Source organism: Photobacterium sp. 53610 (assembly GCF_036409375.1).
In the GTDB taxonomy this organism is placed as follows: domain Bacteria; phylum Pseudomonadota; class Gammaproteobacteria; order Enterobacterales; family Vibrionaceae; genus Photobacterium.
The window spans coordinates 1,321,923-1,379,593 of record NZ_JAXOFS010000001.1; the positions used below are offsets into that span (position 1 = coordinate 1,321,923).

Here is a 57,671-nt window from a genome sequence, read left to right on the forward strand (position 1 = left end):
ACGGATGGTTTTGTAATCGGAATAACCAATATAAACCAGTGTGGCAATCAGCAGCACAAACAAGGGAAGAACCAGATTAATCAGATATTTAGGTTTAAAATCCATTTAAAATATCTTTCGAAAAAAAGAGTAGTTGCCATATGAATCCGGTCGATTATATAGGAACCGGTAAGCCCGTGTCGCAAGCTATATCGCAGATATGACCGCTCCGTCGCTAATTACAACGAATTGATTGCAATGAACCCGTCACCGGAACGACACCGCTTCGTCACAGTAAAAAATTACGCTGAACCGGATTCTGATAAACAGGTCTGCCGACTATGGGAAAACACACCTATCGTACACTTTGGCTGTCAGACATTCATTTAGGAAACCGGGATTGTAAGGTCGACTATCTGCTGGACTTTCTGACACAACACCGGGCCGACACCTTGATTCTGGTTGGCGACATCGTAGACCTTTGGTCACTCAAATCCCGCTATCACTGGCCGGAAAGCCACACCCGGGTTGTCCGGCTGCTGCTGGAACAGGCTGAGCAGGGTTGCCGGATTATCTACATCCCCGGCAATCATGACGAAGCCATCCGGAAATTTATTCAATTTAATCTGGGAAACGTAGAGCTGGCCCACCGCTACCTGCACACCAGCGCCAACGGAAAACAGATTCTGGCCCTGCATGGCGATGAATTCGACAGCATGGTTTGCCACAACAAACTCACTTCATTACTGGGCGACGTCGGCTACGATCTGCTACTTTTCCTGAACCGCTGGATCAATGCCTACCGCCGGATCACCAAACAGCCTTACTGGTCACTGGCCAGCTACATCAAGGCCCGAGTCGAAAAAGCCAATATAGCAATTGCCCGTTTCCGGCATGCCGCGGTGACGATGGCCCGGCATAAAGGGGTCGATGCCATTGTCTGCGGTCATATCCATCATCCTGAAATGAAAGATGAAAATGACATCCTGTACCTCAACGACGGAGACTGGATTGAAAACTGTACCTTTCTGGCCGAGCACTATGATGGGGTCATCGAACTGATTCGCTGGACAGAGCATGCCGAACTGCTGGACAGTTCCGATAAATTCAGAGTCAGACGCAATAAACCGCTGATCATGATGGAAGAAAAACAGGAAGACAAAGTCGCTTAAAAGAAAACGGCGGAAGCCCAAGCTGTCCGCCGTCTGTTCACCGGTTTCACAATTGCTTAAGCTGCACTGACCAGCTTGAGCAGCACCTGAACCGGGTGCTTCATTTTAATCTGCTCAAATCGTTTGACCTGACTGCGGCACGAATAACCGGTCGCCATGCAGCGTTCACCGTCCAACTGAGCCAGATTCGGTTGCCAGCTCAACCCGAACACTCCTTTCGAAGTCTCCAGTTTGTCTTTCTCATGACCGAAGGTACCGGCCATGCCACAACAACCCACCGACACCGCATTCATCTGAGCCCCGAAGTGACGGAAGATTACCCCCCATTCTTTCTCGGCATTCGGCAGCTTGGTTTTCTCAGTACAGTGCGCAAAGAGATACCAAGGCTGATCGTCACGCGCTTCAAACGCCTCCAGCTCACTCAACAACGGCGTCAGCCATTCGTGAGCCGTCATCACTTTGAAATCACCGCGGTGATCGCCCAGCATTTCGTTGTACTCATCGCGGTAACAAAGCACCAGCGCCGGGTCGACCCCAACCATTGGCATCCCCAAGGCGTCCAGCTGATTCAGAAAATCTGCGGTATTCCGCGCTGTTTTCGCAAACTGACGCAGGAAGCCTTTCACATGCTGTGCCTTGCCGTTCGGCTTGAAAGGCACCAGCATCGGCTTTTTACCCAGCTTCTCAATCAGCAGGACAAAATCACGGACAACCTCGGCATCGTAATAACTGGTAAACGGATCCTGCACCACCAGCACATACTGCTGACGCTCTTCCGCCGACAGTGCCTGCAGCCACTGCAGATCAAACCGGGTGGCATGATGACCGGACAGCCCCTGCATCAGCGTCGGTACCGACAGCGCCGGCATATCCACGTAGCCCAGCACTTTTTCCGTCAGGGACTTCGACCAGCCCGGACGCATCACTGCATTCACCAGTGTCGGTGCTTTTGCCATCAGCGGCAGATAATTTTCTACATACGCCACCAGATAATCCTTGGCCGGACGCTGGTATCGGCTGTAGTAAATGTTGAGGAAACGGGAACGGAAGCTGGGAACATCCACCTTGATCGGGCACTGACTGGCGCAGGCTTTACAGGCCAGACAGCCATTCATGGCCTCCATCACCTCATGGGAATAATCATACTGGTGACGCTGACGGCCGAAAGTATTCCGGAACCGGTCGATGATTTGTTTCACCGTCGGTGATTTTTCCATCAGGTCCTGCTCAATCCGTACCGGATCCACTCCCTGCGCTGCCAGCAGCCGCAGCCACTCACGGACCAGTCCGGCGCGGCCTTTCGGAGAGTGGCGGCGATCGGCACTCACTTTCATCGACGGACACATCGGTGAGCTGGTGTCGTAGTTAAAACACAGACCGTTACCGTTACATTCCATCGCCAAATTGAAGCTGTCACGCACCTGAATCGGGATCTGACGGTCAAAATAGCCACGTTTCAGCCCATCAACTTTAACCAGCTCAGCATCACTTGCCAGCGGGGTACAGATTTTGCCCGGGTTCAATCGATTTTCCGGGTCAAAAGCCGCTTTAATCCGACGCAGTTCGGTAAAGAGCGCTTCGCCAAAAAACTCGGGGCCATATTCAGAGCGATAGCCTTTTCCGTGCTCGCCCCACATCAGGCCGCCATATTTTGCAACCAGCGCAACGACCTGATCGGAAATCTCTTTCATCAGTTTTTCTTGTTGCGGGTCGCACATATCCAGGGCCGGACGCACGTGTAACACCCCGGCATCCACATGACCGAACATCCCATAGTGCAATTGCTTTTCATCCAGCAACTGGCGGAACTCAACAATAAAATCAGCCAGATTTTCCGGCGGGACACAGGTATCTTCTGCAAACGGAATCGGTTTCTGCCAGCCTTTCGCAGCTCCCAGTAACCCCACCGCTTTTTTCCGCATGTTGTAAATCTTATTGATGCTGTCGAGATCGTCGCATACCTGATATCCGATAATCCCCTGCTGGCCAATCAGATTGTCCAGCCGCTCGCTCAACTGCTGAACCTGCTCTGCAATCAGTTCTGGCTCATTTCCGGCGAACTCAACAATATTGATGCCCTGCATGTCCTTGCCGGGCACATCCGTGATTAAATCACTGACGGTATGCCAGACGATATCCTGCCGGGCCAGATTCAGGACCTTCGAATCCACCGTTTCAACGGACAGGGCTTTTGCTTCAACCATGACAGGCGCATTGCGTAAGGCTGCATCAAAGCTGTCGTACTTGATGTTTACCAGCTTCCGGGCTTTCGGAATCGGGGTGATATTGAGTTTGGCTTCAGCAATAAAGGCGAGAGAACCTTCCGCACCGCAAAGCAGGCGGGCCGGGTCAAAACGGGTCAGTGCATCATCGTATACATGCTTCAGATCATATCCGGTCAGAAAACGGTTCAGAGGCGGGAATTTATCAAGAATTTCCTGCCGTTTTTCCCGACACACACGCGCGGCGACAGCAACGGCTTCCGCGACCTGATCTCCCCTTTCTGACAGCGCAGCAACGCCCTCTTCTGTCAGTGGTTCCGTATCCAGAACCGAACCATCCACCAGCACCGCTTTCAGTGCCAGCACATGGTCTGACGTTTTACCGTACTGGAGCGATCCCTGACCCGAAGCATCCGTATTCACCATGCCACCAATGGTCGCACGATTACTGGTCGACAAATCCGGCGAGAAGAAGAAACCATGCGGGCGAAGCGCATCATTGAGCTGATCTTTCACGACCCCGGTCTGTACTCGAACCCAGCCTTCTTCCGGATTAATCTCCAGAATCTGGTTCATATGCCGGGACAAATCAACCACAATCCCCGGGGTCAGAGACTGCCCGTTGGTTCCGGTACCGCCGCCGCGGGGAGAAAAGCTCACCTGCCGGAAATCTGTCCGCTGGCCAACCTGACCAACGAGGATCAGATCCTCAACGCTTTTCGGAAACACAACCGCCTGAGGCAGTTGCTGATAAATACTGTTATCGGTGGCCACCGCCAGGCGGCTGGCATAAGCGCGTTCAATATCGCCGGAAAAACCTGCGGTTTCCAGCGCATCAAGATATGACAGCACAACGGCGTTGATGCTGTTCTCGTACGTCAGTGCGGGTAACATTGCTCTCCTTGTCCAGTCTAGGGCTCGCCTAATTCCACTGGCTCCATAATCTGTTAGCCTGACAGGCCTTATTGATATAATCGTTTGCCTTCACTTTACCGCACTCAGGTCATGAAACAAAGCATTAGGACGGCGGACCTCTCAGCTCCAAGACCCACGACACGACGCCATTTACTGCTTCGGTTCAGGTTCTGCCAGCAATCTCAGCAGGACTGATGATCCGGCAACCAGCCAGAGCGCGAGCAGGAAAGCGCCCACAGCACGCAGGCTTAAAATAATCGGGCTCACCGAGCTGGCATTCGCCAGCTTCATTGAACCATAGGCAATCCCTCCGGCACCCAGCAACAGACAAGTAGCCACAAGGAAATGACGGGTAACCGAGAGATTCAGCGTCCGTTTCGGCAGCGCGTCGAGACTGAGAAAAACTCCAAGAGAAACGGCAAACAGATAGGTATGCTGCGGCAGTTGCGTCATGCCTGCGGCAATCCCGGTCAAGACCGTAATCCCCAGCCAGATGGACTTACCCCGAATCGTCTCCGGCGTGATCAGACGGGCACAGGCAACGAGCAGCAAAATGCCGATCAAAATGGCTGCCAGAGTATCACTGATAAAATGAACGCCATACCAGACCCGCGCCATCGCCTGTCCCAGCACCAGAACAACCAAAAAAAGCAGGCCGGCTTTAGCTCGATGCCAGGACCTGGTTGCACAAAACCTCAGCCAGAGCATTCCCCAAATGACAGTCGCCAGCAGGGTGTGACCACTCGGAAAGCCATAGCCATAAGCTTCTCCGTTTTGCAGATCCGGGATCAGGTAAAAAGGTCTCGGCGAATGCAATACATCTTTCAGCCAGGTCGAAAGCAGGATCGCCATCACCGCAGCCGCAACCAGCTGCAGCATGGCAACCGGCCCCTGAAGTGAAGCGACAGCCACAATCAGCAAGAAGACAAACCAATACTCTCCCGGCAGATTCATCAGCCACATCAGGCTTTCCAAGATAGTTCGGGCAGCCTCAGGTAACGCCTTTCCCCACGCCTGAAATGCCTGAATCACAGGCAGTTCGGCCTGATGTAACCGGTTCGCATGTGCGCTGAGGTCAGTGAAAAAAACGACGTCACTTTCCGGTGTTGCCTGCATCCACTGATAGAGATATTCCAGATCTCCGGAATAACGGTATTCCCCGTCCGCCAGCACCAGCGGCGACATCAGGTAAACTTTCTTGATTTCGGAGCCGAAGTGCTGTGCATGCCAGGATGCCACATCATGACGCTGAAAATTATCAGGCCGTTCAGCCACCAGGATCGGCTGTTTCGTGACACAGGCGAAAATCGCCGCTCTGTCGCGATACTGCAGCAATTGGACCACATCGACATCTAATCCGGTTTCTTCTTTGGCCTCCCGCTGGGCTGTCACGCTGGCAGGATCGCGGTTATCAATATAACCGCCGGGGATCGACAGTTTCTGCGAGATCACCTCAGAGACCATAATCATCTTTTTACCGTGCCGGATAACACAGGCGGCGCCAACCAGATCCGTCGGCTGTTCGGGCAGTGAGGACGGCTGAAGGCTGATATTCTCAGTTATTGCCTCTGCCTCTGTCGCACCCGCAACACGAGGCATCAGTAATCCTCCGAACACAAATAAAGTCAGCACAAAGAGGACAAGGACATACTGATAAGGATCACGCTGTCTGATCACAGGAAACCTTTGCTATATAACAATTACCGTAAAAGATTTTAACAATGTGTGATATTTGCCACCATGAAAAAAGCCTTAGTGTGTGAAGCTATGGTAATTTCATGTGAATGCATCCCGTACTGGCGTTTTACAACCGCGTATGAAATTTCGACAATACCCAGTCCCAGATGACCGGTGAAACCACAATGGCCCAAAGCTCCCCGACGGTTCTTGCAACCGACTATTACCGCGATAATTTTGAGATTCTCCTGAATACCGTGCACCGGCAATATCAGGACTTACTCAGCCAGTCGGAACGGAACTGGGTCAGTACTTACTTTGCTTTGCCCGTCAACGCGAAGCTGCTCTACATCCGGCTGTTGTCCCGGAAAGGTCTCTTCTTCCGTATCAGCAAACTCCGGTATCCGGAAATCAGCCCGATGCATCATGCTGTTGAGTCACTGGAAGCATGTGGTTTCATCACCGTAAACCGGTCTGACTGGCCAATGGCCGCATTACTGTCATTATTTACCAAACCCGAGCTGCTCAACCGCTTTCATGCCGCTACCTGCCATGAATTATGGGACAAAAATAAGACGCTGAAACAAACTCGTAAGCCCGAACTGATCGAAGCACTGCTTTCTGCCGATCTGACATTATCCGCTTTGCAGGAAACCATCGTTCATGTTGAACATCAGGCACACCTGACCACATTTCTGCTGCTGTTTTTCGGAAATCAGCATCAGGATATGAGCCAGTTTGTCCTGGCTGATCTGGGGCTGCACCAGTTTGAGCAATACAAAACAGACACAACGACCCGGCTGTTTCAGCAACGCCATCACATTCTGCAATGGCTGTCGCTGGAAACGATCGCCCGGCAGTATGACGAGATCTGCGACAGGAAAGAGAACAAAGACACTGACACACTGGTTCAATTGACCCGGAAACTGCCCGGCCCCCTGTACTGGCAGCCGCTGGAAAGGCGCCGGCAACGACTGCTCAACCGGATTGGCCGTGATCTGGAGCGTCAGGGCCGTGATGATCTGGCGTTGTACCTTTACCGGCAAAGCACTCTGCCGCCCAGCCGTGAACGACAGGTGCGCATTCTGGATAAACTGAATCGTCACCACACCGCTCTGGCTATCAGTGAAACCATGGAACGCTTGCCTCACAATGAAGAAGAGCTGGAAGTCGGACAACGACTGAGCATCAAACTGCGCCGGACATTGGCTCTGCCATACGAAAATATCAGCAAAGATAACTTCTCTCAGGAAACGCTGACCCTGCCCGCCACCAGCCAGCGCGTTGAACTGGCTGTTGCAGAGGATTACCGGCAACAGGGATGGCAAGTGTATTACACAGAGAATGCCCTGCTCTGCGGTCTGTTTGGCCTGGCTTTCTGGGATATTATCTTCGCGCCGGTACCGGGTGCTTTCCTGAATCCTTTTCAGCGCGCCCCCCGGGATATGTACCACAGTGAATTCAGTGAGCGCCGGCAGTCACAACTTGCAACCCGGCTGGAAGCTATCCGCTCAGACCGCTGGCACGACTGGCTGAACGTCTTTGAACAGAAAACCGGCATCAGTAATGACTGGGTTAACTGGTCGCTGCTGTCCCCGGACCTGATCACTCAGACGGTGGATTGTTTAAACGGAGCGCAGCTTCACGCAATTTTGTCCCGTCTGCTGTTCGACCCGCGGCACAATCGCAGTGGCCAGCCGGACCTCGTGATGTTCAAAAACGGGCACATCAAATGGGTGGAAGTGAAAGGTCCGGGAGACACACTCCAGCCAAATCAGAAACGCTGGTTGCGCCTTTTTCAGCAGCTGGATCTGGACGCCAGGATTAACCATGTTCTCTGGCAAATGTGAACTGACTCAAGGAAGGTAAAATTGCCGTCAATTTTAGAAAACAATGGTGTTCGAATAGTCGTTTAAAGCTTGTATGAACTAAGCTCTATTCACCAGCAGTACAGATTTCAGTGGTGCGATCATGAAAGCGACAAGAACGATCAATAAAATCCGCTACGGTCGGAAATCCGGCCCCATGACAGCCTACATTTATCACGATAATCTGACTGAACTGAATCCATTTGTCCTCTGGGATCATTTTGATGCCAACGGCATCAAAGAAGAAACCGGGCTCGATTTCCACGGGCATTCCGGTATAGAAGCCTTCAGTTACCCTGTCACTGGAACCCTACACCATACAGACTCCTGTGGATGCTCCGTAACCATGCGAACCGGTGATATCCAGGTGATGACCACTGGGCGGGGCGTGATCCACAAAGACACCATGCAGCCGCTGGGCGGACGTGCCGAATCCTTTGCGCTCTGGACAGCACTCCCGGCAGGGGATCAGGAAATGGCGGAAGCCGCCAGTCAGTACACCAGTACAGACAGTCTGCCGCAGGTTGAAGAGATGGACGCAACGACGAAAGTCTTAATCGGACAATATAAAGACGCCACCAGTCCGCTGACATCCAGCATTCCCGTCACCTACCTGGATATTATGATTGCCCCGTATGGCGGCTGGTACTGGGAACCCGATGAACAGCAGGTATCCGGATTTGTGTATCTGCGCTCAGGTTCTGTCTATATCGGTGCCAATCAGCTGTATCCGCAACAGATGGGTATCCTGAATCCTTCTGCCCTGCCCATCCACATCAAGACCAGCCGGAAAGGGGCGAGGCTGTTTCTGGTGCTGGGCCAGCCGCTCGATCAGCCGCTGCTTTGCTCCGGCGGTTCAGTCCATTCCAATGAAGAGAACCTGCACCAGGGAAATGACACCATCTGCGCATTGATGGAAAGTCAGGCCGTGCATCAGCCGACCTGACCCGGCGCTCTGATGATTTACTCGCGGTGGCCAAACCGGCAGGTTCCGTCGGACTGAAACCAGACGGCCTGTGTTTTCTTTTTGGCGATCAGCAACGGGCCATCATCAAAGAACAGAAAGTTCTTCCAGTGTCGCTGAAATACAGCCCAGGTCGTTTCAATCAGATTATATTTCTCATAACAGAAATATACAGGCGTATTGTCTTCCCAGTTCAGGAACTCGGCCAGCGCTTCCGGCAGGGCTGGATCATCGCCGTCCCATGCCGTTTGCCAGTCTGTCTTTTCAATCCAGTTTTTATCCTGATTTGGCCAGTCTCCGCTTCCGAAATGATCGGCATCCGGGCTTTGCGCACTGATATGCTCTCGCCACAACGTCGCTGAACGCGCCTGAGTCAACGGTTTGATTTGAGCCAGATCCTCAGCCGAGACAGGCATAGATGCGTGCGTAAAAATCCACTTGCGGGAATAAGCGTTGATATCGATATAGTGCATGATCAAATTCGGAAAACAATGAGACCGGGAAATGTACCGCAGATAACGATGTGTTACCAGAAAGGGGCGAATTTTGTCAGGGAAAATCCAATGAAAAAGGCTGCGTTTCACTGCACGACAAGGGGCAGCCCCGGCAGGACTGACCCCGACACGTCATTCTCACTTATTTGATGCGACCGACCGGATTCAGTCTGGGATCAGTGTATTCACATCACACCGTGGCGGCATAGGATTTAATTTTTCCTAGCACCATCACCGGATGCTTTGTAAAACTGATCTGCTTTGGAGTTTTGGTCTTACTTCGCATTCCAGAAATTGCTGACCCAGCCACCCGCCTGTTCATCAAAATGATTCCCACTGAATAAGTGGTTGTCACCATTGTCAGTCACATGTGCTCTGGATTCCAATAACTGATAAATATGATTTGCCATAGGATCATCGCTGCCTTCAAGCCGTTTTCTGGTCGCAACCTCCTTAATAATTTGCAGCCGATAGGCACCGTTTGCCTTCTTCATCCTGTCCTCCCACGCTCTTTTCGTTCACTTTGCTTCAGGTACATGCCGCAAGGGCTCATAAAACATAGGTTCGGACCTCAAAAGCGTCAAATTTTCGACATCTCATTGTCACATTGATTTGCTAAGGCCGAAAAACAGAACAAACCACTTTTCAGTCAATTAGCGTTTTCTGCTGCTCTGAAGGTGGCAGCCTATCGCGTGGGACTTCATTTAAGTGACTGAATTTCATGACCTCGTACTGACATAAAAACTTCATACAATGGATATGCTGTCGCCATGTATTGTCAGACAATAGAGAGCAGGTATCTGGGCTTTTTCCTGACTGACATTGTACTCAGCCGGAACTCAACCGGCGTGCAGATTGTCTCAGCAATGGATAACAACAATCGTTCGATCTGCTAAGTTAATTAGGTGACCTGTTGTATGGTTGCAACCAGACTCTGGGGAGGTTTTGTGAGTCGTTTGATTTTGTCTGCTTTCCTGACGTTCAGCATGGCGTCATCTGCTGCCATGGCATCTCCACCCGTGGAATGGCACCAGTGTGTCAAAACGCTCACCTACGATCTTTATTACGGCAGCCATAAAATCGGCTTTTTTGAGCGTAAGCTCAGCTGGGAAAACAATCAGCAGGTCGAAATCCGCTCCCGCAGTAAATTGTCGGCTTTGGTGATGAAAACAAATTTTGAACAGCAAACGCGATTAGTCTGGTCCGACTTAAAAAATTCCTTCATTACGCAGTCTTTCAATCGCACCATTACGGGTCTGCTGGATGGCACCACACGCGGTCAGTTTAATCAGGACGGGACTCGTTCAGACATCGTCAATGATGGTGAGAAAATGAGTTTCAACAGCAGTGATCTGCCGTTGCTGGATGTGGAAGCGGTTGCCAGCCAGATGCGGCTGAACCTGATTCAGGGAAAGAAAACCTTTGACTTCAAAATGCAGGAGTCGGACGACGTCAGCCATTACTACTTCCGAGTCGCCGGAGAGGAAACACTGAATACGAACTACGGTAAAGTGAAGGCGATTCGGGTCGAACAAATCAAAAAGCCCGACCGAGTCGTTAATCTCTGGTTCTCACCTGAACTGGATTACCAGCTGGTCCGGGGAACATATAAACGCAAAATCCTGGATCTGAAAGCCGTCCTGAGAAACAAGCGCGAGCACTGTCCTCAAACCTATTTCACCAGCAATCTCAGTGAGATGACTGCGCAATCAGGTGCCATGGAGCCCTGATGTTTATTTCTGAAACGCTTTTCCGCCAATGACTTTCAATGCCGGAGTCCCCCGAATCAGGGTGTCTCTGGCAAAAGGCTGCTCACAGCCCGGGCAATGACAAGGGACGCGCGTATAATCTTTGACGATGCGTTCCTTGAAACACTTAACCAGGGCCCCCTTTCCGCCTTTGCGGTACTTCAACAGTAAAGTCCTGCACTGGCTGCAAAAGATTTCGACTGTTTTCTCCGGCCCCTTTTTATTGGGTTTAGCCATGTGTCCGCACCGGGTGGATCAGACGGTCAATCACCGGAAGGTGCGCCGCTTCAACTCCGGCCAGATTGCCGTACTTCGGTGCTTTGCGATCGTTTTCCAACGGGTGATGCCAGCCGGAAGTAGTATCAATGAAGGTTCGGGCAAAAGCATCAGAAATAGACAAACACCCTGCCAGAACCGTATCGACATATGTTTGCATGATCGGGTTGAGCTGACACGGCGGAGCCGGGTTTGTTTTCACATAGACCCAGACCGGCGCATCAAATTTCAGAATCTCGTGCTGTGTGATATGGGCCGGATCAACCTCCATACGAGTGTATCCCCTTTCCCTGTGGTCAAAATGCATCAGAGCATCTTCTTCGACTTTCACCAGCACGCCGTTACAGCGTCCTTCCCCGGGCATCGCCACCAGCGGCGAAATGCTGTAGGTCCTGTCAACTTTGCCCCAATGGCGTTCTAAACCATCCACAACAGCGGGAACAGCCTGACCCGTCTGGCCAGTTCGCTGGCGGGATGCGCGATTAATTAAACTACCGTAGCCAAAGATGTACATCGAATCCTCCAGGAAAGGTACACAACCCCTAATATGGCAACCCGAAAAAATGTGAGAAACGTTGCCATGCTTTGCGCAATGATACCAAATCGCCGCGAATAAATCGGATGTCTTTTCCCGGCCGGGCCTGTGCCAGTCTGGGCAAATCAATACGGGCCACGCATCCCAGTTTGGGGTACCCGCCTAAAGTCTGCCGGTCATTCAGCAGAACAATCGGCTGCCCGTTCGGCGGAATCTGTACTGCGCCCAGTGCGATGCCTTCAGACACAATTCCCGCAGGCCCTCCCAGAATCGCGCTGCCTTCCAGCCGGCAGCCCATGCGATCACTTTCCGGCAGCACATGGTAGTGATTATCAAAGAATTGATTGCGGGCATCAGGCGGGAATAAATCCCACTGCGACGAAACCATTAAATGCAGTTCAGCCGGGCTGTCATAGTCAGGAATAAAACGGGGCGGCACATATCGGGGACGATGGCGAATCTGACTTGGACGAATAGGCAGGTGATCTCCCTGTCTCAACGCTCTGCCTTCAACACCCCCGATCTCATTGCGAACCACAGTGGCGCGGCTGCCGAGAACACGGGGAACATCAATGCCGCCCTGAATCGCCAGATAGGCACGCAAACCGCTACGGGCATAGCCCAGCTGGAGGGTTTGCCCCTTACGCATGACGAAAGTCGCCCAAGTGCCGACCGATTCACCATCCAGGCTGGCCTGCATTTCTGCACCGGTCAGGGCACATTCAATATCCGCATGCGCCTTGAAACTGGCCTGCCCTACCGTAATTTCCAGCTGAGCACAGTCCATCGGGTTCCCCAATAGATAATTGGCCCAGCAATAAGCATGCAGATCTGCTGCGCCGCCCTGGCTTAAGCCCTGCCGGGCAACACCCAGCCTGCCGGTATCCTGTACCAGAGTGTGTGCCCCGGGACGCATTACTTCCAGTGTGGCCATATTTCCCCTCCGAGAGACTGAAAAGCAGTTCGGTCAACGGGTTGAAAACGCACCTGATCCCCGACCTGAAATGGTGTCATTGGCTCCTGTTCCGGGTTAAACAGGGATTTCGGACAATTCCCGATAATTTGCCAGCCGCCGGGAGACTGCGACGGATACACGGCTGTTTGCTGATTCGCGATCCCGACACTGCCGGGCGCGACACTGAGCCGGGGCTCTGCGTGACGCGGCATCGCAATGGCTTCATCCACGCTGGCTAAAAATGCAAAACCCGGCGCAAAACCAATGGCACAGACGGTATAAATCTGCCCGCTGTGCAGCGCAATCACCTCGTCGATACTCAAGCCTTTGACCTCCGCCAGTGAAACCAGGTCCGGGCCGACTTCAGGATGATAATAAACGGGTAATTCGATGAGTTTGCCGCCCGTGTGCCGGGACTTCCCCTGCCAGCGCTCATAACACAGCTGAACCCGCTCTCTGAGCAGGCGCTCCGTGACTTTATCCGGATGAAAATGAATCAGAATGGAAGTATAAGCAGGCACGATGTCAATCAGCTGATTCGTAAAGTCAGCATCTATCTGACTGGCAAGCCGGGCGATTAAAGGTGTCAGGTCGAGATCAATCTCATCGGCCAGCATAACCATCAGGCAGGTTTCAGAAACAGAATCGAATCGAATCATACCGTCATCGCCTTTCTGATATCGGCGATCGTGGCAATCGATTCAGGATTGTCACCATGCACACATAAGGTATCCGCCCGTAATGATAATATCCGGCCATTCAGCGTTGTGACGTGTCCGGACGCCAGCTCCAGTGCCTGCTGCCTGATTCTGTTGTTATCATGATGTACCGCACCGGGCTGGCTTCTGGCGACCAGTTTCCCCTGTTCATCGTAGGCACGATCAGCAAAGGCTTCGAACAGCAAACTGACCTGATATTGCTGTGCGATCGCCTCAATCGCACGGTTATCACGCTGTGCCAGCACCATCAGGCTCAGGGGAGTTGCTCGCTGGCGGTTCATTGCAGCCGTGGCTGTCAGAATCGCTTCCAGCACTGCCGGATTCCCCATCATGTCATGGTAAAGCGCACCATGTGGCTTCACATAAGCCACATGTCCGCCGTGCAGCTGACAGATTGCCTCCAGCGCACCGGTCTGATACGCCACCAGATGGCGAATTTCGACAGGGCTGTGAGGAATGCTGCGCCGTCCAAAACCGGGTTTATCGTCATAACCCGGATGCGCACCGATCATCACCTGATGCGCGACGGCACAGGCGACCGTTTCCGACATAATGTCAGGGTCTGAGGCATGAAAGCCGCAGGCAATGTTGGCCATATCAATCCAGGGCATGACCGCTGCGTCATTCCCCATTTGCCAGCAACCGAAGCTTTCACCCATATCACAATTCAGTTTCATGCAAATCCTTAGCGCTCGCTGAAATCATCCTACCTGATTCAATTATAACGAGTTTGCCAAACATTCACCCGAAGTCACAAGCAATGCCGTTTCGCAATGACAATACCGTCAGCTTATCCGGATCTTCCTTGCCGCTGAAATGAGACTTTTGAATCTAATCATTGAGGTACGTCACGCAAAGCTGACCGGCGTCCACTGTGTCGGGGAGTTCCTGAAGGGTTTTGGCCACAGCTCTTTCCCGGATCCCTTCGATGACCCGTATACCGGCACCTTCATCAGCGCGAAGGGAATTGATACTTTCAGGCAGGAAGAGCATCCACAAAATGCCGTAGAATTTATGAATCCGGCTAGAATCTTCCCGGCTGTAGAGCGTTTTTCCCTGATGCTCGATCGTTACTTTGCTCTCGACATGAGAAAGCCAGTACGTCGGGAGTAAACCCAGGGTATACATAGAAATCGTCCCGGCAATATTATCATCGCCGTAATCATTACCGGCATCGGTAGATACTTTCATCTGGTAAACGGACGGTGTATCACCGCAGTAGTCCACATAGCGATCCACAACAACGTCTTCGAGATCACCTCCCACATATCCTGCACATCCCTGAAGCAAAAAGAGTGTGATCAGGCCTGGTAGCATCCTTTTCATGAGCCGACCTTACTGTTGAGCAGGTATTCACAGTGTAAGCAAAGTTAGGTCGCTTAACATTGCCTTCCTGATGAACCCCCGGATAAAAAAACGGCCGCTCAGTGAGCAGCCGTCGAATCAAACATGCAGAAAGCTGTTCATGCAAAAAACATTACTTCTCTACACGGTTCATGTATTTGTGTTCCAGTGTGTTCACACGGATACGATCGCCATTGGCAATGTACTCAGGCACCTGAACTGTCAGACCTGTGCTCAGCACGGCAGGCTTGGTACGCGCACTTGCAGAAGCACCTTTGATAGACGGATCAGTTTCCACGATATCCAGATCAACAGTAGAAGGCAGCTCCAGTGCAACAGGTGCACCATTCACAACCAGCACGTGCAGACCCTGAATATCTTCCGTGATAAACAGACATTCTTCTTCAATCATCTCTTTATTGAAGTGATACGGCGTGTAATCTTCATTGTCCATGAAGATGTACTCTTCGCCGTCAATGTAAGAGAAAGACGCCGGATGGCGGCTGAAATCTGCCAGCGTGATGATGTCATCGGCCTTGAAGCTCACATCCGCTTTCGCGTTCGTCGCAACATCATACATACGCATACGGTACAGGCTGCTTCCGGCGCGGCCGCTTGGGGTTAACTTGCTAATTTCCTTAACAAAGTACACCTTACCTTCGTGTTCAATGGCTGCAGACTTTTTAATCTCACTCGCCTTTGGCATTGTCATAACTCCAATTAGTCGTTGGTCGCGAGAAAATAGCACGAAACGGCATGAAGACAAGTAGGCAACTGGAAAAAAGTGACCTTTCCGGTCACTTCATGCGGTCTGATGCAAAACCATCACATTTCAGCTGGCTTCAGCAGGTGAAACCAGCTGAAAATAAGACAGTCAGGGTGTTGTTTTTATGTACTGATAAGCGATATAAATTTGAGCCCCGACTGGCGGAATCGCAGTCCCGGTAAACACAACCGATTCTGATAACGGATAATACTGCCAACCGTCAGATGTACTTCTCGGGACATCAACACCGTCTACTTTCACCGCCAGAGATGACGACAGAATCTGATGGGTCGCAGCCAGTGACAATTTGTAGCCCGCACTGGTTGCCCCGGCGTTGTTGGCGACTGTGCTCATAAAGCTGTCATATTCAGAGATCTGATCGATATTCAGCACTTTCCCCAAAGTGGAAACCGCTAAATCATCATACTGACTGAGACTTGCATCACCGGGTTTTACGATGGCATACACACGGTAGCCGTTATCCACAAACAGGTTCTGGCTGGGATCAAACGGTTGTGGTGAACTCCCGTAGTGACTGGGTTCATCACTGACAATAACCACCGACAACGACGCCCCGACGCGCGGATAACCCGCCAGCGTGACTGTCCCCTGAACTGGATCCAATGCCTTCTCAGAGAAGTAGATACCCCGCTCATTTCCGCTGCCATAAATACCCGGAATGAAATCCGTCTCAATCTGGTTCACATCGCTGGTAAATCCGGTTCCTCTGAGCACATCTGAGTCTGTAGTAATGGTACCCACTTTGAAATCAATCCCTGAAGCGCCAATCGTATTGATAAAACTCTGCGTCATGCTGCTCAGCTTATTCTGTTCATCCGACATACTGCCTGAGTTATCAATCACGAACAGAAAATCAGCTTTTGAGGTTGTCTGCTCCACAGCCCGGAACCAGTCCGCCTGTAACTCCAGCGTACTGCCCAGCGCGGCACTGATATTTTCGGAGGTCGTGGCACTGATGACATCGGCGTAACGGCCAGCATTATTTTTACCGACCAGTGTCGCCGTGATGATCAGACTGTCCGCAGCCTGCGAGTAACTCACGACAATATCAAACTGAAAATCGGTGGCAGCCACTTCGGTGGAAGCGGGAGTTAACGCGTCAGTCGAACCGCCAATCTGATTCACTGCCATTTGCTGAAGCATAATTTGCAGCAGGTTCGTGGGCAGCATACTGCTGGTCAGCGTGATGTTGTAGCTCGCCGAGACATCCCCGCCATCCAGAATGGTCTGAGAATACTGATCGATGTGATCCCCGGCTGACGGCAGATTATTACTGACCGCATTCACCATTGATTGCAGAATCTGCTCGGCCGTTGTTCCCTGATTCAGCGCGCCACGTTCAGCCACAAAGCCTACCAGCTCAGTATTCTCCGGCGTCGGAATTGCAGCCAGCCTCAGCAATGCATTCGCCGGGGCCGGTTGCGGATTGCCGTAAATCACAGTCCCCGTGATATCCCCGGTCACAGAAGACATCGTAAAGTCATCCGGCAGGAATACCTGACGGGTATCCAGTGACACCGTCTGTGTTGCGGAAGGTGCCTGACTGACCGTAATCGTCACCGATTTTGTCTGCAGCACCAGTTTGCCGGAAGTGTCCTTTTTCTCGATGGACACGCGATAGGTATATTGCCCCAGCTCACTCCCGGCCTGCAGGTCGAGAATATTCTGCTCGTTCTGGCTTCTTGGCTGCAATATTTTGCCCGCTTCATCTTTCCAGACAATCGCATCGATCTCTGACGGATTGGTGATCGTGGCTTCCAGGACTGAACTGCCGTTAGCCAGAATCGTCGAAGGGGAGGCTGTCAGAGCGTTGATGACAGATTCTGGTGCATTGAGCGAACCATCACTGCAGAGGATCTGGGTGTCAGTCACTTCATCGCTGTCCAGCACACTGTTGGCATTTGTGTCGACACCCATGAATATTTTCTGCCCGCCTGCCGGACAGTTCACATCGTCTTTGGCAATAAAGGCAACCCCCACCAGCGCCTGATCAAAAATAGCGCTGCCTTCACCATCCGAACGCTGCTGACCGTTATTGCAAATATATTTGGAAGACACATATTCTGCTTCATCCAGCTGAGCATTTTGATTGTCATCATACCCCGCGATAATACGTAATCCGCCTGATGCGCAATGTTCGTTATTCACAGCCAGCACCTCTGTTCGGAGCAGTGCTGTTTTGGCGGTGCCGGACGGATCATCGTTGTCATCATCCCAGCAGGCCGTTAACGTGCCAGCCATCACGGCCAGCATTGCGACTTGAATTTTCCTTTTCATTTCTTCACCTAACACTTTGACATTGAACGGTTATTTTTTCTGAACAAATCACCGTCTGCTCCTGATCATTCAGGAGCACGTCAGACGTACATCAATTCGGAATGAGTTATCAGCTGCACAAAGCTCATAAGTGCAACTATGCAACGGAGTGTGGTCAATCCATGTAAGAAATGGAACATATAACGGATTTTCAGACGGTGAAATTCATAATTTCACCAATTTAATTTGATGTAATCGGTATTATTGACACGATATTGGCAGGACATTTTTAGCTGCGGGCAAAAAAATCCCCCTCGGCTTTCACCTGAGGGGGATATACGCAATCAGAAACGACGGATTCAGGATTCCAGATTCATCACAATCCGGCCTGTGATTTCACCTTTCATCATGTCATCGAAAATATCGTTGATATCTTCCAGCGCTTTGACTTCGGTAATGGCTCTCACTTTGCCTTCAGCGGCAAATTGCAGGCATTCCTGCAAATCTTGCCGGGTACCGACAATCGAACCAATCACTTTAATGCCGTTCAGCACGGTATCAAAAATCGGAATCGGCATTTCATCCGGCGGCAAGCCAACCAGTACGCAGCTGCCGCCACGACGGACAGAACGGTACGCCTCTTCGAACGCAGGTTTGGAAACCGCGGTACAGACCACACCATGCACGCCGCCCACCAGACGATGAATCGCTTCCGATGGTTTTTCTTTCATGAAATCGATGCAATGCTCTGCACCCAGCTCTTTTGCCAGCGCCATTTTCTCCGCACCGGTATCTACTGCAATCACGTTCATTCCCATGGCTTTGGCATATTGCACGGCCAGATGCCCCAATCCGCCTACACCAATCACAGCCACCCACTGACCCGGTTTTACCTCGGCCACTTTCAGTGCTTTATAGGTAGTGACACCAGCGCAGAACAAGGGTGCCGCATCGACATAAGACAGACCTTCGGGGATCTTCACCACATACTCACCGTGCGCCAGACAGTATTCTGCGTAACCGCCATCCACGGAGTAACCGGCATTATGCTGATCCAGACACAGGGTTTCCCGTCCGGACAAACAGTATTCACAATGGCCGCAAGCCGAATACAACCAGGGCACACCGACACGATCGCCAATCTTGAGATGATGGATCTCACTGCCCACCTGAACAATTTCGCCCACCCCTTCATGTCCCGGAACCAGCGGCATTTTCGGTTTCACCGGCCAGTCACCGTGACAGGCATGCAGATCGGTATGGCACACACCACAAGCATGAATTTTCACCAGCACATCGCGGGGTTTCACAGCGGGGACAGGGATGTCCTTAATGACCAGTTTCCCTTTGTATTCATTCACAACAGCAGCTTTCATCTATCCGGCTCCTTATACGTTATTGAAAAGCCATTGTTGAGGAAAGACTTCGGGCGGGCCTAGATCTGGATCAATATTCACCAGATTGAGTATGATCGGTCGTCGTTTGAATTGAGGATTTGTGAACACTGGCACATGCACCAGCGTTCACCAGTATCAGTTTTGATGAGCCACGACCGTGATCATCGGAAGCTGAGGGTTAGTTCAGTGTGGTGACCGTATGGTTTTCGTTGTCGACTTGATTGCCATCCTTCCTTCACCCATCGGAATAAACATCTCCATCACCATCCGGGTATCCATTTTCGACATGTAATGTAATTTGGTGTGATAAATGATGGACCCATCGCCACCGCCACTCGCCGATAGTCCTTTGCCCTCATCGGTGCTGACCTCTATCTGGTAACGGACATCAAAAAAGGCCAGATCTTCTTCGATTCTGTTTAAAGTAAACAACGTTTTAGTATTCATGGTCGCATTGCGCCCCTGACCGAAGGGTAAAGCGGTGGGAACGTCCATTGAAACCGTATCACCCACTTTCATTTTCTTCCCGTTCAGTTCATTCAATGAACCGAGCTGAGAAAATACAGTTTTGATGATTTCCTTCTGCTCTGCACTGATTGGCTTCCCTCGTGTACCTTCATAGATGAAATTGCCATCTTTGGTCCGGCGACCAGAGAAGATCACGCCTTCCATGGAGTTTTCATTTTGCGGCACTTCCTTCATCTCAGCCTGATTCATCGAAACGAACTGCCGGTTTTTCAGGATCGCCATTTCCACCGGATATGAACCATCTTCGGCGACTTTTCCGGTCGTGAATTTCTGAAGCTTCTCCACTCTGCTATCCGCAATGCTCGGCATTTTTCCGACCAGCTGCGGCGGCATCTGCCCATTATTTCCCTGATAGTTCATATACATCTGTGATTTCAGTTCATCCTGTATCGTAAATACAGTGTTCTCCATGTAAGAAAACTCCAGGGTAATCTCTTGCTGCGCATTCGCAGGAAAAGCCATCCACCCCGTCATCAGCAAGAAACAGACTGCTCTGATATTCATTGTCACCACTCATTTATATATGAACAAAAATGCACAACCCGGGAGTATATCAGCAAGTGATGCACCAATACATTCTGATGCGTTCATCCGTTTGATTTATAAAAGTAAATACAGTCATTTCATTTGTCTTTACTGTGTTTCAGTTAAAAACGCCGAGACTGTATCCAGAAATAACGTCGCCGAAGGAGACGGACCGGCATCCGGCAACAGAGCACAAATATCTGCGGAAATGCTCTCTTTCAATGAGATAAAACAAACGTGCGGCCATGGATGATTGCGGTAACTGGCAGGGACGATCGAGATATACGGACTGGCTGAAACAATTGCCATCAGCGTATTCGGCTCCACCACCTGCTGATGAATTGACAGCGACACCCCCTGCGCGTTACATAAATCCATCATATATTGAGAAGAAGCCGAGTTTTCCTGATGAAGCAACACAAAGGCTTCCTCTGATAATTCGCGGACAGAGATCGCCTTTCGGGACTTGAGCGGGTGCTGATTCGAAACCACCACCAGCATCTCTTCCCGGAACACAGACTTCACACCCAGAGAGTCACAATGCAAAGTATCTGCGTAGCGAACCAGGCCAATATCAATACTGTGGTTAGCTAAAGCTTGCTTCTGTTTTTTCGGCGCCATTTCCAGCAACTGGATCCTGATTTCCGGATATTGTTGCTGAAACGCCCGGATGGCCTCACCAAATCCCGCCCAGAATACAGAACTCATCAAACCGATATTCAGCGTGGATGCCTGCGCTCTGCCAACCTGCTGTACCCGGTTCAGAGACACGTCGATTGTGTCAAAAATCCGCACACATTCCTGCCAGAGTTGTTTGCCTTCCGCCGTCAGCGTGACGTTACGGGTGTCCCGTTCAAACAACGCAACGCCCAGCAATGATTCCAGCGCCTTGATTTGAGCACTCAATGGTGACTTGGTGATATTGAGCCGTTCGGCTGCCTGAGTGAAATGCCCGCTCTGTGCTACTTCCCGGAAATAGCGAGCATTTTCAGTGTGACGTGCTGACTCCGTTTGATGCCTGTTTTCATGCTCAGTGCCCTGCTCTGGTTTCACCACCATTCTGTGCTGAATATCAGAACAATCAAACTATTTTTAGCGATTTTTACGGAACAAATATTCGGCTACAGTCATTCTGTCCCATCAAAAACCTTCAAGGAATCCTGATATGTCGATCGATCCGGTAAACCATGCATTAGAAACCATTTATGCCCGAAAACCCGGTTTTCAGCCCAAAGCTGCCTTTATTCTGGGTTCAGGTCTGGGCGTTCTTGCAGATGAACTGGAAGAGCGTGTCGTGATCCCCTATGAGTCTCTCGACGGATTTCCCGTCAGTACTGTGGAAGGCCACTCCGGCGAACTGGTGCTGGGGAAAATGTTCGGTACCGAGGTCGTCTGCATGAAAGGACGTGGCCACTATTACGAACATCAGTCGATGAAAGTCATGACCAACCCGGTTCGTACCTTTAAACGACTGGGCTGTGAATTCCTGTTAGTCACCAATGCGGCAGGTTCGCTCCGTCCGGAGCGCATTGATGTGGGCTCACTGGTCATTTTTAATGATCACATCAACACAATGCCGGAATCACCCATGACTGGCCCGAATGATGATCAGTACGGTCCGAGATTTTTCAGTCTCGCCAATGCGTACGATAAAAACTTGCGCGAAGAAGCCAAAGCCGTTGCCGTGAGTGAAGGCATCCCTGTCAATGAAGGCGTGTTTGTGTCCTATACCGGACCCAACTTTGAAACCGCGGCTGAAATCCGCATGATGCAAATCATCGGTGGTGATGTGGTGGGTATGTCTGTGGTGCCAGAAGTGATATCAGCCGCACACTGTGGCCTGCCGGTCCTCGCGGTTTGCGCCATTACCAATATGGCTGAGGGCCTGAGTGATGTTCAGCTTTCTCATGAGCAAACCCTGCGTTGTGCCAAACTGGCTGAAAAAGACTTTATCCACTTAATCAAAGCCTTCATCAGACAGCATTTCGGCAATGCCAGGGTCAATGCATAACTCATCGGTCCGATCTGAGTGCACAGGCGCAATCGCCTGTGCATCACTTGTGGTCCGCTTTTATTCAGCCGCGGGATCAGTTCAGTGTGACTTGGGTTGAGATTTCTGTCGACGCTTTCAAGACCAAACGTCCAATTTCAACACGGGTGGAAGTATTCAGAACATACCGCGTATTTTGTTCCGGAATATAGTGATGCTTGATGTCATAAATCATCATTCCGCCACCCGAAAGCTCAGCATTCGTCCCGCTGCGAAAATCCAGCGCTGTCTCCGGCTCTACCTTCAGATCGAAATAAGCTTTCTGATCCTCAACTTTCTTCAGTGTAAAAAGCACATTCACAGACTCACTGATTTGATGATCGGCCAGCTCATCAATTAGCATTTTGACAGGAAGTGTTTCACCAACTTCAAATGTCTTCTGATTCAGGTCGGCGTACATCATTGCCTGAGGCAGCAATTCAATCACGTCATCATCATCAAATTTCACGCTGGAATCACTCAGTGTTTTTTCATAATGAATCTCGCCATTTTCAGCATGCTTTGCTAATAAGCTGACTCCCTCGAATGGAGACGGCTGTTGATTCATCAGTGTCATGGCAGACCCATTTTCAGAAGAGAAATTGCGAAACTTCTGAATATTCATTTCAATTGGAACAGAGCCGTCTGCGGCAACATCTGCAGTAGAAAGTTTCACTACTTTTTCAGATCTCATTTTCAGATCATTGGGTATCGCACTGAGAAAAATCATCAATTCCGGTGTTTTCCGGCCCTGATAATCCATATCCATTTCTACATTGAGGTTTTCTTCTAAAGTGAATGTTTGATTGGGCAGAAAACTTAAATCAACCGTGACTGAATCTTGAGCAAAAGCAGGAAACGCCGCCAACTGGACACAAAACAGAAGTGCTGTTTTTTTATATTCATTGATTACAACTCATTGAAGAAAAATTTCATCAAGTATGCTTATACTTTGATATGCAATGAATTAATGCGGTCACTTTGTTATCCAGAATAAATGATATTCAACCAGTGGCGTTTATTCGTTATCTTTTGAGCCTGACTCAAAACTGGCAGCCCCTGCTGCCAGTTGTTCTGTTCATCCGCGGGAATATCCGAAGTCAGATTTATTGCGCGGTACTGAAATTTCCCAGTGAGAAAAACAGCGTTTCTCCTGAACTGTCATCTACCCCATCGTTGTCAGTGACCACAAATGCCTGTCCGGTAATGTCAAAAGTCAGGCCTTCAACTTTATCCACCACATACCCGCCGCTTGATTTCAGGTCAGGTAAAAGATCACGAACCACTTCTTTGCGAACCAGCGGTAATTCAGTACCGAGATCACCAGGATTGAGATCCTTCAGCCGAACTCGGGTGATCTGTTTAATCACCGCCTGTTCACCAATCTGGTTGTCCCGCTCGATCAAATACAGAGAATCACCATAAGCAGCAATTTCAGACAACCCGACCCAGCCGTTCTCCACGGCTTCCAGCGGATAACGGACGGCCTGCCAACGTTTCTCCTTCAAATGATACGCCAGCAGTTTGGTGGTATTTTTGGGATCATCTTTCCAGGGACGCTGTATCGCAACCCACAGCACATCACCAATTTTGGTCAGCCCCTCAGCACCGAACCGGGTTTCATTTTCCAGCAACCGGGCGGGGAAATCGACCTGCGCCAGAATTTCACCCTGAGCATTCACATGATACAAAGCATGTGGCACCGCTTTCTGACGGTTGCCTTCAGAGGCCAGCCAGAAACCGCCGTTTCCATCCGGTGTGATCCCTTCCAGATCAAGCCCCTTTGCAGTCTTCCCGTCACGGGTTACCGGAATCATCTCCTCAATCAGAGCCGGACGCCGGCGGGCATCAATCCGGAAAATTGCAGGCTGTTTTTTGTAGAAACTATCATTCACGGCATACAAACGTCCCGGATGCTGTTCATCGGCAGCCAACCCGGACAGAGCCCCCCAGCCAACTGGCTGACCACGGTGCATGACCGACTGAATCTGCGGATACGCCGCTACGCCCTGACGCCACTCGTACACCATGACATGGGCACGCGCTCCGCCTTCCTCACCCAAATCCGTTTCATTGGCCGTCACGAACAATCCCCGGCCAGCCAGTGCAACCGCTGACTCCGGTGATATCCCGGACGGCAGTAACTGAACAAACTCCGGTGCTGCACCGGTGTCCCGATATACCCCGACAACCGAACCACGTTCAGACAACACAAAGATATACTGCTGACCTCCGAAGGTGCCAACCGCCAGCCCTTCCGGCTCAATACCTTTATTTTCAGAACGTTTCTCCGGGTAATGCCCGGCCAGCGCGGCACGATGTTCTAAATCCATTCCCGATTCATAAAGCACTTTTCCGGTTGTATCGAAGATCGTAAACCCGCGGGAGCCGCCCTTGTAATCTCCTTCATTGGCGGTGACAAAGCGATGATCATCCAGCCATTTCACCGCATCCGGTTCCCGACGGACCTGATGCAGCGAACCATCAAAATGCAGGGCTTTTTCCTCTTTGATATCGACATGATCCAGATTCACTTCCCCCGCAGAGAAATGATTGACCACGTGACCGCTGCGGCCATCGACAATGACCAGATGATTATTTTCCTGCAATGTCACCACAATCTGATTCTGAGCATTAATGGCAACAAATTCCGGTTCTGGATCAGCGGGAGCAATTTTCGCCAGCCCGGTCAGGCTGACCCAACGCTTTTCATCGCACACAGGCACACCGGATTTGAGTGGCATCAACACCAGACCACCCGCTGGGAACTGCGGCAGTTTGCCGTCATTCAGATCTTCATCCCGCTCATTTTCAATCGCCACGGCCACAAACGACTTATCCGGCGAAATGGCGACCGAGTCCGGCTGCCCGCCCAAATCACAACGAGACACTTCCTGCTGTGATGAAATCCGCCAATGCGCGAGATAGCCGCCCGGTCGTGCGTAGCTCTCAGAGGTATTCACAGCAATCAATGCCGAATCCAGCGTTACATCCAGCGACGTCGGTTCGCCATCCAGTGCGAAGAAACCTGCTGGCTTTGGCTGACGCGGATCGCCCAGATCCACAATCCCGACACCTTCTGAAGGACTGTCGGTATACAACACAAATCGCAGGTCATCCGTGGCTGCAATAATTTCTGCCGATGTCTCATGCCGCCCGGACAGAGTCGCCGGAAGATTGAGATAAGTCGGGAACGCACTGATGCGCTGAAAACGCCAGGAGTTGTCCGCTTTTGCTGAAGCTGCGTCAGGCATCGCAGACATCAGTGCCAGACCAGCCGTCACAGCCAGTGCCAGCCAATTTATGTTACTTTTCATCGTCATTCCTTAACTGATTCAAAAGACAATAATTTTTCATCAGGCATATGACACTGGGGTGACGAATGCATGTCAGGGATAAGACACACAATGCACATTTTCGGCTTCCGGCCTGTGTATCCCTTGTTCAAAGAGATAAACCCGAAATTTTTGTAAATTTACTACAAGCACCCTTCCTGAGATCACAAAGTGGCAGCTTTTCTTGCCAGTTTTCACTTAACTTACGGGTCAAATTTTCTTGTCTTAAAGGTCAGCTTTTGGTTAAATACACTCCGTTTGGCATTATTCTTAGTCATAGAGAAACTGAATGTTGTCCCAAAACCAGATTTCACACCTGAAGTTATTTTTCTTCACTGTACTGATTAGCCTGTCTTTCCCGATCGGCAGCCACATTACAGCCACCATGGATCCGCTGATCGTCACCTGGGTGCGCTATCTGCTGGCCAGCTTACTGTTTGTCGGACTACTTGCTGTGAAGGGACAGTTCCGCATTCCTTCCGCGAAAGATTTGGGTCGTTATACGCTCATCAGCCTTCCGGCGCTGAGTTACTTCGTTGCCATGTTTATCGCCCTGCGCGACACCAGCCCGTTAGATGCAAGTGCGTTGTATACAACCGTCCCATTGATGAGTGCTGTACTGGCGGCCGTCATCTTTAAGCGCCGGACTTCACTGGCCGTGACACTTTCTCTACTGGGCGGGATGCTGGGCGCCGGTCTGATCATTTTCCGCGGCGACTTGTCGGCTGCCGGTTCTATTGCCATGACCACCTCCAACAAGATTTATCTGCTGGGCTGTCTGGGCATGGCGCTGAACCCCATCATTGTGAAGAAGTGCTACAAAGGTGAATCGTTTGTGCATCTGACCTGCTGGACCCTGATTTGCGCCACTGGTCTGCTGACGGTGGCAACTGCACCCCAGCTGATTCAGACCGAGTGGACGCAAATTCCGGGAGATGTCTGGCTGGGTATCGGCTATCTGGCCGTATTCGCCACCGCAATCAGCTTCTTCCTGTTCCAGCAGGGCAGCGTGGCACTGGCACCGGAGCAAGTGTCGGCCTACACCTACCTGATCCCGGTTCTGGTTCTGCTCGTGAACCGTTTTACCGGTCAGCTGGTACCCTGGGAAGAAATCAGCTACGGCGTCGTTACAGTGCTCCTGTCGATGACCGTGATGATCCGTCAGGGCTCAACAGCTAAACCAGCCGTTCTTGACCGGCAGGAACAGCAGGCGATTGCCGAATAATTCATATCTGGCCGGGGACTTCCCCGGCTTTTTTGTATCCCATCCTTGCTCCTGAGTCACTTTCCCGCCTCTGCTTCATCAATACTCTAACCACTGCGGCTACAGCAACAGGCGGTTCTCATGATATCCAGACAATCGATTCTGAGCACTCAACTGAGTCTGACAGACGGTGTCGCCCCATCTCCGGTCAAAACGCTCGACAAACACATCAAAATGACCCTGAACCCGTACCAGTTTTATAGAGGGTCGGCACAATTGTTCTATGCCGATCTGGCAACCGGCATCTTGACTTTACCCGACATGTTGCTCGCCAGCCCCGGCAAAACCATCATCATGGGCGACTGCCATCTGGCGAACTTTGGCTTTCTGACCGAAGAAGGGTCTCATGGAGATCAGGTGATCTTTTCCCCCAACGACTTTGACGATGCCTGCGTTGGCTATGGCATCTGGGACCTGGCTCGCTTCCTGATCAGCCTGTCACTCGCGGGGAATTTGGGCCGGGGGTTACTGACCGGCCAATACCTGACCGATGAAATTGAAATCACTGACGATTTGAAGAGCATTCAGGAAGATGATCTGAAAGCCGCCTGCAAAACATTTCTGTCTGCTTACCGTGATACCCTCAAGCGCATTCTCAAAGATGAAAACGTGAGATATCAGGTCCTGAAAAAGTTTGATCATGACCATGTCCTCAATGCCTGCTGCCGAAAAGCAGCTAAGCGTGCCGCAGGAGGAGACGATTTTTATACAAAAAGCCAACTGGCGAAGTCAACGGTATTTGAAGACGGAAAATTACGATTTACCGAGAACCCATTCAAATATAAACGGCTCCATGAAAAGGACTATCTGGCACTGGAAACCACTTTCCGTCCGTATCTGGATGATGAGATCCTCGATATTGTGGCGCGGTTGGGCGCAGGAATCGGCGCAAACCATGCCGAGCGATATTATTTTCTGGTCGGCCCGGCTGAGTTACACGATATACATGATTTGTCACTCTGCCACATTGTTGAGGTGAAACAGCAATGCCCGGCGTCCCCCACGTTTGCTTTTCCGGATGTCAGCCCGGTGAATACCCTGAACCCGGCTCATCTTGCCGCGAACTGCCAGCGTCAGCTGCAGCGACGCCCGGATTTACTGCTCGATGAAGTTGTCTGGAGGAAAAAACAATGGCTGGTTCGCTCACGCCACCATGCCCGCCTGTCGGTGAAACCTGAGTCATTAATCCTTCAGAAAAAACATCCCGGTGAGGCATTCTGTCAATACGCGAATGCTTGCGGTATCGCCCTGGCCCTGGCACATTCACGCGGTGACCGGCGTTCAGTGCGCTTCGAACACTTCATGGTTGAGCTGCTGCCAGAACACGACAAAGCATTAACCGATGCCTGTCTGGAATACAGTGAGCAGGTCATCCAGGACCACGCTTTACTGTGCGACATCATCCGACTCTGAGTCCACATCAGTCCTCATAAATCCGCGACTGAGCCGGCTGTTCATAATTGCCCCACCCGCGGTACATGCCTTCCGTATTGAAACATAACACCAGATTTCCCCTGGCATCGACGGCAATCACCCCGCCTTCTCCGCCGGTTGACGGCAAGTCTTCAAAAACAACGGCAGTGGCCGCAGCATACAGTGTCTGTCCGCCAAACTGCATTCGGGCAGCGATATTGTGTGCGGCCACATGACGCAGAAAATGCTCACCATGACCGGTTGCCGAAACGGCACACGTCAGGTCGTTGGCATAAGTCCCGGCACCAATCACCGGAGAATCACCGATACGGCCAAACTTCTTATTGGTTATCCCGCCGGTTGAAGTCGCAGCGGCCAGATGCCCTTTCCGGTCCAGTGCAACGGCGCCCACGGTGCCGTATTTGTAGTCACTGGCCGTCGGCTCCAGTATGACGGCTTCAGCCGCTTTGGCGGTGTCAAGCTGCTGGCGACGCAGCGGGGTGGTGAAACAGTGATTGTCGACCTGAGGCAGGCCTTGTGCCCTCGCAAATGCTTCAGCCCCTTCCCCGCCCAGATACACATGTTCAGAATTCTCCATGACCGCACGGGCGACATCCACCGGGTTCGGGCTGAAACGGATTCCGCTGACCGCACCAGCCGCCAGCGTGTGCCCGCACATGATAGCTGCGTCCAGTTCATGACCGCCGTCGCTGTTCAGCACGGCCCCATGTCCGGCATTGAACCAGGGGCAGTCTTCCAGACTGCGGACGGCCTGCTGAACCACATTCAGCGCAGACTCGCCCGCAGCCAGATGCTGCCGGGCTGCTTCCACAATCGTTGACAGCACCGACAGAATTTCGATTTCCTGTTCCGGTGTCAGTTTGCCTTTGGACAGCGCCCCGGCACCGCCGTGAATGGCAATGGCATACGTTTCATTCATGACAGATTCTCCCTGAACCCTCTTTCATGCAGCTCAACACGATTCTTTCCCCTCACGCACATCAACCAATGAATATACGCACCCTGGCATTAATGCATAAAACGAGCAATCAGACGATTCAACGCATCAATGCCATCAACCTGACGCCGGGTACGCTGCACAGACGTTTCTGAGATCGCTGCTGTTTCTCTGGACAGCTCAGAGATGTTGACGATCTTCCGGTTGATGTCCTGACTCACCAGAGCCTGTTGTTCAACCGCAGAGGCAATTTCCTTACTGGTTCCGGTTACCTGACCGAGCGAGTCAAAGATCAACCGCAGGACTTCACCGGTTTCATCCGCCCGCTGTTTGCATTCTCCGGACAGCTGATTGCCTTGCTCTATTGCGCTGACCGAGCGTTTCACCAGCAACTGAAGCTGATCAATCATGGTGTGCACTTCCCCGGCTGAGGACTGGGTTTTCTCTGCAAGATGCCTGACTTCGTCGGCCACCACGGCAAATCCTCTTCCGGCATCCCCGGCCCGGGCAGCTTCAATCGCTGCATTGAGCGCCAGCAGATTAGTCTGCTCTGCAATGGATGTGATCACCTCCAGAATACTGTCGATTTTCTGGCTGCTTTCTGACACGGCGATAATCACCGATTGCGCATCTTCCAGCTCCTGGTCCAGTGCATTCACCGCCGCAATCGTCTGCTGAATACTGCCCAGTCCTTCCTGGGTGGCTTCTCTGGATGCATCCGTCAGCGACTGCGCTGCAGAAGCCGCAACAGCGATGTCGTTTATCGACTGAGTCAGTTCACTGATCACCGTCGCGATGGCATCCGTTTCCTGACTTTGCAACTCTAGTGTATTGCCCACATGCTGAACGGTCGCCAGTTCTTCCTCTGCGGCGGATAAAATACCGGCTGAGGTGCCTTCTGCTCTCGCAGCCAGCGCCCGAAGCTCCGCCCCTTTTTTGATCAATGCCAGCTCAAAGGGAGAAAAATCATCTTCATGACCGGTATACACCTTTTCCATCAGCGGATTATCATACGCCGCTTTTGCAAACTGTGTGACTGCGGCCAGACGTCGTCCCTGGCGATATGAAAGCCACAAGCCGCCCGCACCCAGCAACATACTCACAACAAAGCACGCAGGCACATCAAACACCACTCCCCCTGCGGTGAGCAGGAGTTGTATTCCCCAAAACACAGTCATCATTTTCTGCTGACTCAGCCGAGGCACCGCCCGGACCTTGCCCAGTTTCAGCGAGTGATAGAACAACACCGCCCGTTTCACCTGATCTTTTGAAGGCGCAGTGCGGACCGACTGATATTCCGTCACTTCACCGTCCTGATTTCGGATCGGGGTGACAAATGCCGTGACCCAGTAATAGCGGCCATCCTTACAGCGGTTCTTCACCAGTCCCATCCAGCTTTTGCCCGACTTCAGGTACTGCCACATCTGAGCAAACGCCGCTTTGGGCATATCTTCATGCCTGACCATATTATGGGGATAACCGAGCAGTTCTTCCGGCGTGAAGCCAGACACGGCGCAAAAATCGTCATTGGTGTACGTTATATGACTCTCCGGGTCCGTCGTCGAAATCAGGTTCAGGTGATCACTGTAGGTCTTTTGTTCTTCTGAATAAGTTGTCATTGTGATGATGATTCTCTTATTTGTCCCTGTCCCTCATGCCATCCTGCATGCAGGCCAAAGTTGATGTGAGTAAATGAATACCGATGCACATCATAAAATTGGAAGGAGAATCACATTTGATTCAGGTCAGAACTTTTCAGCATTCTTTACAAAGATGTATCACAATTGTGATCTGACTGACTGAAACCGGCCGAAGTACTATCCGTCAGACTGGTTTTCCTGGTGTCTTTCAGACTTGTGTCTTCGGCAGCGTTCAGAGCAATACTTCACATGTTCCCAGCAATACCGCCACTTTTTACGCCAGGTAAATGGCCTTTGGCAGACCGGACAAATCTTGGTCGGTAACGGACAGGCAGCCATCATGATGCCGTCAGGTATGGTGGGTATGTATTGGAGTGACGGGTGAAAAATGCAGAAACGAGACTTAAATCCATACCAGATGCTCGGAGTCTTTTTCCCGCAAAAATGCAAATTCCTGAAAGAGCTCCAGTACTTCACCGCCCCGGCGATACCTCAGCAACATGCCGCGATCACCCATCGACATCGCACCGTCAATATAAACCCGGTTGCCACAGACTTTGGGTTTCAGACCGGACACAATGTTATGCCCCATCAGCACGGCATCAATATGAGCAATGTTGGTATCCGGGTCATGGGAAAATGCTTTTCTGTCCCACAGCGCATAGGTCAGGTCTTCGTGGGTCAGACATCCCGCATCACATTGCCGGGTAAACGCCTGCCAGTCGTAAGGCTCGGGAACACCGGCGTGTACCAGTCCTATCTGATGGCCGTTAATCTGAAGGGTGTAACAAAGAGGCAGACTGGCAGCGAAGGTGAGCATCTCCGACAGCGTTTCCTGATCACAGTCTTCATGCCAGCGACCGCCATTCATCAGCCACAAGGCTTTATCACTGCCTTCATGGATGGCCTGCATCGCCATTTGTTCATGATTACCCTGAATCGCATAAAACGCCGGGTTCTGCTGAACGGTCTGAAGAAGACGTAATGAATCCGGCCCGCGGTCAATCAGATCTCCCAGAATAAACAGCCGATCCCTGACTTTACCGTTTTCCGGAAAACGAAATCCCACTTTATCCAGTACGTCCTGCATTAACCCGAACTGGCCATGGGGGTCAGAGAGGAAATAAATATCATCGTGCGTGTCGAGCTGAAGGTATTCATGCATCGCTTTGCCAGCCGTGTCATTCCATTGCCTGAATTAAGTTTAGCAACAGAAAATTCCAGCCAACAAGGTTGGCGCTGAATCCCCTCCATTCAGCCCGACTCTGTCCTCTTTATTGTTCTCGTCTTGTTTCCTGTCTTGGTTCCCGCCTTTCCGGCTGGGTTTGATGCCAGAACCCAGCCAGCGTGCCTGCAGGCGGCTGAATATCTGAATCCGCGAGAATGCGGCCGACGGCTCCGCGGTGATAACCGCCATGCATGCGACTGACTGCCTCAAACATATCGCGATTTGCCCACATCTTATATTCGAACAGAGTGTTGAACATGACGATTCCCTTACTTGGCTGGCTGAGCCGTTAAATATTGCTTCGCTTTCTGGCCGACAAACCGACGACCCGGATTATTGCCGGCTATCCATTCATCCGGTCCGAATAAATCAAACAATCCGACTTTGACCAAGGTCGGAATCGCCAGTGCCAGTTCCTGCTCTACCGCCCCCCGCTGACCTGCGTTGTAAAGCTCAATATTGTGAAGCATGGTTGCCACCGTGCCGGTTTGCACAGTACTGCCATCTTTCAGTTTCACAGCCGGCAGATTCTCACCTTCGGCGACGACCTTCCGATTAATCGATCCCAGTTGTTCCGTATTTTCCAAAATCGCGTCAGACATACTTTTCTCTGTGGTGGGTTGAGGAAGGCTTATCTTACAAACAATGCACTCAGTTTCACAGTGAGATTTGGGTCAGTGAGATGAAGGGAACCCGGCTTTCATGAAATAGATCAATCAGGCGATGAGGAGGATGTGGTTTGAAAAGCGGAAACGAAGCAGAGCAAACTATGTTGCTGAGCTTCTGAGCTTCTGAACGACTTAGGGGCTTAGTGGCTTATCTGCTGAGTTACTTGCTGCCTGCGCACCAATCGGCCGCAGACAGCAAAGCATTTGGATTCAGGTGATTATCGCCACATCCGTGCGATGACATCCTCATGACTCTTACGAATCCGGTGCCAGACCGCCATCACAATATGCCCGATGACCAAAGCCAGCAGCAACCAGCCCAATTCACCATGCAGGAAATTCCCCAGGCCGACCATCCAGTCAATCTTTCCGGTATCAAAGCCATCCATCAATGGTAACCCGAGGGGCGAAAATGCTTTTCCGGAGCCGTATTGCCGAATCAAAGCCAGCACCGGAATCACCAGCATCAGCAGATAAAGCGCCTTGTGTCCCACAAGTGCAGCTTTGCTGACAGACGCCGGACGCCGTGACAGATTTAAAAACGCCCAGCCGAGACGCAGGATAATCATCAGAAACAGCAAAACCCCTAAAGGTTTGTGCACTCCCCACATCAGTTTATCGAGTAAGGAATCCTCAAACAGAAATCTGACGATTGCCGTCAGAAATTGTGCCGCTAACAGGGCAGTCATGCCCCAATGAAAAAATCGACTGACCTTGCCATAACGCTCATTGTTATCCAAAACCGACATACCATGATCCTTTTTTGCTTCCAGTGCGAGGGGCTGTAATCCCTAGCAGAATATACCCAGATGAAGGTATAGACACACACTCAGCGCAATAAATCCGGGACTGACAGAAATTTAACGTGGCATGATGCAGCAAAAACAAACGGGTCAGTGACGTCCGTCAAGCAGCCAGCCAGAAACCTCCGCAAAGTGTTCCATCAATGATGAGCGTTCACGTTACTCATCTGAATTAAATCAGCAACATGAATAAAATCAGCATTACAAATGAAGTAATTAAACCGATCCATCCCAGAATGATATTCGAGGATTCGGAATACTTGTCATTCAGGTTCGGAAATAAGATGGCGCCCAGAGACACGATTGGTATCAGGGTAAAAATGAAACCAGCCCGGCCAATGATCTGCAGCGCATCTTCTGCAAAATAATAATGTACGCCCGCGTAAATCATGGTCACGATTGCGGCAAGGATGGCATCGGCATAAAGCACGCCGTCTTCACTGAAAAATAAATACAGAGCAATGAGTCCCATTGCAATCAGCGCTAACACGATAGTGAACCTCAGTGGCTGAGTGAATCGAAAATGTCGCTCTCAAACCGTTCTCTGAGTCCCTTTCATCCTCAGAGAAACGGGTACCTAGCGTGCAATTTTACGCAGTGCTTTTAAATCTTCACTTTCAAACGCTTTGGTCTTTTTGGAGGCAACAAACAGATAACCGAACACAATCAGCATCAGCGCCAGATTCACCGGTGAATCCACCACCAGCATAGAGAATGCATTCAGACACCCGATTGAAGCCGCAACCAGAGTTTGATTGGTCAGGGTCTTCACATGTCTGATGGCATCTTCTTCCGAAGCCGCCAGTACGGAATCTGCGGCTAAAAACATACCTGCTTCACGACAGGCTTCATACTGCCCCTTCAGCTCATCCGGACTGACTTTTTCCCGCGCACTGTACTGTAACCCCTTCTTCATCACAAAATATGTATTCACGCCACCCTCAAAAAACGTCTCAAACGATCAGATCAATCAGGCATCTGCCCTTCATGTGTTCACTTAAGCTAGGCGACAAAGGGAAACAGCACATTTAGCATATGCAGACAACACTTGTCTGAGATCGCAAAATTCGACGGGCTGATTTGCCAGACAGATAGCGAATGTATATACGTTGTATATGCACGATGACGAGTGAACCTGAATGGTCCAACCCAAAAAATCGAAAACAGGCAAGAAAGACAGCCAGCTCATCATCAGAATCAACAGTGAAGAGCGGGATGCATTTGTTGCGCTGTGTGAAACACTGGATACCAGTGCAGCACGTGAAGTGCGTCGATTTATCCGCCAGTTTGTGAAAGAAAATGCACAAACAGAGTGACCTCCTCATCTCGTGCATGTGGTCTGAATGACCCGGTTGATATGTAAGGCGAAAAGCAGTTCCTTTCCTGTCAGCCATTTTCTAATCAATCGTTGTATGAACAGGAGAAAAGAAAAATGGCAAATGTGTCTAAGAAAGCGAAAAAACTGAAGAAAGAAATCAAAGTCCGTAAAGCGAAAGTGGCGAAGCACGCCGACAAGCTGAAAAAGCTGAAGAAAAAACTGAAAAAAGCCTGATTTTTCAGTGAAATCAATCCGATGGCTGCGAGCCATCGGATTATTGGTTTTCCCTGTCTTACCGTTAAGTCGTTAAGCCTGCGCTGCTCATCAGCAAACGAAACAACCAGGATATACAAGCCAGTCCCGCCACACTGGCACCCCAGATGCCTGCCAGCCACAACCACTGCCGAAACGATTCTCTGAACATCTGTCTCTCCTTATCCGGATAAATTCCCTGTCTCATAGTGCAAAATCATTGTTGCGTGCTCGTTTATTCGTGCTCACTTTTGAGTGATTGCTATTTAGTGATTGTTCATTAATGATAACTTTCTTCCGCAGTCACCTTGCCGCTGAACACCGAATAGCTCCAGAAGGTGTACCCGAGAATGAACGGGATAATAAAGAGAGCGCCCACCAGCATAAAGCCCTGACTCTGTGGCGGTGCAGCGGCTTCCCAGATGGAAATATCCGGCGGAATAATATTGGGCCACAGACTAATCCCGAGCCCGCTGAACCCGAGAAAAACGATCCCCAGAGACATCACAAACGGCAGACGCTCTTTTTGCTTTTGTACCGAGAGCAGAACCGCTTTTGCCAGAAACACCGTCAGCAAAGGTACCGGCGCAAAATAAATCAGATTCGGCAGGCTGAACCAACGTGCTGAAATCGCTTCCTGTGCCAGTGCCGTCCAGACACTGACAACGGCAATGATGAGCAACAGCACCCCCAAAATTTTGAGCGTCACCCGGTACATCAATGCCTGAATCTCTCCTTCTGTTTTCATGATCAGCCAGCTGCTGCCCAGCAGCGCATAGGCGACGACCAAACCCAGCCCGCAGAACATCGCGAACGGCGTCATCCAGTCAAAAGCACCACCGGCAAACTGCCGTCCAGTGACCGGAAAGCCCTCAATCACAGCCCCCACAACCACACCCTGGCTGAAAGTCGCCACGATGGAACCCACCATAAACGCCTTATCCCAAAATCCAAGATGGGCTGGCAGCGCTTTAAAGCGAAACTCGAAAGCCACTCCTCTGAAAATCAGCGCAATCAGCATGATCGTCAGCGGAATCGTCAGTGCATCAATGATCACGGCATAAGCGAGCGGAAAGGCGCCAAACAAACTGGCACCGCCCAGCACCAGCCAGGTTTCATTGCCATCCCACACCGGAGCGACCGTATTCACCATCAGATCTTTCTGCTGACTGTCTTTCACCATCGGCATCAGAATGCCAATGCCCAGATCAAAACCATCCATGGTGATGTACATCAGCGTGGCGAATACGATGATGCCAAACCATAAAACAGATAAGTCCACACCCATAACAGCGTCCTTTTCTTAATGACTCATTCAAATAACGGAACCAATTAAATACGGCCGGAAACCGTTGGCAGATCATGCTCTTCAGCCTCATGATTGCCGTCAGGTCCAAGTCGGATCTGATGCACCATGTAGTAATAGCCCACACCAAACACGAAGCTGTACACCACAAAGAAAGTGAGCAGACTGAGGCTCATATGGAGATCACCATGGGCAGACACCGCAGACTGGGTTTTCAGCAGGCCATGCACCACCCAGGGCTGACGGCCAACTTCCGTCGTAATCCAGCCAGCCAGAATAGCGATCAGACCCGACGGCCCCATCCATAAGGTAAATTTCAGGAACCAGGGATTGTGGTAAAGCCTGTTCTTCCGCCGCATCCACAGACCAATCACGCCCTGCAGCAGCATCAAAAGCCCCAGTCCAACCATGATCCGGAATGACCAGAATACAACCGGAGAATAAGGCCGTTCTTCAGCAGGAAAGTCTTTCAGTGCCGGAATCGGCTCCGTCAGGCTGTGCTTCAGAATCACACTCGCCAGAGCCGGAATCTCAATCGCATAATCTGTCCGCTCCTCAGCCATATTCGGCAGACCAAACAAGATCAACGGTGTTGGCTCCCCGTTCGAATTATCCCAGTGCCCTTCAATCGCAGCGATTTTGGCCGGCTGATACTTCAGGGTATTGAGTCCGTGTAAATCTCCGATGAAAGCCTGAATCGGTGCGACCAGCAGCAGCATCCACATCGACATCGACAGCATCTTCCGGATGGCATTGCTTTGATTCCCTCTCAGCAGATGCCAGGCTGCAGAAGCGCCGACAAACAGCGCGGAACTCAAAAATGCGGCGACCGTCATGTGCAGCAAGCGATACGGAAATGACGGATTAAAAATGACGGCAAACCAGTCGATCGGCACGACCTGACCATCCATGATTTCGTACCCCTGCGGGGTATGCATCCAGCTGTTGGAGGCCAGAATCCAAAAGGTCGAAATGAGTGTTCCCAGAGCAACCATACAGGTCGCAAAAAAATGAAGCTGATCGCCGACGCGTTTCCAGCCAAACAACATCACGCCAAGAAAACCGGCCTCCAGAAAGAATGCCGTCAGCACCTCATAAGTGAGCAGCGGTCCGGTAATACTGCCGGCAAACTCAGAGAAACCACTCCAGTTAGTACCAAACTGATATGCCATCACCAGTCCGGACACCACGCCCATGCCAAAATTCACGGCAAAGATTTTCGACCAGAAGTGGTACAGGGTTTTGTAGTCTTCCTGACGGGTTTTCAGCCATAGTCCTTCCAGGACCGCTAAATAACTCGCCAGACCAATGGTAATTGCGGGGAAAATGATGTGAAAAGAAACCGTAAAAGCGAACTGGATTCGCGCAAGCATGAAAGCATCAAGCCCAAACATAAGCTTCCTATTGAGTCGTTATATAGTACGCATATATTGAAAGAACCCTGTAATAAAAAAAGATACAGAAAAGCGCTCAAAACCTATAACAGATTTATTAAAAAATTGTTATATTTCCGACTTGTTCTGTCTTCTTTCCGGACCCTACATTGGCGAAATACGAACAACTGGCGGCACAGATCCGCCAGCAGATTGAATCTGGTATCTGGCGTGCCGGAGAACGCATGCCATCACTGCGGAAACAGACGGAACACTCAGGCATGAGCCTGATGACCGTAATGCATGCTTATCAGTTGCTCGAATCCCAGGGATGGCTGATAGCCCATCCCCGCTCCGGTTACACGGTGGCCGACAACATCCAGAACGTTGCCGAATCAGAAAAAGCAGCCGTCGAGACCGCAGAATCCGTCGATATCAACAGCTTCATTTTTGATGTCCTGCAGGCCAGCCGGAAACCCTATATGGTGAACTTCGGTTTTGCTTATCCGGACCCCAGCCTCTACCCCCGGCATCAGGTCAATAAATCGCTGATGCATGCCGCCCGCAGCCTGCCCGTTTCGAATGCCCTTGATAATCTGCCGCCGGGCAATGACACATTACGGACGATGATCGCCCAGCGCTATGCAGCAAAGGGCGTCAATATTTCACCGGATGAAATCGTGATTACAGCCGGCGCGCTCGAGGCCCTGAACCTGAGCCTTCAGGCCGTGACCCGGCCCGGCGACTGGGTGGTTGTTGAATCGCCGACATTTTATGGCGCGCTGCAGTCAATAGAACGATTCGGACTCAAGGCATTGTCTGTCCGGACTGACCCGCACACCGGGATTGATCTGGATTCGCTGGAGCGTGCGCTTCAGTCTCACCCGGTCAAAGCCTGCTGGCTGATGACCAGCCAGCAGAATCCGCTGGGGTTTACCCTGACTGAAGCGAAAAAGCGGCGCCTGATTGCGTTGCTGCAGAAATATCAGGTCGCGCTGATAGAAGATGATGTGTACAACGAACTCTATTCAGGTACAGAGCAACCCATACCGGCTAAAACCTTCGATACCACCGGAAATGTGATGCTGTGTTCGTCATTCTCAAAATCACTGGTTGCGGGCTACCGCATCGGCTGGGTTGCTGCTGGCAAAAGGGCTTTGGAGATTCAAAAGCTTCAGTTAATGAGCACGCTGACAACCAGCGTGCCGATCCAGCTCGCACTGGTTGATTATCTGAATACGCGTAATTATGAGCATCATCTGAAGCAACTCAGACGCACGCTGGACAAAAGAAAAAAAGGGATGTGCCAGCTTCTTGCCCGTTCACTCCCCGCTTCCGTCCAGATGATCCACTCTGAAGGCAGTTATTTTGTCTGGCTGATCTTGCCGCAGCAGGCGGATGCCATGGCGATCTACGCGCAGGCGCTGGCGGAAAACATCACCATTGCCCCCGGCAACATGTTTTCACCCGGCAGCCAGTTTAATCATTGTCTCAGGTTGAATACGTCATTTGAACTGGATGAGCGGCATACCCAAGCGATCCACCAACTGTCTCGAATCATTCAGCTTCACATCGGTCATCCACACTGAAGCGCCTCATTTGCGCTTCTGTATGCTGCGCTTTTTCTGTTTGACAAGATTTCTGATTCGAATCATAAACTGAGTTTCTCTCGAAGCTGCAGTAATAACGGGCACAAATTTTACTTTTTCTTCTTTTTACTCCGCTTCCTCCGGTTCTCAAGATTCCGGCGTTTCTTTTCTCTTTTGGCTTCAATCTCTTCTTGTGTGGGCGGCTGATAATGATGATGGTTTTTACCGGGAGCGAAATTTTGATCTTCTGATTTCCCTCCTGTGACAATTTTAAGCGAAAGAATTCCACCAATAACATAAAAGAAAACAAACCAGAACATCTTATTGGAATCAGCAACTTCCTTGGAAGTGGCTCTGACAACCTGAACAGTGCCGGACCAGACCCGCTCGCTATGGTACTGAGGGGTGTGCAAATACAGGTAAGAAAACAGATAATAAATTGCAAACCCAACAAGTAAGAGCGCAAGCCCCGGGATCAAAGAAAAAACATGAACAAAAAATGAATCTTTATGTCGACTCGGCTGCTTGGGTGTCTGATCAAATAAGTCTTTAATGGGTTCGTAATACAGATTGGCGGCACCAAGAAAGAAAAATAGGTTAACAATCGCCCCAAGGCACATTAACACAAAAGGGTTTGTGAATATAAATCCAGCGATAACTATCAATAGTGAGACTAAAAAAAATTTTGCAATCGTTTCCATCTTGATTCCGAGACTTGTAAAATTCTCGTTTTCTAGGCGACAAAAAGTTTAAAATTTTAAACCTATTTCCCATGAATAATGTACCGCATAAAAAACATCGTATATTTCGTCATACAGAGCTCATGAAATATCACCTCGCTTGTCGAGGTACTCAACCAATAGCAGCGATCATTTGCTTGACACCATTCATCAATCGAATAAAAAGCGATCACATCCTCGTGTAGCTGCATGAATCGTACGAGGCAACCTCGCAACATGCTTATCCTTTGGGGAATCGCTGCAATTTCGTTTCCTTCTTGTTCTGTTTTCAATTGTCTGTGCACTCTTTTATGAAATGCAGCATAGACATTCATTCTATGGATAACGCTTGAGCGATCATCTCAGCGATAAGAACCACGTCATATTTGGTCATCGTTCACGCCAACTTTGCCTTCAATTCATGTGAGAATGATTCCCGTATCTCAAACTAACCTTGAGCACCGCCGCTAACTGCGCAGAGTGAACAAATAAGTCTTTTTTGATAGCCAGCAAAGGTTCACAACTTCACCCTGGATACTAAACCCAATCAAAGCAGCGCGACCAGCAATAACGTCAACAATAATGAGCCAAAAGATTCCATCTGATAGGCAAAAATAAGATTACTTTATCAACCTTAAAATTTTGAAGATAAGACCAAACGAATGATAAAACGCCAAAATAATCCCGCCAAACAATAAGACGGAAAATAACAATTCTTTACTGGATTCAGAAAGCACACCGACCCCAATGATATAGCTATCCTTGCGCATAAAATTCCCAGACAGCAAATAAAACGCCCCTACCCCAGATCCGGAAAACAACAAAAATACAATCAAGCCGTGTATAGATTTATAAATTAAACCCCTCTCCTCTTTCCTGAAGAGGATTGATTTCAAGTAACTCAGAAACGACCCAATTGAGGCAAGTAAATTAATGAAAGAAAAATAAAAAGCAAAAAAATTCAGCACACTGCCAAATCACAGAGATAAAAAAGGAATGGCAATGATGTTAAACAGAAAAATAAATGCGTACAAGATCACGCAAGTGATCATAAAAAAAACCGATATAAGATAAAGATTTTTTAAACATATCCGTAGAATGTCAGAATTTTTTCACATATTAATCGAATTTCCTCATTTCCATAAGCGCTGACAGAGAGGATAGTTATGACATTTGTTCCATAAAACTTATTCACTCATCTTCACCACAAACAAACTCCAATACTTTGGCTGTATCCAGATATCTGCGATTGAAAAAACCGATGACTATTATTGATAAAAACGTCTTTATTCGATTGATACTCGGACTATATTCAAGTGTGTAAACCAAAAGGTAACTGTCAAAACCAACCTTAATGCCAAGGTAAGCAAGGAGTCTTGTATGAGTAATGGTAAAGGTGCCGCATCAGGTGGCTGCCCGGTAATGCACGGCAGTAACACCAATCTTCGCGGCTCAGGTACACGCAATGAAGACTGGTGGCCCAATCAACTGAATCTCAAAATCCTTCATCAGAACGACAGAAAGTCAAACCCAATGGGTGAAGGCTTCAACTACGCGGAAGAATTTAAAACACTCGACCTCAAAACGGTCAAACAAGACATTGAGAACGTCCTGAAAACCTCCCAGGACTGGTGGCCCGCAGACTACGGTCACTACGGCCCGCTGATGATTCGTATGGCCTGGCATGCCGCAGGCACCTACCGGACCGGCGATGGCCGGGGTGGCGCATCGACCGGTAACCAGCGTTTCGCCCCGTTAAACAGCTGGCCGGACAACGGCAACCTGGATAAAGCCCGCCGTCTGCTGTGGCCTGTCAAACAGAAATACGGCAAGAAACTCTCCTGGGCCGACCTCTTTATTCTCACCGGGAACGTGGCACTGGAATCCATGGGCTTCAAAACCTTTGGCTTTGGCGGCGGCCGGGAAGATATCTGGGAACCAGAAGTGGATATCTACTGGGGTGCTGAAGACGAATGGCTGGGTAACAAACGTTACAGTGGTGACCGTGATCTGGAAAACCCGCTGGCAGCCGTTCAGATGGGTCTGATTTACGTCAACCCTGAAGGCCCGGACGGCAATCCGGATCCGGTCGCATCCGGTCGTGACGTGCGTGAAACCTTCGCCCGGATGGCGATGAACGATTATGAAACCGTCGCGCTGACCGCCGGTGGTCACACCTTCGGGAAATGTCATGGTGCCGGTGATGCTGCTCTTGTGGGGCCGGATCCGGAAGCCGCTCCCATGGAACAGATGGGTTTGGGCTGGAAGAACGCACACGGCAGCGGTAAAGGCCGGGATTCCATTACCAGTGGCCTGGAAGGCGCCTGGACCCCAACGCCAACCCAATGGGATAACACTTACTTTGAAATGCTGCTGGGCAACGAGTGGGAACTGACCAAGAGTCCGGCGGGTGCCAATCAGTGGAAGGTGAAAAATGTCACGGACAAAAATCAGGCACCGGATCCGGAAGACGCGTCCAAACGCGTGAACATCATGATGACCACGGCAGACATGTCGATGCGCGAAGACCCGGAATATCGCAAAATATCCGAACATTTCCGTGCCAATCCGGATGAATTTGCTGATGCTTTTGCCCGGGCCTGGTTCAAACTGACGCACCGTGATATGGGGCCGAAAGCCCGTTATCTTGGTTCTGAAGTCCCGGCAGAAGATCTGATCTGGCAGGATCCAGTGCCTGCGGTGGATCATGAACTAATCTCAGACAGCGACATTGCCGGCCTGAAACAGACGATTCTGGACTCCGGCCTGAGCGTGCAGGAGCTGGTGTATACCGCCTGGTCTTCCGCATCCACCTTCCGCGGCTCTGACTGCCGGGGCGGCGCCAACGGTGCCCGGATTCGTCTGGCACCGCAAAATGGCTGGGAAGTGAATCAGCCCACTCAGCTGAAGAAAGTCCTGAGCACCTATGAAGGGATTCAGAAAGACTTCAATTCGGCTCAGTCGGGCAAAAAAGCGGTCTCTCTGGCTGACCTGATTGTCCTCGGCGGCGTGGCTGCCATCGAAAAATCAGCGAAAGCCGCAGGGTTCAGCGTCACGGTTCCGTTCTCACCGGGACGGACGGATGCAACAGACGATCAGACCGATGCTGATTCGTTCGATGTGCTGGAGCCTGTTGCCGATGGTTTCCGGAATTACCTGAAGACCAAATTCACCGTCCCTGCAGAAGAAATGCTGCTTGACCGGGCGCAGTTACTGACTCTGACAGCGCCGGAAATGACCGTCCTCATCGGGGGGATGCGTGCGCTGGACGCCAATTACGGCGGCTCAAAACAGGGGGTCTTCACCAGCAAACCCGGCGTACTGACCAACGACTTCTTCGTGAATCTGCTTGATATGAATATCGAGTGGTCGCCAACCACCGCAGAAGCCGACGAGTTTGAAGGCCGTGACCGTCAGACCGGTCAGGTGAAATGGACCGCCACCCGCGTCGATCTGGCCTTTGGTGCCAATTCGCAACTCCGTGCCATTTCTGAGGTGTATGGGGGTGCCGATGCCAAAGAGAAGTTCGTGCATGACTTCGTGCATGCCTGGACCAAAGTCATGAATGCCGACCGCTTTGATCTGAAATAAAAGATCTGAAGTCGATGTTCTGAAATAAACGGTCTCATTCGCAACCACAACAAGGCACTTCTCTGAGAAGTGCCTTTTAACATGTGAACAGTGCTCACAGACAGAATTGTCCCAGCACAAACTGGGTGGTCTCTCACGATCACACCAGTTCGGAAATCAACCTAAACAACTGTTATTCAACGAATATTTAACATTTCTCTTTTTGTAAACTCATCTAAACTCAGTAAAACTGTGAATTCTGTCGTATACTTCAGTCAACAGAAAATAAAAGAAATGCTTTATCAAAGCATCATATTTATATTTGCGTCTCTTGGCTCTATCCAATCATCAGTTTAATGAATATTAAAGAGGGATATGATGATCGTGAAATATGCTAAATTCTCAAAAAAACATCCATACGTGCATATCTCTATTATTATATTTCTTGTTTTATTATTTTTATTTTCTGCGTTTATGTTGGTTGAATATGAAATGATTGAGTTTGCAGTGGTCATTCTTTTCATCGGATGCACCCTGCCATTTTTTGCCAAAGTGTCGAAATACAAACAGCAATATTTATCTGATTAATTAGCTGCGGGCATTTACCCATAAATTGCATAGATTGATAGCTTTCCGAATGCAAAACGGGCACGCAATCTGCGGTGCCCGTTTCTCGTTATTCCGACTGTGATGAGCTGGAATCAGTGATATGCATCCCCCGGTTTCACCTTACCCCGAAAGACATGATATCCCCACAAGGTGTACATCAGGATCACCGGTAAAATCAGTAAGGTGCCTATTAATGCAAACAACTGACTGGTCGTTGGCGATGCCGCTTCCCAGAGATCAATCGACGGCGGCACAATATTCGGCCAAACACTCAGCACCAGACCCGCATACCCCAGAAAGACCAATCCCAGTGTCGAGATAAACGGCTTATGAGAGTGACGTTCTCGCAGGCTCTTTTGCAGTGCATACAAGGCGATCACGGCCAGCACGGCTATGGCGCCGGTCAGCAGCCAGTGTGAACCATGGAACCAGCGGTGTGCGATATCTTTATGAATGAATGCCGTCCATCCGCAAGTGAGTACGATCACCCATGCCAGCAGATAAGCCAGCGGACGACTGTAATGACGCATCCGCGCTTCCAGCATCCCTTCCGTTTTAATCAGCAGCCAGGTGCTGCCCAGCAACGCGTAGGTCAGGACCAGCCCCACACCACAGAAGAGCGGGAACGGTGCGAACCAGTCAAATGCGCCACCCGCGAACTGGCGGTCCACCACCGGAATCCCTGAGACATACGTGCCCAGTGCCACGCCCTGGAAAAAGGTCGCCAGCACAGACCCGGCAATAAAAGCTTTATCCCAGATATGACGCTTCTCTGGTTCCGCTTTAAAGCGAAATTCAAAGGCAACGCCGCGGAGGATCAGCCCGGCCAGCACAAAAATCAGCGGCAGATAGAGCGCCTCAAAAATGAGTGAATACGCGAGCGGAAATGCCCCGAACATTGCCGCCGCACCAAAAACAATCCAGGTTTCATTCCCGTCCCAAACCGGTGCGACGGTATTCATCATGACATCCCGCTCTTCCGAATCGGAAATAAACGGAAACAGGATGCCCAGTCCTAAATCGAAACCATCCAGAATCACGTACATCATGATGCCGAAGGCAATGAGAACGCTCCAGATAATCGACAGATCGATACCTTGTATATTCATGATTCCACTTCCTTATTCCGTGACCGACTGAGGTTTCAGCGATGGCAGCCCTTCTTGTGGCTGAAGTCCGTATAAGCCTTTCGGGCCTTTGTTGACGAGCCGCATCATGTAGCCAATCCCGACGGTGAACACTGAAAAGTACACCACCACAAACACAGCCAGCGAGATGGTCATCTGGACCACGTCATGATTCGAGACCGCGTCATGCGTCCGCATCATGCCGTAAACGACCCAGGGCTGACGGCCGACTTCGGTTGTGAACCACCCAGCCAGCAGCGCAATCAGCCCCGACGGGCCCATCATCAGCATGAAACGCAGGAAGGTTTTATTCTGATACAGTGTTCCTTTGCGACGCAGCACCAGGGCCACCAGGCTGGAAAGCAGCATCAGCATGCCCAGACCCGCCATGATGCGAAAGCTCCAGAACACAAGGGTTGAATTCGGACGGTCTTCTTTCGGAAAGCTTTTCAGTGCCGGAATCTGCTTGTCCAGACTGTGGGTCAGAATCAGGCTGCCTAAATAAGGAATTTCCAGGCTGTAGCGGGTCTTCTCCGCATCCATATCCGGAATCCCGAATAGGATCAGCGGGGTGGCCTCACCCGGTTTGTTGTCCCAGTGACCTTCAATGGCAGCGATTTTAGCGGGCTGATGTTCGAGCGTATTCAGCCCGTGGGCATCGCCGACAAAAGCCTGAATCGGCGCAACCAGCAGAATCATCCACATCGCCATCGACAGCATTTTCCGGATTTCAGCGGTATTGCGTCCGCGCAGTAAGTGCCATGCTGCGGATGCCGCCACGAAAAAGGCAGTCGACAGTAAAGCAGCCAGCGCCATGTGCACCAGACGGTACGGGAAAGACGGGTTAAACACGATTTTGAACCAGTCGAGCGGCACAATGCGGCCGTCCACAATTTCAATACCCTGCGGCGTCTGCATCCAGCTGTTCGAAGACAGAATCCAGAAGGTCGAGATCAGCGTCCCGATCGCCACCATCACAGTTGCGAAAAAGTGCATCCTGCGGCTGACACGTTCCCAGCCAAACAGCATCACGCCCAGGAAACCAGCCTCAAGGAAGAAAGCCGTCAGTACTTCATAGGTTAATAACGGTCCGGTCACGCTGCCCGCGAAATCGGAAAAACGCGCCCAGTTGGTGCCAAACTCGTAAGACATCACGAGCCCGGATACCACGCCCATGCCAAAATTGACGGCAAAGATTTTCGACCAGAAGTAATACAGATTTTTGTAAACCTGATTTCCGGTTTTCAGCCAGCGCCATTCCAGCACAGCCAGGTAGCTGGCTAAGCCGATGGTGATGGCAGGAAAGATAATATGAAAAGAGACCGTAAACGCGAACTGAATCCGCGCGAGATCTAATGCTTCCAGATGAAACATACAACTATCCTTTTCGATAACAACTTATCTGATCAGGGCAGCCGTTGCCGGCTGCCGTTTGAAACGTTCAGCGAATCACGATTGATTCATACCGCAGACGACGGAATCCGGTTGTCTGCCTGTGCTTTTTCCAGTCGGATCGCCACAAATTTCGATGTCGGGGTGTAGGTCCGGTCACCGTAGCTTTCCAGCGGCACCAGCGGGTTGGTTTCCGGGTAATAAGCGGCTGCCTGACCGGACGGAATGTCGTAGGCGACCAGCATAAATCCGGAGACCCGACGCTCTTTTCCGTCTTCCCACAAAGAGACCAGATCCACTTTTTCGCCCGGTTCGAACCCGAGGCGACGGATATCCGCTTCATTGGCAAACACCACCTCCCGGATGCCGAAGACGCCACGGTAACGGTCATCCAGACCATAGAGGGTGGTGTTGTACTGGTCATGCGAGCGCATGGTTTGCAGGATCAGATCCGGCTTTTCGCCACGCGCCAGCACCGTTTCATTCACCAGCTGTCCGGGCAGTTCACAAGGTGTGAACTGCGCCTTTCCGCTCGGGGTATGCCATTGCCGCTGTGCGGCCGCGTTCCCCAGATGAAAACCGCCCGGATGTTTCAGCTTATCGTTGAAGTTCTCAAAACCCGGAATCGTATCGGCAATCAGGTCCCGAATCCGGCTGTAATCCGCCACGACCCAGTCCCAGTTCACCGGATGATCGCCCAGCGTCGCTTTCGCCATCCCTGCAATAATGGCCGGCTCAGAACGCAGCTGAGGTGAACGGGGTTTCAGCTGACCATAGGAGATATGAACCATGCTGAACGTGTCTTCCACAGTAACCCCCTGCGGGCCTTCCGCCTGCAGATCCACTTCAGTCCGGCCCAGACACGGCAGGATCAGCGCTTCCCGCCCGGTCACCAGATGACCCCGGTTGAGCTTGGTTGAGATTTGCACGGTCAGGTCACAGTTGCGCAGCGCTGCATGGGTGCGCGGCGTATCCGGAGTTGCCTGTGCAAAATTACCGCCCAGACCAACAAAGACTTTGGCACGCTTTTCTTCCATCGCCTGAATGGCCAGAACCGCGTTATGACCGTGCATCCGGGGAACCCGGAATCTGAACCGGTCTTCCAGTGCATTCAGCAGGGATTCCGGCGGCTGTTCATCAATCCCCATCGTACGGTCACCCTGCACATTACTGTGCCCGCGCACCGGTGACAGTCCTGCCCCCGGTTTCCCGACATTACCGCGCAGCAGTTGCAGATTGACGACCTCCTGAATAGTCGGCACCGAATGGCGGTGTTGCGTCAGACCCATCGCCCAGCACATCACGACCCTTTCGGCACGGCGGTACATGCGCGCTGCCATTTCAATCTCCGCCAATGTCAGACCTGATTGCTCAACAATGTGATCCCAGCTGGTGGCATCGACTTCGGCCAGATACTGATCCAGTCCTGTGGTGTGACGTTCAATGAAGTCATGGTCGAACACGGCCGGTTCACCTTTTTCCTGCGCCTCACGCTCCCAGTTCAGTAAAAACTTCGCCATGCCGCGCATCGCAGCCATGTCGCCGCCGAGTGCAGGGCGGAAATAAGCGGTGTTGGTGGGTTCCGAGCCATTGCTCAGCATTTCAAACGGGTGCTGCGGGTGCTGAAAACGTTCCAGACCTCGTTCTTTCAGCGGGTTAAAACAAACCACCTGCGCGCCGCGTTTCACCGCTTCCCGTAATGGCTCCAGCATCCGCGGGTGATTAGTGCCCGGGTTCTGGCCGATCACGAAGATGGCATCAGCCAGCTCCAGATCTTTAAACACCACCGTGCCTTTGCCGACCCCGATGGTCTCGGACATCCCAATCCCGCTGGCCTCATGGCACATGTTCGAGCAATCCGGAAAGTTATTGGTGCCGAAGGCACGGACAAACAGCTGATACAGATAAGCGGCTTCGTTGCTGGCACGGCCTGAGGTGTAGAACTCCGCCTGATCCGGGGATTCAAGGTTGTTCAGGTGTCTGGCAATCAGTGCGAAAGCATCTTGCCAGCTGATGGGCTCATAATGATCGCTTTCCGCGTTGTAACGCATCGGGTGAGACAGCCGACCCTGATATTCCAGCCAGTAGTCGCTTTGTTTCAGCAGCTCAGAGACGCTGTATTGCGCAAAGAAATTCGGATCAACCAGACGCCCGCTTGCTTCCCAGTTCACCGCTTTGGCGCCGTTTTCACAGAACTTCACTAACCCGTCTTCCGGCGATTCTCCCCAGGCGCATCCCGGACAGTCAAAGCCGCCATTCTGGTTTGTTTTCAGCATTGCCCTGAGATTTCGAAACGCATTCTCACTGCCCAGCCAGCTTTTGGTGACACTTTTCAACGCTCCCCAGCCTGCAGCCGGGCCGTTGTAATCTCTGATATTTTCTTTGTGGTTCATAAAAGTACGCCTCAGATTAGGTGTCAGCGGTTGCGAATGCGTTCATGAAAGTCACGGCGCATGATCAGAAATTCAGCGTTCTCTGATTCAAACTGACATCCGTTTCATTTTTTGCAGATGAATTTCATGCGGGACCAGGAATAAGGTCTGCATTTAAAATGATCTGAATCAAAGATTATGGCGGTTTAAGAGTAGCGTCTAATTGATATTATTGAAGAGGTAATAAATTGTATCTATCAGGGCGGTAAAATATCAGAAAGTGCTTTTATCTCAGCCCATTAAAATATATAAAAGCAAACATCACGCAAGCAGAAAACAAATCCACCTGATTTTTTATTCCCCGCAACAAATGAATATCCCCTGCGATAAATCATCTTCATCAATCGTATTTATCATCCAATCAAAACAATCTATTTGACCATTAAAAACGGGCTGAATACGCTTTAATCAACAGCCAGCTGAAATATAACTCATCACAAAACGCTGCCGAACCATCAACCATAAATAATATAAAACATAATTTCTGTGCAAACAGAAACTGATTCAAAACAGGCTTTCCCAAAAGAGTTCAGGTATCCCATGATCGTCCATCCCAAACCGAAATTATCGGATATCCTTTTTTCATTAAAAGGATCCATTGCCAAACGCATTGCGCTCCGCAGCCTGATGGTCACGGCGCTAGCATCCATGATTGTCTTCATCGAGGTGCTTTATCCGGCGCTATTTTCCCGCGTGAATGCAACGCCCTTTACGTTGCTCGGGATTTCCCTGTCCATCTTTATGAGTTTCCGGAATAACGCCTGTTATGGCCGCTGGTGGGAAGGGCGTCAGGCCTGGGGCAAAGTGATGATTGAAATGCGTTCTTTTGCCAGAGCCAGCATTGCCATCCCCGATCCGGCCAGACGCGAAGCCATGCTCAGAGAACTGTGCGGATTTGCCCATGCCCTGAATGCCCGCCTGCGCGGTGAAAATGAATTGCATGCCGCAGGCCCTTGGGTGTCAAACATCCCCGGGACCTACGGCCAGAACATCAGTGACGGCATTTTGAGAAACATCAGCCGTCAATGTTCTGAACTGGCAGCATGCAATGCCATCAGTGACTGGCGTTACATCACGCTGGAGAAATGCCTGCACGGACTGTCGGAAGCACAGGCAACCTGCGAGCGGATCAAGGGCACACCCCTGCCGTTTCCCTATACCCTGTTGCTGCACCGGACTATTTATATCTTCTGTCTCCTGCTGCCCTTCGCGATGGCCGAGCCTCTGGGCTGGTTGGCTCCGGTATTCACGACAATCGTCAGTTATACCTTCTTCGGACTGGATGCCATCGGTGACGAACTGGAAGACCCCTTTGGCCGGGATGAAAATGATCTGCCGACCGATGCCCTTGTCCGCACTATTGAACGTGACCTGCTGGATGCGCTGGGGCACCCTGATTTGCCAGCGCCCTTAGAGCCCGTGGAGTATGTGCTGAACTGAGCCGCTGCAGATGGACCTACAGCCCGCATATGCAGCGACAGACGATCCAGATCAATCAGCACACGACCACTGCTGTGATAAATCTTATCTATCAATTCATCAATTGCGTTTATTGGACTATGAAGCATAAACGTTATATTTTTGAGCAGGATAGTTGAAATGGCTGTAAACAAAATGAACCAGAATCCAGTTTCCTTTTCTGTACTCCTGCTCGCTGGCGGGCAAGGCTCACGTATGGGAGGACAAGACAAAGGGCTGGTTCCGTTTCGTGGCCGACCGCTGATTGCCAGTCTGCATGACGTTGTCAGGCCACTGACAGATGACCTGCTGATTTCCTGCAACCGGAACGCGCAAACCTACGCGGCTTACTGCGACCGGACACTTTCTGACGACGTCGCCGGGTTTCCCGGCCCGCTGGCCGGCATCCTGAAGGGGCTGACGGAAGCCAGATATGACTGGCTGCTGTTGTTTCCCTGCGATGCGCCCCTGCTGAACCAAACCCTGATTGATCAGATGCTGGCCGCAGCATCTGCACAAACGCCTCGTCCGGCGATGGTCCGTCAGGGCCGGCAGTGGCAGCCCATGTTCAGCTTGATCCCAAAGGCTTTACTGCCTGAGCTGAAAGCGGCCTGGCAGTCAGGTGAACGCAGCCTGATGACGATTCTGAAACAACATGATGTGATTGCCATCGATTGTGATGAGAACGATCCACGGCTTCAGAACGTCAATACTCCGCAACAATTACTCAATTTGCACCATGATTAGTACATATCCCCGAACGTTCTGAAGCTTCAGCCAATGCTGCTGCATCTTCAGAGATGCCGGGGTCAATGCATTTTCCCAAATAAAAACACACCCTCAGGGTAAAACATGGATATCAAACAACTGAAGTACCTGATCGCGCTGGATCAAACCCGGCATTTCGGTCAGGCGGCAGCCCTCTGCCACATTACTCAGCCCACCCTCTCGATGCGGATCCGCAATCTGGAGGACGAGCTGGATCTGGTTCTGATCACCCGCGGACAGCGATTCGAAGGGTTCACCGAAGAAGGCGAACGCATCCTGGCCTGGGCTCGAACCCTGTTAGCCGCCCATGACGGTTTACAGGCCGAAGCGGCCAGTTGCCGCGGCCAGCTGGTCGGCAGTCTGCGTCTTGGGATGGTCCCGCTGGCAAGCCTCAATCCCATGCAACTGCTGAAGCCCTTGTCCAAACGTTATCCCGAGCTGCATTTCCAGCTCAGTTCATTAACCTCAGAACAGATCATCGATCATCTCAACCGCAACCAGCTCGATCTGGGTTTTTGCTATCTCGATCAGGTCGATACCCAGTTTTTCGATATCATCCGGCTTACCGCTACCAGCATGGGCCTGCTGCATGACGTCCGTCACTTTCAGTTCGACGATGCTGATCTCAGCTGGGAAGCCGTTGGCCGGCAACCGCTGGGGCTGCTGACCAAAGGGATGCACTACCGCCAGTCCATTGATCTCAGCTTCCGCAGTCACGACATCGACCCGCACACCATTCTGGAAAGTGATTCGACCTTTCAGCTGATTCAGGCGGTGAACGCGGGAATTTGCTGTGCCATCATGCCTCTGAGAAGCGGGATTGAGGCGATGAATGAACACCTGAACATCGTGCCCATCACCGATGCCGTCATTCATTCGCCGCTCGGACTGGTCATGCGCCGCAGCGAGCCCCGGTCCGCACTGGCCGACAAATGTTTTGCTGAAGCGAAAGGGATTTTTCAAGCTAGTAAAACGCCATAGACCCGCCTTATCAGGCCATCAAAACAAGCCATTGGACAACAGACAGGCAGTTGCGTAGCCTGTCTGTATCCGATTCCAGCCCATGATTTTCCGGTAACAGGCAGCATCATGAATGACCCTGAAAAAAAAGCGTATGACATTTCAGATGTGAATGCGGCCCCGCCTTCACCTGACACATTTACTTATATTGAGCTGCTCGATGATGATCAGGCAACCATTACAGACCATGCCGTCTTAGCCAGCGAAACGGCGTTGTCGATCAGCTATAACGGCATCAGTCAGGCCGTAATGATGGTCACCCCGGGAAACATTGAAGATTTCGTCAAAGGATTCAGCCTGAGCAACGACATTGTCAGCTCAGTCGGAGAAATTTACGACATTACCCTGACTGCCGGGTGCGATTCGCATCATGCGGAAGTTGAGATTTCCAACCGGGCTTTCTGGTCGCTGAAAAATCACCGTCGTCAGCTGGCAGGTACCAGTGGTTGCGGGATATGTGGTGTGGAAGCGATTGAACAGGCACTGCCGCCTTTAACACCGCTCACACCGGTGCCGCCCCCCAAAGCCAGCCTGCTGCACAATCTGCGGTCGCGGATCAGTGAAGTGCAGGAAGTCGCCCGCAGCAGTGGCGCGCTGCACGCCGCGCTATATGTCGACGCAGCCGGAAATATCCAGCTCTGCCGGGAAGACATCGGCCGTCATAACGCGCTGGACAAACTGATTGGTGCGATGGCGGCTGCCCGCATCAACCCGGAATCCGGCTTCGCCGTGATCACCAGCCGATGCAGCCTGGAGCTTATCCAGAAGGCCGTCCGTGCCAAAATCGGCACACTCGTCAGCCTCTCCGCCCCCACAGCGATGACCGTCCGCTGGGCGCGGCACAACAACCTGAATCTCATCCATTTACCGCACCGGAGTGCACCAAGGTTGTATAGCGGGAAGAAAGCATAAGTTGTAAAGGCACTGCGCTTTTAAGTTAGTGATATCGTATTTTCAGCGAAATTGAGTGTGCCGTCTGTTTTACGAATAACAATCACACGCTCCTCAGGTAAATCGAAATCAACTGCCGTGAGACTGTAATTGACATCATAATGCGCTACGCGGGTGTGCGGGTAATACCAAACACCCCAAACTTCTAATGCTTCTGAGCTCATTGATAGATCATCCAGTTTCGCCCAAAGCTTAGCATCCAGCTCACGCATCTTTTTCTCTGCGAAAGACAAAACAAGCGACATTGATTCCCAAACGTCATTCAAGTCTTGATTCGCTATCTCAAGACTTCTTTCTGTTGCCAGTACTGATGTATCAACCCAGACAAGAGTACGCTCGCACTGAAACTCAATACGGCCCTGATGCTGACCAAGGATGACGCTCAAAGTTTGCTTGTTCATAAACCAACGGCATCAGGCAAGCGCGCACCAATGTGCGTCGCTTGCTTAAATGAAAGGAGCTTTTGAGATTACGCGCCGATATCTTTCCGCTTTGAACCCACGTTGTAGGTTTTATGCCAGACTCTCACTTGCTTGACTTGTGAAGGATCGCCGGAGAAGGTGAACGAATATTTTTTCGCAGCTTCGTTTGGCACCGTGAACTCAATCTGCTGCCAGCTTGCCAGCGCGTGAGAGAAACCATCTTTATCAATCGTCAGCAGCGCACCTTCTGCGCTGAGTCCGGTGATTTTGACGGGTTTGTTGTGTTTATTTTTGAAGCTCAGTTCCACAACAGTCAAATTCGAATCTTTTTCCGTCATTACACTCACAAGATCGATTTCAATATATTCAAGGGTTTCTTTCTCATTGGTCGCGACAACCGAACCATCCGCACTTTCCGTGGAACTTCTGCCTTCTTTGAAACCTTCAGTCAAACCACTTGAGATTTCTTTCGTGAACTTGACAATCCCTCTTGTCATGTCAGTAATCGTTTCTTTCACTTCAGCATGAGCGCTGGTTGCTGAAAACCCTAGAATGATCAATAACGCTAATTTTTTCATTTTCTTTTTTATTCCCTGAAACAGTCACTGACGAAAATGCCATTTTTTTCGCCAACCAACAATACATTATCACTATAGAGTGCGACCTGCCGCCATTGAACATGAAACCGTACTCAACCCAAGCCGTCCTGACCTGATCTTCTCGCCAGATACAGTGCCAAGTTAACTATAGATGAAATCCAGTTCATACGTGGCTGAACCGGGATTTCAAACACTTGATTTCCAAGCCACCGGGCCTCTTCCTGACCCTGCTCATGATGAAAACCCTGATTTTTCTCAGCAACTTGCGAAGGTTACTGAGACCATTCTGGCCGTCAGGCCACCTCCGGATTGTCTGGTCCGGTATCAAAACAGACATATCCAGCCCCTTCTCCTGGTCAGGCCTCATGCAGCGATGCATTGCCGCTGTATATGTTCCTTGCACGATGCTTCACGATTCTCTCTGAGAATAAGGAATCCCTAAAGCGATGATAACATTGACTAGGGAAAATACGCTGAAACGATAATGAACCTATCGGATCAGCTTGATGTATTCAGCCATGAGATGCATGCAAAAGTTTGAATCAATATAGAATGAACATTACATTCGAACATTGTATTTTTCAGATAAACAAAGTTAATACAATTAAAAAATCAGGTACATTCATTTAACGTGGATGAGATCGGATTTGTCAGGATATTGTCAATTATAAATTTAATAGTATAATCACCGCGCTTATCTTAGCTATATACTATTTGGATGTATCATGAACGTAATTAAAACTCTGATTGTTGCTGGTGCAGCGATTTCTGCTGTAGGTTGTTCTACCATTCTGACTGATGAAAACCAGCGCATTAACGTTGTTTCTTCTTCTGATAAGAAATTCACTGTTGAAGTTGATGGCATTGAGCAAACTGCACCAGGCATCATCACTGTGAAGAAAGAAAACAAAGACAAAACACTGCTCGTGACTTCTGAAGGTTGTAAGCAGCAAGTGGCACTGAACAAAGAAGTTGAGCCAACATTCTTCGTAAACATTCTGTCTGGCGGTGCATTCGGTTCAACCACAGACTTCGCTTCTGAAAAAATGTGGCGTTACCAGGATACGCTGCAAATCAACTGCCAATAATCTGTTCAATGCAGTTGTTTCAGTCTTCAATGATAAGAAGCCTTTGGGCTTCTTTTTTTTGTATTCCTCTGAGTTTGCCTGTGATGGCAAAAACACCGTCACATGTGTCAAAGTCACATGAGGTTCAGAACACCTCCTCAACTTTTGCCACGCTCCTGCATGTCAGTGACGAGCAACTGAATATTCAGGATCCCGGGTTTTATTTCTCATCCAACCCGACGGATATTGAGGCCGAGATCGATGCAAATATCGCTCAGCTGACACAGCCGGAACACGCACAAGATTATATTTGCCGTTTTCCGGCACGGGCGCAGTTGCTGGCCGAGAGTTACTCGTATATCCCACAGCCGGATTTTTCTCCATGTGGTGAATTACAAACCTATCTTGATGCCGTTTCCGCAAATTCAATCAGCCTGGTCTATGCTTCAGAAAACCTGCTGAGTCCGAGCAGCTTTATGGGTCACGCTTTTATCAAGCTCAGCGAGAATACGCAGGACCCGGGCCATGCCGTCTCTTTCTTTACGGAAGTTGCCGGATTTAATCTGCCCAAGATCATGTTCGATTCCCTTGTCGTCGGAAAAGAAGGTTATTTCATGGTCTCCCCTTACCGGGAAAGTCTGGAGCACTATAAAGGCATTGAAGGCAGGAATGTCTACGAGTACCAGCTCAATCTGTCTGAAAAAGACAAACAACTCATTAAGCTGCACTTGTGGGAACTGAAAGACACCAAAATTGATTACTACTTCCACAACCAGAATTGTGCGTCGATCACGCTGAATCTGATTGCTATCAGCAATCCGGATTTGATGGCACATCGCCGGGACTGGCTGAGCCCGCTGGATTTAATTCAGCTCGCGAACCAGAGCCAGATGATCGAACAAGCCAGCATAACCCCTTCCCTGAACTGGCGTCTGCGCGCCTATGGTGCCTCTCAGACGGATGCGGTAAAGCAATCGCTCGTGAAACAATTAAGCGACGGTGCGCTGGAAAAAAGCGCCATCGACGAAGACAGCCCGGTCGAGCAGCAATTTCTGACCTGGGAATTCTCCAGCGCGCTGAATCAGTATTTGCTGGAAACCGAAGAAATTTCTGAGGCATCTTATACCGACAATGCCCGAGCGCTGGCCCGCTATGATGACCAGTTCGAATCCCTGGCCGTTGACCTGAGTGACTTTAAAAACCCACTCAAGCGTCAAAAAGATGCTCAGTGGCAAATCGGAACCCGCTGGGATCAACAGAATGATCCGGAACTAACAGCTACCTGGTTACCGGCATCACACACGCTCAAAGATGACAACCGGAATGCTTTCAGTGAATCCTCGCTGGAACTGATGAAAATCTCCGTCAGCGCCAGCCGGAACGCGCTCCGTCTGGATAATTTCACCTTATACGCCATCAACAGTTATATCCCTTATGACCCCTTGTTCGGCGGCTGGTCCGGCAAATTCTCCGTACAGTGGGACAGAGGAACCGACTTTGCCGAACGGGATAACAAGCGATTGTTTGTGTCCGGCGGTCTCGGCCTGAGCCATACGGTCAATAACGCCGTTCAGGTCTATGCCACGGTTGATACGGAGCTTTCGGCCAGTTCAGACAAAGTCTGGGGTGCCTTTGCCATCGATACCGGCCTGTTCAGCTATTTCAGGCAAGATGTGAAAATCTCGCTTTCAGCCAATACCGTCTGGAACCAGTACGCAGACAGCAATTTTAAGCATAAGGCCTCGGCGACCCTGACTTATCTGGGTCTTGAAGACACCGCTATCGATCTGGGTGCCCAGTATGCCGATCTGGCGGAACTGCACGAAACTCAGTTCAATGTCATGTTCCGCCGGTATTACTGACCATCGCATACTGACCATGACAGGGATTCACGTGCCAGCTTTGCCCCCGCTCCGCTGGCACGTGCTCGATGATGAGGACTCAGCTTTCCGCACTCTGACCGGCACAGACTTGTACGACGGCGTGCCGCACTCTTCGTC

The 57,671-nt window shown here is 50.8% G+C and carries 53 protein-coding genes (2 of these 53 cut by a window edge); 16 read left to right on the plus strand and 37 right to left on the minus strand.

The window, feature by feature from the left end; genetic code table 11:
• Positions 1–105, minus strand: the 5' end (the start) of a protein-coding gene (locus SPK40_RS05980; RefSeq protein WP_330959751.1) for a sensor domain-containing diguanylate cyclase. It extends 1,830 nt beyond the left edge of the window; 105 of the gene's 1,935 nt are visible here — the first part of the coding sequence; it begins with the start codon at positions 103–105; its stop codon lies off the left edge, out of view.
• Positions 106–320: 215 nt separating this feature from the next.
• Between SPK40_RS05980 and SPK40_RS05985 the strand changes: the two genes are divergently transcribed.
• On the plus strand, positions 321–1,151 hold the full coding sequence (locus tag SPK40_RS05985) for a UDP-2,3-diacylglucosamine diphosphatase (protein WP_248139593.1): 831 nt from the start codon (positions 321–323) through the stop codon (positions 1,149–1,151).
• A 56-nt stretch (positions 1,152–1,207) separates the two neighbouring features.
• Here the strand turns inward: SPK40_RS05985 and ydiJ are convergent, their stop codons facing one another.
• Together ydiJ and SPK40_RS05995 are read right to left on the minus strand one after the other, a co-directional pair.
• A complete protein-coding gene (ydiJ, locus tag SPK40_RS05990; RefSeq protein WP_330959752.1) occupies positions 1,208–4,267 on the minus strand; it encodes a D-2-hydroxyglutarate dehydrogenase YdiJ in 3,060 nt (1,019 codons plus the stop codon).
• A 171-nt stretch (positions 4,268–4,438) separates the two neighbouring features.
• Complete coding sequence (locus SPK40_RS05995) at positions 4,439–5,965, minus strand: bifunctional NUDIX hydrolase/phosphatase PAP2 family protein (protein WP_330959753.1); 1,527 nt, start codon at positions 5,963–5,965, stop codon at positions 4,439–4,441.
• A gap of 185 nt (positions 5,966–6,150) precedes the next feature.
• Here SPK40_RS05995 and SPK40_RS06000 point away from each other — a divergent pair, with 185 nt between their 5' ends.
• Both SPK40_RS06000 and SPK40_RS06005 read left to right on the plus strand, forming a co-directional pair.
• A complete protein-coding gene (locus SPK40_RS06000) occupies positions 6,151–7,815 on the plus strand; it encodes a VRR-NUC domain-containing protein (RefSeq protein WP_330959754.1) in 1,665 nt (554 codons plus the stop codon).
• A 121-nt stretch (positions 7,816–7,936) separates the two neighbouring features.
• Positions 7,937–8,779 (plus strand): pirin family protein, encoded by an 843-nt coding sequence (locus tag SPK40_RS06005; RefSeq protein WP_330959755.1) that lies wholly within the window; start codon positions 7,937–7,939, stop codon positions 8,777–8,779.
• Between the two features lie 17 nt (positions 8,780–8,796).
• Here the strand turns inward: SPK40_RS06005 and SPK40_RS06010 are convergent, their stop codons facing one another.
• Together SPK40_RS06010 and SPK40_RS06015 are read right to left on the minus strand one after the other, a co-directional pair.
• Positions 8,797–9,270: a DUF2947 domain-containing protein gene (locus SPK40_RS06010; protein WP_330959756.1), complete on the minus strand. Its 474-nt coding sequence runs from the start codon at positions 9,268–9,270 to the stop codon at positions 8,797–8,799.
• Positions 9,271–9,566: 296 nt separating this feature from the next.
• Positions 9,567–9,785, minus strand: a complete 219-nt coding sequence (locus tag SPK40_RS06015; protein ID WP_248139582.1) for a hypothetical protein — start codon at positions 9,783–9,785, stop codon at positions 9,567–9,569.
• 453 nt (positions 9,786–10,238) lie between these two features.
• On the opposite strand from SPK40_RS06015, the gene SPK40_RS06020 reads away from it, so the two are divergent.
• Positions 10,239–11,021: a DUF3108 domain-containing protein gene (locus tag SPK40_RS06020; protein ID WP_330959757.1), complete on the plus strand. Its 783-nt coding sequence runs from the start codon at positions 10,239–10,241 to the stop codon at positions 11,019–11,021.
• Between the two features lie 3 nt (positions 11,022–11,024).
• Here the strand turns inward: SPK40_RS06020 and SPK40_RS06025 are convergent, their stop codons facing one another.
• The 11 genes from SPK40_RS06025 to SPK40_RS06075 all read right to left on the minus strand — a co-directional run bounded on the left by SPK40_RS06025 (position 11,025) and on the right by SPK40_RS06075 (position 21,420).
• Entirely contained in the window at positions 11,025–11,276 is a 252-nt protein-coding gene (locus tag SPK40_RS06025) for a hypothetical protein (RefSeq protein ID WP_248139579.1), read from the minus strand.
• Positions 11,269–11,829 carry a gamma-glutamylcyclotransferase family protein gene (locus SPK40_RS06030; protein ID WP_330959758.1) on the minus strand — a complete coding sequence of 187 codons (561 nt, stop codon included), beginning with the start codon at positions 11,827–11,829 and terminating at the stop codon, positions 11,269–11,271. Before SPK40_RS06030 ends, SPK40_RS06025 begins: the two co-directional genes overlap by 8 nt.
• A 28-nt stretch (positions 11,830–11,857) precedes the next feature.
• The gene (locus SPK40_RS06035; protein WP_330959759.1) at positions 11,858–12,784 is read right to left on the minus strand and encodes a biotin-dependent carboxyltransferase family protein; all 927 of its coding nucleotides are present in this window, start codon (positions 12,782–12,784) and stop codon (positions 11,858–11,860) included.
• Positions 12,766–13,464 carry a 5-oxoprolinase subunit PxpB gene (pxpB, locus tag SPK40_RS06040; protein ID WP_330959760.1) on the minus strand — a complete coding sequence of 233 codons (699 nt, stop codon included), beginning with the start codon at positions 13,462–13,464 and terminating at the stop codon, positions 12,766–12,768. The genes SPK40_RS06035 and pxpB overlap by 19 nt, the downstream gene beginning before the upstream one ends.
• Positions 13,461–14,201 carry a 5-oxoprolinase subunit PxpA gene (locus SPK40_RS06045; protein WP_248139572.1) on the minus strand — a complete coding sequence of 247 codons (741 nt, stop codon included), beginning with the start codon at positions 14,199–14,201 and terminating at the stop codon, positions 13,461–13,463. Before SPK40_RS06045 ends, pxpB begins: the two co-directional genes overlap by 4 nt.
• A gap of 154 nt (positions 14,202–14,355) precedes the next feature.
• The gene (locus SPK40_RS06050; protein ID WP_330959761.1) at positions 14,356–14,850 is read right to left on the minus strand and encodes a hypothetical protein; all 495 of its coding nucleotides are present in this window, start codon (positions 14,848–14,850) and stop codon (positions 14,356–14,358) included.
• A 151-nt stretch (positions 14,851–15,001) separates the two neighbouring features.
• Positions 15,002–15,574, minus strand: a complete 573-nt coding sequence (gene efpL, locus SPK40_RS06055) for an elongation factor P-like protein EfpL (RefSeq protein ID WP_248139568.1) — start codon at positions 15,572–15,574, stop codon at positions 15,002–15,004.
• Positions 15,575–15,742: 168 nt separating this feature from the next.
• A complete protein-coding gene (locus SPK40_RS06060) occupies positions 15,743–17,932 on the minus strand; it encodes a DUF7151 family protein (RefSeq protein WP_330959762.1) in 2,190 nt (729 codons plus the stop codon).
• A 338-nt stretch (positions 17,933–18,270) separates the two neighbouring features.
• The gene (gene adhP / locus SPK40_RS06065) at positions 18,271–19,287 is read right to left on the minus strand and encodes an alcohol dehydrogenase AdhP (RefSeq protein ID WP_248139565.1); all 1,017 of its coding nucleotides are present in this window, start codon (positions 19,285–19,287) and stop codon (positions 18,271–18,273) included.
• A gap of 204 nt (positions 19,288–19,491) precedes the next feature.
• Positions 19,492–20,340: a hypothetical protein gene (locus SPK40_RS06070; protein ID WP_330959763.1), complete on the minus strand. Its 849-nt coding sequence runs from the start codon at positions 20,338–20,340 to the stop codon at positions 19,492–19,494.
• A gap of 129 nt (positions 20,341–20,469) precedes the next feature.
• The gene (locus SPK40_RS06075) at positions 20,470–21,420 is read right to left on the minus strand and encodes a LysR family transcriptional regulator (protein WP_330959764.1); all 951 of its coding nucleotides are present in this window, start codon (positions 21,418–21,420) and stop codon (positions 20,470–20,472) included.
• A 106-nt stretch (positions 21,421–21,526) separates the two neighbouring features.
• Here SPK40_RS06075 and xapA point away from each other — a divergent pair, with 106 nt between their 5' ends.
• Positions 21,527–22,372 (plus strand): xanthosine phosphorylase, encoded by an 846-nt coding sequence (gene xapA / locus SPK40_RS06080; protein ID WP_330959765.1) that lies wholly within the window; start codon positions 21,527–21,529, stop codon positions 22,370–22,372.
• Between the two features lie 76 nt (positions 22,373–22,448).
• Here the strand turns inward: xapA and SPK40_RS06085 are convergent, their stop codons facing one another.
• Positions 22,449–23,084 (minus strand): hypothetical protein, encoded by a 636-nt coding sequence (locus SPK40_RS06085; RefSeq protein ID WP_330959766.1) that lies wholly within the window; start codon positions 23,082–23,084, stop codon positions 22,449–22,451.
• 412 nt (positions 23,085–23,496) lie between these two features.
• On the minus strand, positions 23,497–25,713 hold the full coding sequence (locus tag SPK40_RS06090) for an esterase-like activity of phytase family protein (protein WP_330959767.1): 2,217 nt from the start codon (positions 25,711–25,713) through the stop codon (positions 23,497–23,499).
• 301 nt (positions 25,714–26,014) lie between these two features.
• Between SPK40_RS06090 and SPK40_RS06095 the strand changes: the two genes are divergently transcribed.
• Positions 26,015–26,950 (plus strand): DMT family transporter, encoded by a 936-nt coding sequence (locus SPK40_RS06095; protein WP_248139556.1) that lies wholly within the window; start codon positions 26,015–26,017, stop codon positions 26,948–26,950.
• 120 nt (positions 26,951–27,070) lie between these two features.
• Positions 27,071–28,402, plus strand: a complete 1,332-nt coding sequence (locus SPK40_RS06100) for a DUF2252 family protein (protein WP_330959768.1) — start codon at positions 27,071–27,073, stop codon at positions 28,400–28,402.
• A 7-nt stretch (positions 28,403–28,409) separates the two neighbouring features.
• Here the strand turns inward: SPK40_RS06100 and SPK40_RS06105 are convergent, their stop codons facing one another.
• The 9 genes from SPK40_RS06105 to SPK40_RS06145 form a co-directional block, all read right to left on the minus strand.
• Positions 28,410–29,342 carry an isoaspartyl peptidase/L-asparaginase family protein gene (locus tag SPK40_RS06105; protein ID WP_330959769.1) on the minus strand — a complete coding sequence of 311 codons (933 nt, stop codon included), beginning with the start codon at positions 29,340–29,342 and terminating at the stop codon, positions 28,410–28,412.
• 89 nt (positions 29,343–29,431) lie between these two features.
• On the minus strand, positions 29,432–30,979 hold the full coding sequence (locus SPK40_RS06110; RefSeq protein WP_330959770.1) for a methyl-accepting chemotaxis protein: 1,548 nt from the start codon (positions 30,977–30,979) through the stop codon (positions 29,432–29,434).
• A 198-nt stretch (positions 30,980–31,177) separates the two neighbouring features.
• Positions 31,178–31,342, minus strand: coding sequence for a DUF2256 domain-containing protein (locus SPK40_RS06115; RefSeq protein WP_330959771.1), 165 nt, complete (start codon positions 31,340–31,342; stop codon positions 31,178–31,180).
• A 61-nt stretch (positions 31,343–31,403) separates the two neighbouring features.
• The gene (locus tag SPK40_RS06120; protein WP_330959772.1) at positions 31,404–32,165 is read right to left on the minus strand and encodes a metallophosphoesterase; all 762 of its coding nucleotides are present in this window, start codon (positions 32,163–32,165) and stop codon (positions 31,404–31,406) included.
• Positions 32,166–32,274: 109 nt separating this feature from the next.
• A complete protein-coding gene (locus SPK40_RS06125; RefSeq protein WP_330959773.1) occupies positions 32,275–32,487 on the minus strand; it encodes a hypothetical protein in 213 nt (70 codons plus the stop codon).
• 10 nt (positions 32,488–32,497) lie between these two features.
• Positions 32,498–32,830: a DUF7709 family protein gene (locus SPK40_RS06130; RefSeq protein WP_330959774.1), complete on the minus strand. Its 333-nt coding sequence runs from the start codon at positions 32,828–32,830 to the stop codon at positions 32,498–32,500.
• Positions 32,831–33,114: 284 nt separating this feature from the next.
• Positions 33,115–33,645, minus strand: a complete 531-nt coding sequence (locus SPK40_RS06135; protein ID WP_248139542.1) for a cytochrome b — start codon at positions 33,643–33,645, stop codon at positions 33,115–33,117.
• A 226-nt stretch (positions 33,646–33,871) separates the two neighbouring features.
• Positions 33,872–34,189: a hypothetical protein gene (locus tag SPK40_RS06140; protein ID WP_248139541.1), complete on the minus strand. Its 318-nt coding sequence runs from the start codon at positions 34,187–34,189 to the stop codon at positions 33,872–33,874.
• A gap of 87 nt (positions 34,190–34,276) precedes the next feature.
• A complete protein-coding gene (locus SPK40_RS06145; protein ID WP_248139539.1) occupies positions 34,277–34,633 on the minus strand; it encodes a hypothetical protein in 357 nt (118 codons plus the stop codon).
• Positions 34,634–34,838: 205 nt separating this feature from the next.
• Here SPK40_RS06145 and SPK40_RS06150 point away from each other — a divergent pair, with 205 nt between their 5' ends.
• Positions 34,839–35,015 carry a hypothetical protein gene (locus SPK40_RS06150; protein ID WP_330959775.1) on the plus strand — a complete coding sequence of 59 codons (177 nt, stop codon included), beginning with the start codon at positions 34,839–34,841 and terminating at the stop codon, positions 35,013–35,015.
• 300 nt (positions 35,016–35,315) lie between these two features.
• Here SPK40_RS06150 and SPK40_RS06155 read toward each other — a convergent pair whose 3' ends face one another.
• From SPK40_RS06155 to SPK40_RS06165, 3 genes are all read right to left on the minus strand, one after another.
• The gene (locus SPK40_RS06155) at positions 35,316–35,441 is read right to left on the minus strand and encodes a DUF2474 domain-containing protein (RefSeq protein WP_248139536.1); all 126 of its coding nucleotides are present in this window, start codon (positions 35,439–35,441) and stop codon (positions 35,316–35,318) included.
• A gap of 108 nt (positions 35,442–35,549) precedes the next feature.
• Complete coding sequence (gene cydB / locus SPK40_RS06160; RefSeq protein WP_330959776.1) at positions 35,550–36,557, minus strand: cytochrome d ubiquinol oxidase subunit II; 1,008 nt, start codon at positions 36,555–36,557, stop codon at positions 35,550–35,552.
• Positions 36,558–36,601: 44 nt separating this feature from the next.
• Complete coding sequence (locus SPK40_RS06165) at positions 36,602–37,969, minus strand: cytochrome ubiquinol oxidase subunit I (RefSeq protein ID WP_330959777.1); 1,368 nt, start codon at positions 37,967–37,969, stop codon at positions 36,602–36,604.
• Between the two features lie 149 nt (positions 37,970–38,118).
• Here SPK40_RS06165 and SPK40_RS06170 point away from each other — a divergent pair, with 149 nt between their 5' ends.
• Positions 38,119–39,537, plus strand: coding sequence for an aminotransferase-like domain-containing protein (locus SPK40_RS06170; protein ID WP_330959778.1), 1,419 nt, complete (start codon positions 38,119–38,121; stop codon positions 39,535–39,537).
• Positions 39,538–39,647: 110 nt separating this feature from the next.
• Here SPK40_RS06170 and SPK40_RS06175 read toward each other — a convergent pair whose 3' ends face one another.
• Positions 39,648–40,238, minus strand: a complete 591-nt coding sequence (locus SPK40_RS06175; protein ID WP_330959779.1) for a hypothetical protein — start codon at positions 40,236–40,238, stop codon at positions 39,648–39,650.
• Between the two features lie 1,398 nt (positions 40,239–41,636).
• Here SPK40_RS06175 and katG point away from each other — a divergent pair.
• On the plus strand, positions 41,637–43,847 hold the full coding sequence (gene katG, locus SPK40_RS06180; protein ID WP_330959780.1) for a catalase/peroxidase HPI: 2,211 nt from the start codon (positions 41,637–41,639) through the stop codon (positions 43,845–43,847).
• Positions 43,848–44,527: 680 nt separating this feature from the next.
• Here katG and cydB (SPK40_RS06185) read toward each other — a convergent pair.
• The 3 genes from cydB (SPK40_RS06185) to SPK40_RS06195 form a co-directional block, all read right to left on the minus strand.
• The gene (gene cydB, locus SPK40_RS06185) at positions 44,528–45,544 is read right to left on the minus strand and encodes a cytochrome d ubiquinol oxidase subunit II (RefSeq protein WP_330959781.1); all 1,017 of its coding nucleotides are present in this window, start codon (positions 45,542–45,544) and stop codon (positions 44,528–44,530) included.
• Between the two features lie 12 nt (positions 45,545–45,556).
• On the minus strand, positions 45,557–46,936 hold the full coding sequence (locus SPK40_RS06190) for a cytochrome ubiquinol oxidase subunit I (protein WP_330959782.1): 1,380 nt from the start codon (positions 46,934–46,936) through the stop codon (positions 45,557–45,559).
• A gap of 86 nt (positions 46,937–47,022) precedes the next feature.
• The gene (locus SPK40_RS06195) at positions 47,023–49,347 is read right to left on the minus strand and encodes an FdhF/YdeP family oxidoreductase (protein ID WP_330959783.1); all 2,325 of its coding nucleotides are present in this window, start codon (positions 49,345–49,347) and stop codon (positions 47,023–47,025) included.
• A 579-nt stretch (positions 49,348–49,926) separates the two neighbouring features.
• On the opposite strand from SPK40_RS06195, the gene SPK40_RS06200 reads away from it, so the two are divergent.
• The 4 genes from SPK40_RS06200 (at position 49,927) to fdhD (ending at position 53,544) form a co-directional block, all read left to right on the plus strand.
• Positions 49,927–50,826, plus strand: coding sequence for a bestrophin family protein (locus SPK40_RS06200; protein ID WP_248139521.1), 900 nt, complete (start codon positions 49,927–49,929; stop codon positions 50,824–50,826).
• A 159-nt stretch (positions 50,827–50,985) separates the two neighbouring features.
• Complete coding sequence (mobA, locus tag SPK40_RS06205; protein ID WP_248139520.1) at positions 50,986–51,591, plus strand: molybdenum cofactor guanylyltransferase MobA; 606 nt, start codon at positions 50,986–50,988, stop codon at positions 51,589–51,591.
• A 105-nt stretch (positions 51,592–51,696) separates the two neighbouring features.
• Positions 51,697–52,593 carry a LysR family transcriptional regulator gene (locus SPK40_RS06210; RefSeq protein ID WP_330959784.1) on the plus strand — a complete coding sequence of 299 codons (897 nt, stop codon included), beginning with the start codon at positions 51,697–51,699 and terminating at the stop codon, positions 52,591–52,593.
• Positions 52,594–52,701: 108 nt separating this feature from the next.
• Positions 52,702–53,544 carry a formate dehydrogenase accessory sulfurtransferase FdhD gene (gene fdhD / locus SPK40_RS06215; protein ID WP_330959785.1) on the plus strand — a complete coding sequence of 281 codons (843 nt, stop codon included), beginning with the start codon at positions 52,702–52,704 and terminating at the stop codon, positions 53,542–53,544.
• A gap of 20 nt (positions 53,545–53,564) precedes the next feature.
• On the opposite strand, the gene SPK40_RS06220 is transcribed toward fdhD, so the two are convergent.
• Entirely contained in the window at positions 53,565–53,984 is a 420-nt protein-coding gene (locus tag SPK40_RS06220) for a hypothetical protein (RefSeq protein ID WP_330959786.1), read from the minus strand.
• Between the two features lie 68 nt (positions 53,985–54,052).
• Positions 54,053–54,583, minus strand: coding sequence for a hypothetical protein (locus SPK40_RS06225; RefSeq protein WP_330959787.1), 531 nt, complete (start codon positions 54,581–54,583; stop codon positions 54,053–54,055).
• Positions 54,584–55,329: 746 nt separating this feature from the next.
• Here SPK40_RS06225 and SPK40_RS06230 point away from each other — a divergent pair.
• The gene (locus SPK40_RS06230; protein WP_248139512.1) at positions 55,330–55,692 is read left to right on the plus strand and encodes an adenosine deaminase; all 363 of its coding nucleotides are present in this window, start codon (positions 55,330–55,332) and stop codon (positions 55,690–55,692) included.
• 104 nt (positions 55,693–55,796) lie between these two features.
• Positions 55,797–57,533 carry an Lnb N-terminal periplasmic domain-containing protein gene (locus tag SPK40_RS06235; RefSeq protein ID WP_330959788.1) on the plus strand — a complete coding sequence of 579 codons (1,737 nt, stop codon included), beginning with the start codon at positions 55,797–55,799 and terminating at the stop codon, positions 57,531–57,533.
• 27 nt (positions 57,534–57,560) lie between these two features.
• Here SPK40_RS06235 and SPK40_RS06240 read toward each other — a convergent pair whose 3' ends face one another.
• Positions 57,561–57,671: the 3' end of an FdhF/YdeP family oxidoreductase gene (locus SPK40_RS06240; RefSeq protein ID WP_330959789.1), read on the minus strand. 2,205 nt of this gene lie beyond the right edge of the window; the window shows 111 of its 2,316 coding nt (coding positions 2,206–2,316); its start codon lies off the right edge, out of view — the gene reads right to left on this strand; the stop codon is at positions 57,561–57,563.

What these genes read in the sequence shown, in the direction of transcription:
- SPK40_RS06210 (WP_330959784.1), top strand. Translation starts at nt 51,697, where the DNA reads ATGGATATCAAACAACTGAAGTACCTGATCGCGCTGGATCAAACCCGG.
- SPK40_RS06105 (WP_330959769.1), bottom strand. Translation starts at nt 29,342, where the DNA reads ATGAATGAAACGTATGCCATTGCCATTCACGGCGGTGCCGGGGCGCTG.
- SPK40_RS06195 (WP_330959783.1), bottom strand. Translation starts at nt 49,347, where the DNA reads ATGAACCACAAAGAAAATATCAGAGATTACAACGGCCCGGCTGCAGGC.
- ydiJ (WP_330959752.1), bottom strand. Translation starts at nt 4,267, where the DNA reads ATGTTACCCGCACTGACGTACGAGAACAGCATCAACGCCGTTGTGCTG.
- pxpB (WP_330959760.1), bottom strand. Translation starts at nt 13,464, where the DNA reads ATGATTCGATTCGATTCTGTTTCTGAAACCTGCCTGATGGTTATGCTG.
- SPK40_RS06060 (WP_330959762.1), bottom strand. Translation starts at nt 17,932, where the DNA reads ATGAAAAGGAAAATTCAAGTCGCAATGCTGGCCGTGATGGCTGGCACG.
- adhP (WP_248139565.1), bottom strand. Translation starts at nt 19,287, where the DNA reads ATGAAAGCTGCTGTTGTGAATGAATACAAAGGGAAACTGGTCATTAAG.
- SPK40_RS06130 (WP_330959774.1), bottom strand. Translation starts at nt 32,830, where the DNA reads ATGTCTGACGCGATTTTGGAAAATACGGAACAACTGGGATCGATTAAT.
- SPK40_RS06005 (WP_330959755.1), top strand. Translation starts at nt 7,937, where the DNA reads ATGAAAGCGACAAGAACGATCAATAAAATCCGCTACGGTCGGAAATCC.
- xapA (WP_330959765.1), top strand. Translation starts at nt 21,527, where the DNA reads ATGTCGATCGATCCGGTAAACCATGCATTAGAAACCATTTATGCCCGA.
- SPK40_RS06000 (WP_330959754.1), top strand. Translation starts at nt 6,151, where the DNA reads ATGGCCCAAAGCTCCCCGACGGTTCTTGCAACCGACTATTACCGCGAT.
- cydB (WP_330959776.1), bottom strand. Translation starts at nt 36,557, where the DNA reads ATGGGTGTGGACTTATCTGTTTTATGGTTTGGCATCATCGTATTCGCC.
- fdhD (WP_330959785.1), top strand. Translation starts at nt 52,702, where the DNA reads ATGAATGACCCTGAAAAAAAAGCGTATGACATTTCAGATGTGAATGCG.
- SPK40_RS06025 (WP_248139579.1), bottom strand. Translation starts at nt 11,276, where the DNA reads ATGGCTAAACCCAATAAAAAGGGGCCGGAGAAAACAGTCGAAATCTTT.
- SPK40_RS06120 (WP_330959772.1), bottom strand. Translation starts at nt 32,165, where the DNA reads ATGCATGAATACCTTCAGCTCGACACGCACGATGATATTTATTTCCTC.
- SPK40_RS06200 (WP_248139521.1), top strand. Translation starts at nt 49,927, where the DNA reads ATGATCGTCCATCCCAAACCGAAATTATCGGATATCCTTTTTTCATTA.
- efpL (WP_248139568.1), bottom strand. Translation starts at nt 15,574, where the DNA reads ATGCCAAAGGCGAGTGAGATTAAAAAGTCTGCAGCCATTGAACACGAA.
- SPK40_RS06190 (WP_330959782.1), bottom strand. Translation starts at nt 46,936, where the DNA reads ATGTTTCATCTGGAAGCATTAGATCTCGCGCGGATTCAGTTCGCGTTT.
- SPK40_RS06035 (WP_330959759.1), bottom strand. Translation starts at nt 12,784, where the DNA reads ATGGCCACACTGGAAGTAATGCGTCCCGGGGCACACACTCTGGTACAG.
- SPK40_RS06150 (WP_330959775.1), top strand. Translation starts at nt 34,839, where the DNA reads ATGGTCCAACCCAAAAAATCGAAAACAGGCAAGAAAGACAGCCAGCTC.
- katG (WP_330959780.1), top strand. Translation starts at nt 41,637, where the DNA reads ATGAGTAATGGTAAAGGTGCCGCATCAGGTGGCTGCCCGGTAATGCAC.
- SPK40_RS06050 (WP_330959761.1), bottom strand. Translation starts at nt 14,850, where the DNA reads ATGAAAAGGATGCTACCAGGCCTGATCACACTCTTTTTGCTTCAGGGA.
- mobA (WP_248139520.1), top strand. Translation starts at nt 50,986, where the DNA reads ATGGCTGTAAACAAAATGAACCAGAATCCAGTTTCCTTTTCTGTACTC.
- SPK40_RS06125 (WP_330959773.1), bottom strand. Translation starts at nt 32,487, where the DNA reads ATGTTCAACACTCTGTTCGAATATAAGATGTGGGCAAATCGCGATATG.
- SPK40_RS06045 (WP_248139572.1), bottom strand. Translation starts at nt 14,201, where the DNA reads ATGAAACTGAATTGTGATATGGGTGAAAGCTTCGGTTGCTGGCAAATG.
- SPK40_RS06225 (WP_330959787.1), bottom strand. Translation starts at nt 54,583, where the DNA reads ATGAAAAAATTAGCGTTATTGATCATTCTAGGGTTTTCAGCAACCAGC.
- SPK40_RS06165 (WP_330959777.1), bottom strand. Translation starts at nt 37,969, where the DNA reads ATGTTTGGGCTTGATGCTTTCATGCTTGCGCGAATCCAGTTCGCTTTT.
- SPK40_RS06070 (WP_330959763.1), bottom strand. Translation starts at nt 20,340, where the DNA reads ATGAATATCAGAGCAGTCTGTTTCTTGCTGATGACGGGGTGGATGGCT.
- SPK40_RS06155 (WP_248139536.1), bottom strand. Translation starts at nt 35,441, where the DNA reads ATGTTCAGAGAATCGTTTCGGCAGTGGTTGTGGCTGGCAGGCATCTGG.
- SPK40_RS05985 (WP_248139593.1), top strand. Translation starts at nt 321, where the DNA reads ATGGGAAAACACACCTATCGTACACTTTGGCTGTCAGACATTCATTTA.
- SPK40_RS06115 (WP_330959771.1), bottom strand. Translation starts at nt 31,342, where the DNA reads ATGATGGCTGCCTGTCCGTTACCGACCAAGATTTGTCCGGTCTGCCAA.
- SPK40_RS06220 (WP_330959786.1), bottom strand. Translation starts at nt 53,984, where the DNA reads ATGAACAAGCAAACTTTGAGCGTCATCCTTGGTCAGCATCAGGGCCGT.
- SPK40_RS06135 (WP_248139542.1), bottom strand. Translation starts at nt 33,645, where the DNA reads ATGTCGGTTTTGGATAACAATGAGCGTTATGGCAAGGTCAGTCGATTT.
- SPK40_RS06095 (WP_248139556.1), top strand. Translation starts at nt 26,015, where the DNA reads ATGTTGTCCCAAAACCAGATTTCACACCTGAAGTTATTTTTCTTCACT.
- cydB (WP_330959781.1), bottom strand. Translation starts at nt 45,544, where the DNA reads ATGAATATACAAGGTATCGATCTGTCGATTATCTGGAGCGTTCTCATT.
- SPK40_RS06090 (WP_330959767.1), bottom strand. Translation starts at nt 25,713, where the DNA reads ATGACGATGAAAAGTAACATAAATTGGCTGGCACTGGCTGTGACGGCT.
- SPK40_RS06085 (WP_330959766.1), bottom strand. Translation starts at nt 23,084, where the DNA reads ATGAGATCTGAAAAAGTAGTGAAACTTTCTACTGCAGATGTTGCCGCA.
- SPK40_RS06110 (WP_330959770.1), bottom strand. Translation starts at nt 30,979, where the DNA reads ATGACAACTTATTCAGAAGAACAAAAGACCTACAGTGATCACCTGAAC.
- SPK40_RS06010 (WP_330959756.1), bottom strand. Translation starts at nt 9,270, where the DNA reads ATGCACTATATCGATATCAACGCTTATTCCCGCAAGTGGATTTTTACG.
- SPK40_RS06015 (WP_248139582.1), bottom strand. Translation starts at nt 9,785, where the DNA reads ATGAAGAAGGCAAACGGTGCCTATCGGCTGCAAATTATTAAGGAGGTT.
- SPK40_RS06175 (WP_330959779.1), bottom strand. Translation starts at nt 40,238, where the DNA reads ATGGAAACGATTGCAAAATTTTTTTTAGTCTCACTATTGATAGTTATC.
- SPK40_RS06030 (WP_330959758.1), bottom strand. Translation starts at nt 11,829, where the DNA reads ATGTACATCTTTGGCTACGGTAGTTTAATTAATCGCGCATCCCGCCAG.
- SPK40_RS06100 (WP_330959768.1), top strand. Translation starts at nt 27,071, where the DNA reads ATGATATCCAGACAATCGATTCTGAGCACTCAACTGAGTCTGACAGAC.
- SPK40_RS06230 (WP_248139512.1), top strand. Translation starts at nt 55,330, where the DNA reads ATGAACGTAATTAAAACTCTGATTGTTGCTGGTGCAGCGATTTCTGCT.
- SPK40_RS06075 (WP_330959764.1), bottom strand. Translation starts at nt 21,420, where the DNA reads ATGGTGGTGAAACCAGAGCAGGGCACTGAGCATGAAAACAGGCATCAA.